54 protein-coding genes and 1 tRNA gene (2 of these 55 cut by a window edge) are annotated in these 55,073 nt (G+C 62.5%); 34 read left to right on the top strand and 21 right to left on the bottom strand.

Features of this window, described 5'->3' with window-relative positions:
• On the top strand, positions 1-139 hold the 3' end of the coding sequence (locus AC2FMD_RS13020) for a LolA family protein (RefSeq protein WP_496680358.1). 458 nt of this gene lie to the left of the window's left edge; 139 of the gene's 597 nt are visible here — the last part of the coding sequence; the start codon falls outside the window, past its left edge; its stop codon occupies positions 137-139.
• Between the two features lie 13 nt (positions 140-152).
• Here the strand turns inward: AC2FMD_RS13020 and AC2FMD_RS13015 are convergent, their stop codons facing one another.
• A complete protein-coding gene (locus AC2FMD_RS13015; RefSeq protein WP_496680359.1) occupies positions 153-731 on the bottom strand; it encodes a transglycosylase SLT domain-containing protein in 579 nt (192 codons plus the stop codon).
• A gap of 232 nt (positions 732-963) precedes the next feature.
• Between AC2FMD_RS13015 and hspQ the strand changes: the two genes are divergently transcribed.
• Positions 964-1,290 (top strand): heat shock protein HspQ, encoded by a 327-nt coding sequence (gene hspQ, locus AC2FMD_RS13010; RefSeq protein WP_490361479.1) that lies wholly within the window; start codon positions 964-966, stop codon positions 1,288-1,290.
• 35 nt (positions 1,291-1,325) lie between these two features.
• Here the strand turns inward: hspQ and AC2FMD_RS13005 are convergent, their stop codons facing one another.
• The 3 genes from AC2FMD_RS13005 to AC2FMD_RS12995 form a co-directional block, all read right to left on the bottom strand.
• A complete protein-coding gene (locus tag AC2FMD_RS13005) occupies positions 1,326-2,903 on the bottom strand; it encodes a gamma-glutamyltransferase family protein (RefSeq protein WP_496795097.1) in 1,578 nt (525 codons plus the stop codon).
• A 188-nt stretch (positions 2,904-3,091) separates the two neighbouring features.
• A complete protein-coding gene (locus tag AC2FMD_RS13000) occupies positions 3,092-3,553 on the bottom strand; it encodes an ATP-binding protein (protein ID WP_496742453.1) in 462 nt (153 codons plus the stop codon).
• Between the two features lie 23 nt (positions 3,554-3,576).
• Positions 3,577-3,915: an STAS domain-containing protein gene (locus tag AC2FMD_RS12995; RefSeq protein WP_496680363.1), complete on the bottom strand. Its 339-nt coding sequence runs from the start codon at positions 3,913-3,915 to the stop codon at positions 3,577-3,579.
• 96 nt (positions 3,916-4,011) lie between these two features.
• On the opposite strand from AC2FMD_RS12995, the gene AC2FMD_RS12990 reads away from it, so the two are divergent.
• The gene (locus tag AC2FMD_RS12990; RefSeq protein ID WP_496795096.1) at positions 4,012-5,184 is read left to right on the top strand and encodes a thiolase family protein; all 1,173 of its coding nucleotides are present in this window, start codon (positions 4,012-4,014) and stop codon (positions 5,182-5,184) included.
• Between the two features lie 95 nt (positions 5,185-5,279).
• Positions 5,280-5,735, top strand: a complete 456-nt coding sequence (locus tag AC2FMD_RS12985; protein WP_496742455.1) for a GAF domain-containing protein — start codon at positions 5,280-5,282, stop codon at positions 5,733-5,735.
• Between the two features lie 3 nt (positions 5,736-5,738).
• Here AC2FMD_RS12985 and AC2FMD_RS12980 read toward each other — a convergent pair whose 3' ends face one another.
• Together AC2FMD_RS12980 and AC2FMD_RS12975 are read right to left on the bottom strand one after the other, a co-directional pair.
• Positions 5,739-6,635, bottom strand: coding sequence for a cation diffusion facilitator family transporter (locus tag AC2FMD_RS12980; protein WP_496688682.1), 897 nt, complete (start codon positions 6,633-6,635; stop codon positions 5,739-5,741).
• 37 nt (positions 6,636-6,672) lie between these two features.
• Positions 6,673-6,945 (bottom strand): DUF1294 domain-containing protein, encoded by a 273-nt coding sequence (locus tag AC2FMD_RS12975; protein WP_496680369.1) that lies wholly within the window; start codon positions 6,943-6,945, stop codon positions 6,673-6,675.
• 108 nt (positions 6,946-7,053) lie between these two features.
• Between AC2FMD_RS12975 and AC2FMD_RS12970 the strand changes: the two genes are divergently transcribed.
• The 8 genes from AC2FMD_RS12970 to rarD all read left to right on the top strand — a co-directional run bounded on the left by AC2FMD_RS12970 (position 7,054) and on the right by rarD (position 17,420).
• On the top strand, positions 7,054-7,623 hold the full coding sequence (locus AC2FMD_RS12970) for a helix-turn-helix domain-containing protein (protein ID WP_496742456.1): 570 nt from the start codon (positions 7,054-7,056) through the stop codon (positions 7,621-7,623).
• On the top strand, positions 7,623-8,246 hold the full coding sequence (locus AC2FMD_RS12965; RefSeq protein ID WP_496710741.1) for a LysE family translocator: 624 nt from the start codon (positions 7,623-7,625) through the stop codon (positions 8,244-8,246). The genes AC2FMD_RS12970 and AC2FMD_RS12965 overlap by 1 nt, the downstream gene beginning before the upstream one ends.
• 36 nt (positions 8,247-8,282) lie before the next feature.
• Entirely contained in the window at positions 8,283-10,730 is a 2,448-nt protein-coding gene (locus AC2FMD_RS12960) for a GcvT family protein (protein WP_496795095.1), read from the top strand.
• Between the two features lie 39 nt (positions 10,731-10,769).
• Positions 10,770-11,816, top strand: coding sequence for an alcohol dehydrogenase family protein (locus AC2FMD_RS12955; RefSeq protein ID WP_496795094.1), 1,047 nt, complete (start codon positions 10,770-10,772; stop codon positions 11,814-11,816).
• Positions 11,817-11,826: 10 nt separating this feature from the next.
• Positions 11,827-12,723 (top strand): homocysteine S-methyltransferase family protein, encoded by an 897-nt coding sequence (locus AC2FMD_RS12950; protein WP_496795093.1) that lies wholly within the window; start codon positions 11,827-11,829, stop codon positions 12,721-12,723.
• 11 nt (positions 12,724-12,734) lie between these two features.
• The gene (locus AC2FMD_RS12945; RefSeq protein ID WP_496795092.1) at positions 12,735-13,706 is read left to right on the top strand and encodes a GlxA family transcriptional regulator; all 972 of its coding nucleotides are present in this window, start codon (positions 12,735-12,737) and stop codon (positions 13,704-13,706) included.
• Between the two features lie 90 nt (positions 13,707-13,796).
• Entirely contained in the window at positions 13,797-16,250 is a 2,454-nt protein-coding gene (locus AC2FMD_RS12940; protein ID WP_496795091.1) for a GcvT family protein, read from the top strand.
• A 264-nt stretch (positions 16,251-16,514) separates the two neighbouring features.
• Positions 16,515-17,420 carry an EamA family transporter RarD gene (rarD, locus tag AC2FMD_RS12935; protein ID WP_496742463.1) on the top strand — a complete coding sequence of 302 codons (906 nt, stop codon included), beginning with the start codon at positions 16,515-16,517 and terminating at the stop codon, positions 17,418-17,420.
• On the opposite strand, the gene AC2FMD_RS12930 is transcribed toward rarD, so the two are convergent.
• Positions 17,411-18,124 (bottom strand): SGNH/GDSL hydrolase family protein, encoded by a 714-nt coding sequence (locus tag AC2FMD_RS12930; protein WP_496742464.1) that lies wholly within the window; start codon positions 18,122-18,124, stop codon positions 17,411-17,413. The genes rarD and AC2FMD_RS12930 overlap by 10 nt on opposite strands.
• Positions 18,125-18,126: 2 nt before the next feature.
• Complete coding sequence (locus AC2FMD_RS12925) at positions 18,127-18,537, bottom strand: nuclear transport factor 2 family protein (protein WP_496680383.1); 411 nt, start codon at positions 18,535-18,537, stop codon at positions 18,127-18,129.
• A 96-nt stretch (positions 18,538-18,633) separates the two neighbouring features.
• Between AC2FMD_RS12925 and AC2FMD_RS12920 the strand changes: the two genes are divergently transcribed.
• The 4 genes from AC2FMD_RS12920 (at position 18,634) to AC2FMD_RS12905 (ending at position 21,619) form a co-directional block, all read left to right on the top strand.
• Positions 18,634-19,281 carry an RluA family pseudouridine synthase gene (locus AC2FMD_RS12920; protein WP_496795090.1) on the top strand — a complete coding sequence of 216 codons (648 nt, stop codon included), beginning with the start codon at positions 18,634-18,636 and terminating at the stop codon, positions 19,279-19,281.
• A gap of 132 nt (positions 19,282-19,413) precedes the next feature.
• Positions 19,414-20,085 (top strand): YiaD family glycine zipper/OmpA-like lipoprotein, encoded by a 672-nt coding sequence (locus AC2FMD_RS12915; protein ID WP_496710732.1) that lies wholly within the window; start codon positions 19,414-19,416, stop codon positions 20,083-20,085.
• A gap of 132 nt (positions 20,086-20,217) precedes the next feature.
• Positions 20,218-20,760: an NADPH-dependent FMN reductase gene (locus tag AC2FMD_RS12910; RefSeq protein WP_496795089.1), complete on the top strand. Its 543-nt coding sequence runs from the start codon at positions 20,218-20,220 to the stop codon at positions 20,758-20,760.
• Between the two features lie 49 nt (positions 20,761-20,809).
• Entirely contained in the window at positions 20,810-21,619 is an 810-nt protein-coding gene (locus AC2FMD_RS12905; protein ID WP_496795088.1) for an HTD2 family dehydratase, read from the top strand.
• Here AC2FMD_RS12905 and AC2FMD_RS12900 read toward each other — a convergent pair.
• Positions 21,611-22,645, bottom strand: a complete 1,035-nt coding sequence (locus tag AC2FMD_RS12900; protein WP_496680391.1) for an NAD(P)/FAD-dependent oxidoreductase — start codon at positions 22,643-22,645, stop codon at positions 21,611-21,613. The two genes, AC2FMD_RS12905 and AC2FMD_RS12900, sit on opposite strands and share 9 nt — an antisense overlap.
• A 55-nt stretch (positions 22,646-22,700) precedes the next feature.
• Here AC2FMD_RS12900 and mnmC2 point away from each other — a divergent pair, with 55 nt between their 5' ends.
• Complete coding sequence (mnmC2, locus tag AC2FMD_RS12895) at positions 22,701-23,366, top strand: tRNA (5-methylaminomethyl-2-thiouridine)(34)-methyltransferase MnmC2 (RefSeq protein WP_496743453.1); 666 nt, start codon at positions 22,701-22,703, stop codon at positions 23,364-23,366.
• Complete coding sequence (locus AC2FMD_RS12890) at positions 23,363-24,232, top strand: DMT family transporter (protein ID WP_496689616.1); 870 nt, start codon at positions 23,363-23,365, stop codon at positions 24,230-24,232. The genes mnmC2 and AC2FMD_RS12890 overlap by 4 nt, the downstream gene beginning before the upstream one ends.
• Here the strand turns inward: AC2FMD_RS12890 and AC2FMD_RS12885 are convergent.
• The gene (locus tag AC2FMD_RS12885) at positions 24,206-26,179 is read right to left on the bottom strand and encodes a lytic transglycosylase domain-containing protein (RefSeq protein ID WP_496795087.1); all 1,974 of its coding nucleotides are present in this window, start codon (positions 26,177-26,179) and stop codon (positions 24,206-24,208) included. The two genes, AC2FMD_RS12890 and AC2FMD_RS12885, sit on opposite strands and share 27 nt — an antisense overlap.
• A gap of 133 nt (positions 26,180-26,312) precedes the next feature.
• On the opposite strand from AC2FMD_RS12885, the gene dapA reads away from it, so the two are divergent.
• Positions 26,313-27,185, top strand: coding sequence for a 4-hydroxy-tetrahydrodipicolinate synthase (dapA, locus tag AC2FMD_RS12880; protein ID WP_496680399.1), 873 nt, complete (start codon positions 26,313-26,315; stop codon positions 27,183-27,185).
• 57 nt (positions 27,186-27,242) lie between these two features.
• Here the strand turns inward: dapA and AC2FMD_RS12875 are convergent, their stop codons facing one another.
• The 5 genes from AC2FMD_RS12875 to pdxR form a co-directional block, all read right to left on the bottom strand.
• Positions 27,243-28,115, bottom strand: a complete 873-nt coding sequence (locus AC2FMD_RS12875) for a dimethyl sulfoxide reductase anchor subunit family protein (protein ID WP_496743455.1) — start codon at positions 28,113-28,115, stop codon at positions 27,243-27,245.
• A gap of 1 nt (position 28,116) precedes the next feature.
• A complete protein-coding gene (locus AC2FMD_RS12870; RefSeq protein WP_496743457.1) occupies positions 28,117-28,866 on the bottom strand; it encodes a 4Fe-4S dicluster domain-containing protein in 750 nt (249 codons plus the stop codon).
• 112 nt (positions 28,867-28,978) lie between these two features.
• Positions 28,979-31,792 carry a molybdopterin oxidoreductase family protein gene (locus AC2FMD_RS12865; RefSeq protein ID WP_496743458.1) on the bottom strand — a complete coding sequence of 938 codons (2,814 nt, stop codon included), beginning with the start codon at positions 31,790-31,792 and terminating at the stop codon, positions 28,979-28,981.
• 173 nt (positions 31,793-31,965) lie between these two features.
• Positions 31,966-33,744: a sulfoacetaldehyde acetyltransferase gene (gene xsc, locus AC2FMD_RS12860; protein WP_496795086.1), complete on the bottom strand. Its 1,779-nt coding sequence runs from the start codon at positions 33,742-33,744 to the stop codon at positions 31,966-31,968.
• Between the two features lie 124 nt (positions 33,745-33,868).
• Positions 33,869-35,329, bottom strand: coding sequence for a MocR-like pyridoxine biosynthesis transcription factor PdxR (gene pdxR, locus AC2FMD_RS12855; protein WP_496689230.1), 1,461 nt, complete (start codon positions 35,327-35,329; stop codon positions 33,869-33,871).
• A 128-nt stretch (positions 35,330-35,457) separates the two neighbouring features.
• On the opposite strand from pdxR, the gene AC2FMD_RS12850 reads away from it, so the two are divergent.
• The gene (locus tag AC2FMD_RS12850; protein ID WP_496795085.1) at positions 35,458-35,766 is read left to right on the top strand and encodes an ArsR/SmtB family transcription factor; all 309 of its coding nucleotides are present in this window, start codon (positions 35,458-35,460) and stop codon (positions 35,764-35,766) included.
• Positions 35,759-36,790, top strand: coding sequence for a permease (locus AC2FMD_RS12845; RefSeq protein ID WP_496743588.1), 1,032 nt, complete (start codon positions 35,759-35,761; stop codon positions 36,788-36,790). The genes AC2FMD_RS12850 and AC2FMD_RS12845 overlap by 8 nt, the downstream gene beginning before the upstream one ends.
• Before the next feature lie 48 nt (positions 36,791-36,838).
• Here AC2FMD_RS12845 and AC2FMD_RS12840 read toward each other — a convergent pair whose 3' ends face one another.
• Complete coding sequence (locus tag AC2FMD_RS12840) at positions 36,839-37,228, bottom strand: hypothetical protein (protein ID WP_496743587.1); 390 nt, start codon at positions 37,226-37,228, stop codon at positions 36,839-36,841.
• Positions 37,229-37,282: 54 nt separating this feature from the next.
• Positions 37,283-38,044 (bottom strand): DUF1013 domain-containing protein, encoded by a 762-nt coding sequence (locus AC2FMD_RS12835; protein ID WP_496710722.1) that lies wholly within the window; start codon positions 38,042-38,044, stop codon positions 37,283-37,285.
• A gap of 130 nt (positions 38,045-38,174) precedes the next feature.
• Between AC2FMD_RS12835 and AC2FMD_RS12830 the strand changes: the two genes are divergently transcribed.
• Positions 38,175-38,804 carry a ribonuclease T2 family protein gene (locus AC2FMD_RS12830; protein WP_496680417.1) on the top strand — a complete coding sequence of 210 codons (630 nt, stop codon included), beginning with the start codon at positions 38,175-38,177 and terminating at the stop codon, positions 38,802-38,804.
• On the opposite strand, the gene AC2FMD_RS12825 is transcribed toward AC2FMD_RS12830, so the two are convergent.
• The gene (locus AC2FMD_RS12825) at positions 38,801-39,289 is read right to left on the bottom strand and encodes a hypothetical protein (RefSeq protein WP_496710720.1); all 489 of its coding nucleotides are present in this window, start codon (positions 39,287-39,289) and stop codon (positions 38,801-38,803) included. The two genes, AC2FMD_RS12830 and AC2FMD_RS12825, sit on opposite strands and share 4 nt — an antisense overlap.
• Before the next feature lie 169 nt (positions 39,290-39,458).
• On the opposite strand from AC2FMD_RS12825, the gene AC2FMD_RS12820 reads away from it, so the two are divergent.
• From AC2FMD_RS12820 to AC2FMD_RS12795, 6 genes are all read left to right on the top strand, one after another.
• Complete coding sequence (locus tag AC2FMD_RS12820) at positions 39,459-40,334, top strand: carbon-nitrogen hydrolase family protein (protein ID WP_496743595.1); 876 nt, start codon at positions 39,459-39,461, stop codon at positions 40,332-40,334.
• Between the two features lie 88 nt (positions 40,335-40,422).
• Positions 40,423-40,641: a translation initiation factor IF-1 gene (gene infA / locus AC2FMD_RS12815; RefSeq protein ID WP_005620785.1), complete on the top strand. Its 219-nt coding sequence runs from the start codon at positions 40,423-40,425 to the stop codon at positions 40,639-40,641.
• A gap of 11 nt (positions 40,642-40,652) precedes the next feature.
• Positions 40,653-41,231, top strand: a complete 579-nt coding sequence (locus AC2FMD_RS12810) for a Maf family protein (RefSeq protein WP_496743594.1) — start codon at positions 40,653-40,655, stop codon at positions 41,229-41,231.
• On the top strand, positions 41,228-42,250 hold the full coding sequence (locus tag AC2FMD_RS12805) for a ribonuclease E/G (RefSeq protein ID WP_496680424.1): 1,023 nt from the start codon (positions 41,228-41,230) through the stop codon (positions 42,248-42,250). The genes AC2FMD_RS12810 and AC2FMD_RS12805 overlap by 4 nt, the downstream gene beginning before the upstream one ends.
• Positions 42,247-42,429, top strand: coding sequence for a DNA gyrase inhibitor YacG (locus tag AC2FMD_RS12800; protein ID WP_496689214.1), 183 nt, complete (start codon positions 42,247-42,249; stop codon positions 42,427-42,429). The genes AC2FMD_RS12805 and AC2FMD_RS12800 overlap by 4 nt, the downstream gene beginning before the upstream one ends.
• A 79-nt stretch (positions 42,430-42,508) precedes the next feature.
• A tRNA-Phe gene (locus tag AC2FMD_RS12795) sits at positions 42,509-42,583 on the top strand.
• A 247-nt stretch (positions 42,584-42,830) separates the two neighbouring features.
• Here the strand turns inward: AC2FMD_RS12795 and AC2FMD_RS12790 are convergent.
• Together AC2FMD_RS12790 and AC2FMD_RS12785 are read right to left on the bottom strand one after the other, a co-directional pair.
• Complete coding sequence (locus AC2FMD_RS12790; RefSeq protein ID WP_496742639.1) at positions 42,831-43,358, bottom strand: hypothetical protein; 528 nt, start codon at positions 43,356-43,358, stop codon at positions 42,831-42,833.
• A gap of 964 nt (positions 43,359-44,322) precedes the next feature.
• Positions 44,323-45,210 carry a helix-turn-helix domain-containing protein gene (locus AC2FMD_RS12785; RefSeq protein ID WP_496689209.1) on the bottom strand — a complete coding sequence of 296 codons (888 nt, stop codon included), beginning with the start codon at positions 45,208-45,210 and terminating at the stop codon, positions 44,323-44,325.
• Between the two features lie 326 nt (positions 45,211-45,536).
• Here AC2FMD_RS12785 and AC2FMD_RS12780 point away from each other — a divergent pair, with 326 nt between their 5' ends.
• Genes AC2FMD_RS12780 through AC2FMD_RS12765 form a run of 4 tightly spaced genes read left to right on the top strand, consistent with a single transcriptional unit; the run spans position 45,537 to position 50,447 of the window.
• Positions 45,537-46,970, top strand: coding sequence for an amidohydrolase family protein (locus tag AC2FMD_RS12780; RefSeq protein ID WP_496742638.1), 1,434 nt, complete (start codon positions 45,537-45,539; stop codon positions 46,968-46,970).
• Positions 46,948-48,447: a metal-dependent hydrolase family protein gene (locus AC2FMD_RS12775; protein ID WP_496795084.1), complete on the top strand. Its 1,500-nt coding sequence runs from the start codon at positions 46,948-46,950 to the stop codon at positions 48,445-48,447. The genes AC2FMD_RS12780 and AC2FMD_RS12775 overlap by 23 nt, the downstream gene beginning before the upstream one ends.
• A 57-nt stretch (positions 48,448-48,504) precedes the next feature.
• A complete protein-coding gene (locus tag AC2FMD_RS12770; RefSeq protein ID WP_496742636.1) occupies positions 48,505-49,272 on the top strand; it encodes a DUF3299 domain-containing protein in 768 nt (255 codons plus the stop codon).
• Positions 49,269-50,447, top strand: a complete 1,179-nt coding sequence (locus tag AC2FMD_RS12765) for a carbohydrate porin (RefSeq protein WP_496742635.1) — start codon at positions 49,269-49,271, stop codon at positions 50,445-50,447. Before AC2FMD_RS12770 ends, AC2FMD_RS12765 begins: the two co-directional genes overlap by 4 nt.
• A gap of 770 nt (positions 50,448-51,217) precedes the next feature.
• Here AC2FMD_RS12765 and AC2FMD_RS12760 read toward each other — a convergent pair.
• Positions 51,218-54,079 (bottom strand): ATP-binding protein, encoded by a 2,862-nt coding sequence (locus AC2FMD_RS12760; protein ID WP_496795083.1) that lies wholly within the window; start codon positions 54,077-54,079, stop codon positions 51,218-51,220.
• A 195-nt stretch (positions 54,080-54,274) separates the two neighbouring features.
• Here AC2FMD_RS12760 and AC2FMD_RS12755 point away from each other — a divergent pair, with 195 nt between their 5' ends.
• Positions 54,275-54,556 carry an Os1348 family NHLP clan protein gene (locus tag AC2FMD_RS12755; RefSeq protein WP_149776248.1) on the top strand — a complete coding sequence of 94 codons (282 nt, stop codon included), beginning with the start codon at positions 54,275-54,277 and terminating at the stop codon, positions 54,554-54,556.
• A 6-nt stretch (positions 54,557-54,562) separates the two neighbouring features.
• Positions 54,563-55,073, top strand: the 5' portion of a protein-coding gene (locus AC2FMD_RS12750; protein WP_496742633.1) for a RiPP maturation radical SAM C-methyltransferase. The gene runs 1,469 nt beyond the window's last position; 511 of the gene's 1,980 nt are visible here — the first part of the coding sequence; its start codon is at positions 54,563-54,565; its stop codon lies beyond the right edge, outside the window.

Below are 55,073 nucleotides of genomic sequence, written 5' to 3'. Positions count from 1 at the left end.
GATCGAACTGCGGAAATGGGTCATTCACGACAACGCAGGCAGCCAGACCACCGTACTGCTGGGGCCTTTGGACGACAATGTGCGTGTCGACAGTGATCTGTTCTCGAACAAGGCGCGGCGCGGGTCAGACAACCGCTGACCCGCGGCGAGGTTCAATACCGGCAGCTCGACAACTGAGCCTGGTACATCTGCGCGCGTGCATCCACGTCATTGGCGACGTTCAACAGCCAAGTCTTGCCATAATGGCTGCCGCGGGAGTATCCGGTGTGCCCTTCGTGATAGGCGAGGTACTGGTTGCGCGCGTCTGCGGGCGAGATCCCGTTCCGTTCGCGGCTTTTGTTCATGTACCAGCCCACGAAATCCGACGCGTCGCGGATGCGGTCCCGCTTGGCGCGGCGCTTGCCGGTTTCACGTTGATATTGCTCCCACGTGCCATCCAGCGCCTGGCTATAGCCGTATGCGCTGCTTTGACGACCCATCGGGATCACGCCCAGCACGTATTTGTGCGGGGTCCGCGCGTCATGGCGATAGCGGCTTTCCTGATAGATGGTGGCCATCTGGACATGAACGGGCACGCCCCATTTGCGCTCGGTGCTTTTGAACGCCTTGATCATGTCGGGCCGCTCGCGCGCGATGGCGCAGGCGTCGTTCAGATTTGTCGGCGGACGCTGCCCGCCGCCACAGGATGCCAAAAGCAGCACCCCGAAGAGTACGAGAAGTTTTCTGCTCATGTGCCTCGTGCCTTTTTTGCGTATTCTAGCGCAGATTGAAGGCCGAGGAAATGACAATCGTTGCGGAATCTCCGCTGGAAATGGGCGCTGGTCGACGCGCGAGGTGGGTGTTCAGCCACTTTGTGGGGAGGGACTGTCACTATTGCCGCCACAAACTGTTTCTTGCAAATTTGGATCAATTATTGGCATTTCGGCCCCGAAACGGGTAAAAAGGTTTGTGGGGGCAAAAGAAATGTTGAAGACGCAAGCCAAGTACAGTCTGGGCCAGGTGGTGCGCCACCGGAAACATCCCTTTCGTGGGGTGATTTTCGACGTGGACCCCGAGTTTTCGAACACCGAGGAGTGGTATCAGGCCATTCCCGAGGAAAGCCGCCCGGTCAAGGATCAGCCATTCTATCACCTGCTGGCCGAGAACGACCAATCCTTTTATGTTGCTTACGTTTCTGAGCAAAATCTGGTGGAGGACCAGTCGGGAGAACCGGTGGACCACCCCGATATCCCCAATATGTTCGGGCCATTCCAGGATGGCGCCTACCCGCTGCATTTCCAGCTGAACTAGGTTGCGTCGGCGGTTGCGCCAAGGGGCTTCAAACGTCAGAATCCCAGGGCGCACCCATCTTTTCGCGGGTCGCTTGCGCCTTCCAGAATGCCGTCGCTTCGGATCCTGATCGCTTGGGCGCCTCCCAATGGCGTTTCTGTCAGCACTACATTGTGCCCAAGCTCTGCCAATTGTTTCCTTGCGCTGTCTTTATATCCCGGCTCCACTTTCAGAACGCCGCCGTCTGCAAAGGCTCTGGGTGCGTCGATGGCGGCTTGAAGATCCAGCCCGAAATCGGTCAGGTTGGACACAAGCCTGGCGTGCCCGGTCGGTTGATAGGCGCCGCCCATCACGCCGAAGGGCATGGCGGGCTCACCGTCGATGCGCAGCATGCCGGGGATGATCGTGTGCATGGGGCGTTTCCCGCCGCCCAGTTCGTTGGGGTGACCGGACTGCAGGGTGAAGCCGGCTCCTCGGTTTTGCAGCAGGATGCCGAACTTTTCCGAAGCGATCCCCGAGCCGAAACCGTGGAAGATGGAATAGATCAGCGAAACGGCCATCCGGTCGCGATCCACGACCGTGACATAGACCGTGTCCTTGTGAACGGTCTCGACGATCGGGGCGGCTGACGGCATGGCCCGCTTCGGGTCGATCCGGGCGGCCAGGTCTTCGGCGGTCTTCGGGTTCAGCATCCAGTCCAGTTGCTGGGATCGCTCGGGGTCCGCGATGAAGCGGTTGCGCGCCTCGTAGGCCAGTTTGGCTGCCTCGGCCTCGATGTGAACGCGCGCGGCCCCCCACGGGTCCATTTTGGCGATATCGAAATGCCGAAGAATGTTCAGCAGCAGAATGGCCGTCGCGCCCTGCCCGTTGGGCGGATGCTCCAAAAGTTCGACGTCCTTGTAGGTTCCGCCGATGGGCAGGGTCGGAACGCAGGCCGTCCGTTCGAAGTCTTCACCCGTGTGGACGCCGCCGAGGTCTTGCAGCGTGGCCAGCATGTCGTCGGCGATTTCGCCGGAATAGAAGGCATCTCTTCCGTCGCGGGCGATCCGGCGCAGAACTTCGGCCTGGCCGGGGGCACGGAACATTTGCCCCACCTGCGGGGCCTTGCCGTCGATCAGAAAATGGCTCCGGGCGGCCCCTTGAAGGGTCCCGGCGTCGCGTGTCCAATCGTGGGCGACGCGCGGCGCAACCGGTACGCCGGCCTCGGCATAGTGTATGGCGGGCTCCAGAACCGCACCGAGACCCAATCGGCCCTCTGTGCGGGAGAGATGACAGAATGCATCCACGGCCCCGGGTATCGTAACCGCATGCGGGCTGGTCAGCGGAACGGCGTCAAACCCCTGTTGCCGCAGGTGCTCGGCCGAAGCGGCCGCCGGCGCGCGGCCCGACCCGTTCAATGCGCGGACTTCGCTCTCGCCGGCGCGGTTGTACAGAACAAAGCAGTCGCCGCCCAAACCCGTCATCTGAGGCTCGCAGATGCCCAGAAGCACGGCGGCGGCAATGGCGGCATCCATGGCGTTTCCGCCCTGGCCCAGTATGTCCAGGGCGACCTTGGCGGCCAAGGGATGCGAGGTCGCGCACATTCCGTCGGTTGACAGAACCTCGGACCGGCCGGGAAAATGAAAGTCGCGCATGATACCCCCTGCGGTTGTCACGACGACACTAGATGGCTGTGCGTCTTTGTCCATAGGGGGGGAAGCGGAGGAAGTCCTCGGCGCCATACACTGGGTGGGGGCTGTGACAGTGGCGCCGAGGGAAGCTATCTGAGCTACCCTTTCTGTATGATCCCGCTTTTGGGCGCAACAATGGTTCGATCTGGGCTTTATTGTGGCCGCTTTTCAGTGGAGGAGAAGGCGAAGGACAGCCTCAGGCGGTTTTCTCCGTCGGTCCGATCGTACCGAATATTGTCGCAAAGCTGGCGGATCAAGAACCAGCCGAATCCGCCTTCGGGCAGATCCTCGCGTGCTGTCTCGACGCTGGCCGGGATGCCGTCAGGGACGCTCAGTCCGGGCAGAGGCCGGCCACGATCGGTGATCAGGATGCTCAGGCCGTTCCGATCCATCGTGGCCTGCACCTGTACGCGGCCTTCGGGATTGTCCGAATAAGCGTGTTCGACGACGTTGTTGATGGCCTCGGCCAGGGCGATCTTCACGTCGCAGTTGCGTTGATGCGGCACCCCAAGCGCATCGATGCTGCCATGCAGACAGGCGATTGCGGTGCTTGCATCGGCCTCGTTGGCGGCGAAGCTCAGGTCCATTCCGCCGTTCTTGCAGTTGACAGTCACGCAATCTCACCCAATGTGCCGTTTCACTCCGCTTGTGCGGCCAGCGCGTCGTCCAGGTCGGGAAACAGCCGAAAGACGGTATCCATTCGGGTCAGCCGAAAGACCTTCTCGACCACGGGCTGAAGCCCGGCCAGATCCAGCCTTCGGTCGCCGCCCAGTTGCTTCATGGATGCGACGATCGCGCCCAGCCCGCTCGAGTCGATGAACTCCACCGCCGACAGGTCCAGGATCACACGCCGCGCGCCGGAGTCGGTTTCAAGGCGCATGTTCTCCTTGAACTGAATCGCCATGGCAGCATCGATTCGGTCTGCATCGACCCGGATCACCTGAGTTTCGCCGGTCGTATTGCTGCTCAATGCCAAAAGGCCACCCTCCACAAATGAAAGTCGATCGTAGAAATACGCTAGACGGCAATTCTTACGATTCTGTATCCAAGGCCCGAACACAGGAGGAGTCGCATGAAAGAGGTCGTGATTGCCGGGGCCGCCCGGACCCCGATGGGGGGTTTCCAGGGAATGTTTGACGGGGTGCCCGCGGCCGAGTTGGGTGGTGTTGCCATCCGTGCTGCGTTGGACAATGCCAACACGCAGACCGCGGACGAGGTTCTGATGGGCTGCGTCCTGCCCGCCGGGCAGGGCCAAGCGCCGGCGCGTCAGGCCGGGTTCGCGGCGGGGCTGGGCGAAGACGTTCCGGCCACGACGCTGAACAAGATGTGCGGGTCGGGCATGAAGGCCGCCATGATGGCGTTTGACCAGATCGCGCTGGGTCATGCCGACCTCATGGTCGCCGGCGGCATGGAGAGCATGACCAACGCGCCTTACCTGCTGCCCAAGATGCGCGGCGGCGCGCGGATCGGACATTCCCAGGTGATCGACCACATGTTTCTGGACGGGCTCGAGGACGCTTATGACAAGGGCCGCCTGATGGGCTCCTTTGCCGAGGATTGTGCCGAAGCCTATCAGTTCACCCGCGAGGCGCAGGACGAATACGCGCTGAAATCACTGTCGAACGCGCTTGAGGCGCAGGCCAGCGGTGCGTTTGACGGTGAAATCGCGGCGGTGACGGTCAAGACCCGCAGGGGCGAAGTCACTCAGGACGCGGATGAACAACCCAAATCGGCCCGCCCCGAGAAAATCCCGACGCTCAAGCCCGCCTTCCGCAAGGACGGCACCGTGACGGCGGCCAATTCCTCGTCGATCTCGGACGGCGCCGCGGCGCTGGTTCTGGCGTCGGCGGATGTGGCCGAGGCTCGCGGCCTGAACGTGCGCGCGCGCATTCTGGGGCATGCCAGCCACGCCCAGGCTCCGGGCCTGTTCACCACCGCCCCAGTTCCGGCCGCGCAGAAGCTGCTGGAGCGGATCGGCTGGAGCAAGGATGACGTGGACCTGTGGGAGGTGAACGAGGCCTTTGCCGTAGTTCCCATGGCCTTCATGCACGAAATGGGGCTGCCACGCGACAAGGTGAACGTGAATGGCGGGGCCTGTGCCCTGGGTCACCCCATCGGAGCCTCGGGCGCGCGGATCATGGTCACGCTGCTCAACGCATTGGAAAAACGCGGCCTGCGGCGCGGTGTAGCGGCCATCTGCATCGGCGGGGGCGAAGGCACCGCGATTGCCATCGAACGGGTTTGACCCTTCTCCCGTTTGCAAATAGTGCGTAGGTGATTTGAGCCGCAGGCTCGGCAGGGGGCGGCGCCCCCTGCAGTTCGTTTACGACAGGCCCGACCATGACCGCAGATTATGACACGCTTTCCAAGACCATTGCCGCGCTGACCGAAGGCGAGACCGATCCGATCGCGCTGATGGCCACGGTCACCTGCGAGGTTCATCATGCCGACGACCGCTTTGACTGGACCGGTTTCTACCGCGTCACCGAACCCGGAGTGCTGAAGATCGGGCCTTATCAGGGCGGCCACGGATGCCTGGTGATCCCGTTCTCGCGAGGGGTCTGCGGGGCCGCGGCGCGCACCGGCGAGGTGCAGCTGGTTCCGGATGTGGACGCGTTCGACGGGCATATCGCCTGTGCGTCCTCGACCCGGTCGGAACTGGTTCTACCGGTGCGGGACGGCGCGGGCCGGATAATCGCGGTGTTCGATATCGACAGCGACCAGCCCGATGCGTTCACCCAGGCCGATGCGGATGCGCTGTCGCAAATCCTCGCGCAGGTCTTCGGGCGGATCTGAGGCTTACTCCGGCTCGATGCCCGTCGCTTCCAGTTTGGTGTCCGGCTCCACGTGGATGATAGTGCGGGCCTCGGGCAGCTTCTCGGCGATGGCGTCCTCGATCGCGTCGCAGATGTCATGCGCCTCGCCCACGGACATGTTGCGGTCCACCACCAGGTGGAATTCGATGAACACCGCCTTGCCGGCCCGGCGCGTGCGCAGGTCGTGGATCTGCAACGCGCCTTGGGACGAGTTGCGCACGGCCTCTTTGATGATGTCCGTGTCGTCGCTGTGCGCGGCCGAATCCATCAGGTCGCCGGCTGAATGAAAGATGACCTTCCAGCCCTCGCGCAGGATGTTGGCGGCGACCAGAATGGCCAACAGCGGATCGAGAACGACCCAGCCGGTCAGCAGCACCAGCACAAGCCCCAGCAAGACCCCGGCCGAGGTCCAGACATCGGTCATCAGGTGGCGTCCGTTCGCCGTCATGGCCGGTGACCGCCGCTGCTCGCCCGCTGCGATCAGCACCCGCGCCCAGATCAGGTTCAACACCATGGCCGCGGCGTTGACCGCTAGCCCGACTGGCCCGAGCTGATCGAGATGTGGGGCGAACAGCGCGCCCCATGCCTCTTGCAGGATCAGGATCGCGGCCAGCACGATCAGGGTGCCCTCGGCGATGGCCGAGAAATTCTCGGCCTTGTGGTGCCCGAACGGGTGGTTGGTGTCGGCCGGGCGCTCGGCCATGCGGATGGCAAACCAGGCCAGCAGTGCGGCCACGACATTGACCAGCGACTCCATCGCGTCGGAATACAACGCGACCGAACCGGTCAGTCGCCAGGCCCAGATCTTGAGCGCCAGCACCAGCAATGCAACGGCCACCGACCCGATGGCCAGCGACTGGGAGGATGTTCTGTCGATCATGCCGCAGCTTTGCCCGATCCGGCCCGCGATTGCCAGTTCAAGCCGCGCCCTGCGTCATATACAGCCACGCCGCGGCGACCTGCAGCAGCACGATGGCATACAGGCTGACCCTGATCCGCGATTTGCGGGTCTTGTGGTTGAACACCCAACTGCCCAGCAGCGCACCCGGACCGCCGCCCAGCAGGGCCAGCCGCAGCAACCACCGCTCGGGCACACGCCGCCTGCGCCGGCGCGCCTGCAGCTTGTCCCAGCCGAAAACCACCAAGGTCAGCCCGTTGATGGCCCAGAGATATGCGATAGCGATCCACATGTCCGCGCTTTACCCGAGTGGCCACATGTTCGGAAGTGAAAAACCGCTTGGTTTTTTCATCGATTCGGGTCATCGTGAAAATATGCGCAAAAATTTCACGAGGGTGACGTGGACGATCAGGGTCAGACCGGGGCGACATTGGGGGCTGACATCCGGGCCTTGCGCAAATCGCGCGGGCTGACGCTGACGGATGTGGCCAAGCGGCTGGATCGGTCGGTCGGCTGGCTCAGCCAGGTCGAGCGCGATCTGTCCGAGCCGTCGATTTCCGACCTGCGCCAGATAGCGGAATGCCTCGGCGTGCCGATGTCGATGCTGTTCGCGCACACCGGCGTAACGCCGGACGAACTGGGCTATGTCGTACGCGCCGGATCGCGCCGCCCGATGGGCTCGGGCGAGGAGGGGCTGATCGAGGAACTGCTCTCGCCCGATCTCACCGACGATTTCGAGATGGTGCATTCCACCTTTCAGCCTCGCTCGCGGATGCAGACCCCGGCCGACCGACCCACGCAAGAGGTGGGCTACATGATCTCGGGCTGCCTCGACCTGACGATTGGCGGGCGCAGCTTCACCGTCGGGCCGGGCGACAGTTTCCGCATCAAGCACGAACCCTATCACTGGTCGAACCCGTATGATGAGCCAGCGGTGGCCATCTGGGTCATCGCCCCGCCGGTCTACTGATGAGCTTCGAGGCCTTGACCATATTCGCGCTGTTCTGGGTGGTGTTCGTGACCACGCCGGGGCCGAACGCGGTCAACTGCATCTCGAACGGGATGAGCCTGCCCTTTCCCAAGGCGATGCTGGGGGTGCTGGCGATCCTGACGCAGGCCAGCGCCTTTCTGATCCTCTCGGCGCTGGGGGTGACGGCGCTGATCGCGGCCTCGCCCACCGGGTTCTTCATTGCCAAGCTGATCGGGGCGGGGTTCCTGATCTGGCTCGGCGTGCGCGGTTGGATGAATGCCGGCAAGCCCGCGCCCGCCGCCGAACGTCCGGCGCGGCATGTCTTCCTGCACGCGCTGGCGGTGGCGACGATCAACCCCAAAAGCGTCGCGGGCTATCTGGCCGCGTTTTCGCAATTCGTGCAGCCCGACGTGCCGATCTGGCAGCAGATGGTGGTGATCATGCCCACGGCGCTGACCATCACCACGCTCAGCTACACGGGCTTCACCCTGCTGGGCGCGCTGATGGGCAAGGCGGCGCTGGGGGCCGTGTTCAACACCTGGGTGCGCCGGGTCATGGCCACCTGCTTCATCATCTACGGGGTCTTGCTGGGCACCAGCGCGACCCCGGCGGGAAAAACGTGATGCCGCTCGCGGCAGTCTGACAGGGAGCAAAAACCTATGAGTGATTTTCCGACAAAGGCCCGCGTGGTCATCATCGGCGGCGGCGTGGTGGGGACCTCCTCGCTGTATCATCTGGCCAAGAAGGGCTGGACCGACTGCGTTCTGCTGGAAAAGAACGAGCTGACCGCCGGTTCGACCTGGCACGCGGCGGGCAACGTGCCGACCTTCTCGACCTCGTGGGCGATCATGAACATGCAGCGCTATTCGACCCAGCTGTATTCGCGCCTGGCAGACGAGGTCGATTACCCGATGAACTACCACGTCACCGGCTCGATCCGGTTGGCCCACAGCAAGGAGCGGATGCAGGAATTCGAGCGCGCCGCCGCCATGGGCCGCTATCAGGGCATCCCGATGGAGATCTGGACGCCGGAACAGGCCAAGGAGCGGTATCCGTTTCTGGAACTGCACGATCTGGTCGGGGTTCTGTATGACCCGACCGACGGCGATATCGACCCGGCGCAGCTGACGCAGGCGCTGGCCAAGGGCGCGCGCGACATGGGGCAGAAGATCATCCGGTTCTGCCCTGCCACCGGCGTGACCCAGCATGACGACGGCACCTGGACCGTGCATACCGAGAAAGGCGATATCGACTGCGACTATGTCGTCAACGCCGCCGGTTATTACGCGCAGCGCGTGGGCGAATGGTTCAAGCCCTTTGGCGGCCGCACCGTGCCCGCGATGGTCATGAGCCACCAGTATCTGCTGACCGAGGAAATCCCCGAGATCGAGGCTTGGTCCAAGGAAAACGGCGGCAAGCTGCCGCTGCTGCGCGACGTTGATGTGTCCTACTACCTGCGGCAGGAAAAGAACGGCTTCAACCTCGGCCCCTACGAGCCCAACTGCAAGGGCCACTGGATGACCGAGGACGACCCGATGCCAGAGGATTTCAGCTTTCAGCTGTGGAACGACGATCTGGACCGGATCGAGGACATCGTGACCGACGCGATGGAGCGGGTGCCGCTGATGGCGACCTCGGGCGTGGGCCGCGTGATCAACGGGCCAATCCCCTATGCGCCCGACGGCCTGCCGCTGATCGGCCCGATGCCCGGCGTCAAGAACGCGTTCGAGGCGCATACCTTCACCTTCGGCATTGCCCAGGGCGGCGGTGCAGGCAAGGTGCTGGCCGAGTGGATCGTGGATGGCGCCACCGAATGGGACATGTGGGCCGTCGATCCGCGCCGCTATACCGACTACACCGATCAGGACTACTGCAACCAGAAAGGCATGGAGGTCTATGGCAACGAATACGCCATGCACTTCCCCCGTCACGAATGGCCCGCCGCGCGCGACAAGAAGCTGTCGCCGTTGCATGCCAAGGTCAAGGAACTGGGCGGCGTCATGGGCGTCTACAACGGCTGGGAGCGCGCCAACTGGTTCGCGCAGCCGGGCGACGACACTTCCGAGGAAAGCACCCACACCTGGGGCCGTTCGGGCCCGTGGGAGCAGCGGATCAAGGAAGAATGTGAGGCCGTGCGCGACCATTGCGGCGTGCTCGACCTACCGGGTTTCTCGCGCTTCGTCGTCAAGGGCGAGGGCGCGGCCGAGGCGCTGCGCGGGCTGATCACCGGCGGCCTGCCTAAGGTGGGGCGGATCAACCTGGTCTACATCGCCGACAATCGCGGCCGCATCCTGACCGAGATGTCCTGCATGCGCCTGGGCGAGGATGACTTCGTGATGATCACCGCCGCCACCGCGCAATGGCACGACCGCGACATCCTGAGGAATGCGATGCCCGCGGGCGTCACGGTCGAGGACGTGACCACCACCCGCGACACGTTGATTGTGACCGGGCCAAAATCGCGACAGATCCTGTCGGGCCTGACCGATGCCGACCTCTCGCTGGGCTGGCTGACCCATCAGGCCGCCACCGTGGCCGGGCAACCCGCCCACCTGATCCGCGTGTCCTTCGCCGGTGAGCTGGGCTGGGAGGTGCATGCCCTCAACGAGCATATGCCCGCGATCTATGACGCGATCCTTGCCGCTGGGGCCAAGCCGTTCGGCATGTATGCGCTGAACAGCCTGCGCATCGAAAAGGGCTATCGCGCGTGGAAGGGCGATCTCAGTACCGACTACTCGCTGCTCGAAGGCGGGCTGGAGCGCTTCGTCAAGTTCGACAAGCCGCAGGATTTCCCGGGCAAGGCCGCGTTGCTGGCGGAAAAGCAGCAGGGCGTCAAGAAACGCTTCGTTGCCCTGATCGTCGAGGCCGGGGACTGCGACGCGCCCTACATGTCCTGCATCTGGAAGGATGGCGAGATCGTGGGCGAGACCACCTCGGGCGACTGGGGCTATCGCGTGGACGCCTCGATCGCGCTAGGCATGGTCCGCAGCGATCTGGCGGTGCCGGGCACCGAGCTTCAGGTCGAAATCTATGGCGAGAAGTGTCGCGCCGTGGTTCAAGAGGACAAACCCCTCTGGGACCCCGAAAACGAACGCCTGCGAGCCTGACCTCTGGCCCGGCCCGCCGTTGTCGAAAGGACAAGACCAATGAGCAAGACCATGCAGGGTGTCTATCTGACCCGGCACGGCGGGCCCGAGGCGCTCGAATGGCGCAAAGACATCCCTGTTCCGGTCCCAGGGCCGGGGCAGGTGCTGGTCCGCGTGGCCGCGGCCGGCGTCAACAACACCGACATCAACACCCGCATCGGCTGGTATGCGCCAGAGGTCACCGGGGCAACAGATGCGGTCGATCATGATGTCGAGGCCGGAGGCTGGGGCGGTGCCCTGGCCTTTCCGCGCATTCAGGGCGGTGACCTGTGCGGCATCGTCGAACAGGTCGGCCCCGGCGTCGCCTTCAAACCGGGCCAGCGCGTGACCTGCCCGATCAACCTGCCGCGTCCGCGCCCCGGCAATCCGACTGGATTCATTGCGTTGGGGTCCGAGATCGACGGGGCCTTTGCGCAATACTGCCTGCTCGAGGCCGATGACCTCTACGATGTCACCGCCTCGCCACTGTCGGACGTTGAAATCGCCGCCATTCCTTGCGCGTTCGGCACGGCCGAAAACCTGCTGACCCGCGCGGGCGTGACCGCCGGGCAGAAGGTTCTGATCACCGGCGCCTCGGGCGGCGTCGGGCTGGCGGCGGTGCAACTGGCCGCCTTGCGCGGGGCCTCGGTTGCGGGTGTCACCAGCGCCGCCAAGGCGGATACCGTCCGGGCGCAGGGGGCCTCAGAGACCTTCGAGCGCGACGCGCCGCTGCCGCGCGACGCTTTTGACGTGGTGATCGACGTGGTCGGCGGCCCGGCCTTTCCCGGCCTGATCCGGGCGCTGAAACCGGGCGGCCACTATGCCGTCTCGGGCGCCATCGCCGGGCCGATCGTGCAGGCCGACCTGCGCGAGATCTACCTGCGCGACATCACCATCCACGGCTGCACCCATCAGGCCTTCGAGGTCTTTGGCCGGCTGGTCGAGATGATCAACGCAGGCCGGATCCGGCCGCTGGTGGCAAAAACCTACCCCTTGCGCGACATCGCCAAGGCGCAGGAGGATTTCCAGTCCAAGGCCTTTCCGGGCAAACTGGTGCTAATACCCTAAGGAGTTGCATATGACCGATATCACGCTTCTGGATGGCTCGATCGGGCAGGAACTGGTGAAACGCAGCGGCGACCGGGCGACGCCGCTCTGGTCCACGCGGGTGATGATCGACCACCCCGACCTTGTGGGCGAAGTCCATGCCGACTATTTCCGGCGCGGCGCCACTATCGCGACCACCAACACCTACGCCGTGCACCGCTCGCGACTTGTGAGGGTGGACATGGAAGACCAGCTGCCCGCCTTGATCGACACCGCGCTGGCCCAAGCCGAACGCGCCCGCGCCGGGTTCCCGCAGGGCCGCATCGCGGGCTCTCTCGGCCCTTTGCTGGCCTCGTACCGCCCAGATCTGAACCCCGACCCGGCCGAGGCGGCGGAAAAATTCCGCGAGATCGTGCAGATGATGGCCGATCGTATCGATCTGTTTCTGATTGAAACCGTCTCGTCAGTGCAAGAGGCTGAGGGCGCGCTGCGCGGCACCGAAGGCTGCGGTAAGCCGGTCTGGCTGGCGCTGACCGTGATGGATGACGACGGCGCCCGCCTGCGCTCGGGCGAGCCGTTGGGCGACATCGCGCCCCTGGTGGACCGCTACGACCCCGAGGCGGTTCTGATCAACTGCTCGCGCCACGAGGCGATCCCGGCCGCGCTCGAGATCATCAAGGACTTCGGGCGGCCCTTCGGCGCCTATGCCAACGGCTTCACCCGCATCTCCGAGGGTTTCCTTCAGGACGCGCCCACCGTGGACGCGCTGGAACAGCGGCAGGATCTGGGCCCAGAGGCCTACGCCGATCACGCGATGGGCTGGGTCGCGCAGGGGGCCACGATTGTCGGCGGCTGCTGCGAGGTCGGCCCCGATCACATCGAGGCACTGGCGGGCCACCTGCGCGCGGCGGGTCACCGGATCGTCTGAGGAGCATAGGCTTGGCAGAGCGGACGGCACCCTATCCCGAACGGCAATGGCAGGTGGACATCCTCGTCGCCGACGGGTTTGTGCTGACTGAACTGGCCGGGGTGGCCGACGTGCTGCGCATCGCCAACCGGGTCTGCCCTGTGCCGCCCTTCACCTATACCTACCGCTCGCTCCGGGGCGGCACGGTCGCCTGCCGCGCCGGGGCTTATGTCGAGACCGAGCCGGTGATCCGGCAGCCCACTGCGGATTACCTCTTCGTCATCGGCAACACCGACCCGGACCACCCCGACCTGTCGCTGGCGCGGGTGATCTCGGACTATACCCACCGCGGCTCGCAGGTCTTTCTGCTGGCCGAGGCCGCCAGCCGCTACATCAAGGACAAGGGCGCCGAGGATCACGCGACGCATTGGGAAAACGCCTCGTTCCTGCGCGAACGCGGGGCGGGATTCAACGCCAAGTTCTCGATCGCGACGGAACATGGCCCCGTCGTCACCTGCGCCGGAATGGGCGCGACCGTGGATGTGACGCTGGCGCTGATCGGCCGGCATGTCTCGGGCGCGGCCAAGATGACCGTCGCCGACATCATGCTGCATGAAAACATCCGCGATTTCGGCTCGATGCAGCCCTTCTCGGGCGTCAATGCGACCACCACCGGCGACGACAAGCTGGACCAGTGCATCAAGATCATGCAGGCCAATATCGAAGACCCGGTGCCGATCAACGAGATCGTCGCGGCCCTCGGCCTGTCGAACCGCTCGCTGGAGCGCAAGTTCAAGACCTATCTCGGCGCCACGCCTAACGGGTTCTATCGCGAAATGCGGCTGGCAAAGGCCAACAACCTGCTGCTGAACACCACCGTGAGCGTGCGCGAGATCGGGCTGGCCTGCGGGTTCCCGAACGGGTTCTCGACCATCTACAAAAGCGTCTACGGCGTTACCCCCTTCGTCATGCGCCGTCAGAGGCGCACGCCCGGCTCACGGTGATTATCGCCGGTTTCGTGACGTTTTTGATGGATTTCCTGCCGCCTTCCCGTGGCAGACTTCGCGCAAGACCCAAGATTCGGAGACATCGGAATGGTTGATCTTCCCAGCAAGGCCCGCGTGGTCATCATCGGCGGCGGCGTGATCGGATGCTCGGTCGCCTATCACCTGACCAAGAAAGGGTGGAAAGACGTGGTGCTGCTGGAACGCAAGCAGCTGACCAGCGGCACCACCTGGCACGCGGCGGGCCTGATCGCCCAGCTGCGCGCCACCGCCAACATGACCAAGCTGGCGAAATACAGCCAGGAACTCTACGGCTCACTCGAAGAGGAAACCGGCGTCGCCACCGGCTTCAAACGCTGCGGCTCGATCACCGTGGCGCTGACGGGGGAGCGCAAGGAAGAGATCTATCGCCAGGCCGCAATGGCCCGCGCCTTCGGAGTCGAGGTCGAGGAGATCTCGAACGAGCGGGTGGCCGAACTGTATCCGCATCTCAATCTGGATGGGGTCAAGGGCGCGGTCTATCTGCCGCTGGACGGCCAAGGTGACCCGGCCAACATCGCGCTGGCGTTGGCGAAGGGCGCGCGTCAGCGCGGCGCCATCGTCAAAGAGCGGGTAAAGGTCACCGACATCGCCAAACAGGGCCGCCGCGTTACGGGTGTGGACTGGGTGGCCGACGACGGCAGCGACTCGGGCCATATCGAATGCGACATGGTGGTCAACTGCGCCGGCATGTGGGGTCATCAGGTGGGCCGCATGGCGGGCGTGAACGTGCCGCTGCACGCCTGCGAACATTTCTACATCGTGACCGAGAATATCGAGGGCCTGACCCAGCTTCCGGTGCTGAGGGTGCCGGACGAATGCGCCTATTACAAGGAAGACGCCGGGAAAATCCTGCTGGGCGCCTTCGAGCCCAGCGCCAAGCCCTGGGCGATGGACGGCATCCCCGACAGTTTCGAGTTCGACCAGCTGCCCGAGGATTTTGACCATTTTGAACCGATCCTCGAGGCCGCCTGCAACCGCATGCCGATGCTGGCCGAGGCGGGGATCCACACCTTCTTCAACGGCCCCGAGAGCTTCACGCCCGACGATGCCTATCACTTGGGCCTTGCGCCCGAGATGGACAATGTCTGGGTCGCCGCCGGCTTCAACTCGATCGGGATCCAATCGGCGGGCGGCGCGGGCATGGCGCTGGCCGAATGGATGGACAGCGGCGAGAAACCTTTTGACTTGGGCGATGTGGACATCAGCCGGATGCAGCCCTTCCAGGGCAACAGGAAATACCTGTTCGAACGCTCCAAGGAAACGCTGGGTCTGCTTTATGCCGACCACTACCCCTATCGTCAGAAGGCCACAGCGCGCGGTGTGCGCCGGACGCCGTTCCACCACCACCTGAAAGAACACGGGGCAGTGTTCGGTGAACTGGCCGGGTGGGAGCGCGCCAACTGGTTCGCGAACGAAGGGCAGGAGCGCGAATACCGCTACAGCTGGAAGCGCCAGAACTGGTTCGAGAATTCGGCCGCGGAACACCGCGCGGTGCGCGAGAACGTGGGCATGTACGACATGTCCTCCTTCGGCAAGATCCGGGTCGAAGGCCCTGATGCCGAAAAGTTCCTGAACTATGTCGGCGGCGGCGACTATGCGGTGCCCGTGGGCAAGATCGTCTATACTCAGTTTCTAAACCGCCGCGGCGGGATCGAGGCCGACGTGACCGTCACCCGCCTTTCCGAGACAGCCTATCTGGTGGTCACCCCGGCGGCGACGCGTCTGGCGGACCAGACGTGGATGATGCGCCACGCAGGGAACTACAACGTGGTCATCACCGATGTCACCGCGGCCGAAGGCGTTCTGGCGGTGATGGGGCCGAATTCACGGGCCTTGCTGGAAAAGGTATCGCCCAACGACTTCTCGAACGCGGCAAACCCCTTCGGCACCGCGCAGGAGATCGAGATCGGCATGGGCCTCGCCCGCGCCCACCGCGTCACCTATGTGGGCGAGCTGGGCTGGGAGATCTACGTCTCGTCCGACATGGCGGGCCACGTCTTTGAAACGCTGCACGAAGCGGGGCAGGAGATGGCGCTGAAACTCTGCGGCATGCACATGATGGACAGCTGCCGGATCGAAAAGGGTTTCCGCCATTTCGGCCATGACATCACCTGCGAGGATCACGTGGTGGATGCCGGGTTGGGCTTTGCCGTCAAGGTGGACAAGGGTTGTAACTTCATCGGCCGCGAAGCGGTGATCGCCCGCAAGGAAAGCGGCCCGAAATCGCGCCTGGTGCAATTCCGCCTGACCGATCCCGAGCCGCTGCTTTTCCACAACGAACCGATCATCCGGGATGGCGAGTATGTGGGCTATCTCAGCTCGGGCAACTATGGTCACACGCTGGGCGGTGCCATCGGCATGGGCTATGTGCCCTGCGAGGGGGAAAAGGCTGCGGACGTGCTGGCTTCGACCTACGAGATCGACGTGTGCGGAACGAAAGTCCGGGCCGAGGCGTCGCTCAAGCCGATGTATGACCCGAAATCCGAACGGGTGAAGGTGTGACCTGCCGGATTGGTGGGGGCTCTGCCCCCGCCGCCTTCGGCGTCTCCCCCGGGATATTTTCAGCCAGATGAAGTGGGCTCTCCCCTTCTTCATCTGGCCCCAAATATCCCGGAGCGCGAGGCAGAGCCTCGCAAAATATTCTTCAAACAAGGCGGGACGTGTCGTGTCCGATCAAGACCCGTGATGGCCGACGCAACAGAAATCCGTATTCCCTTCGCGGCGCAACCTGCCATATGAACCGGGTACAACGCTCGGAGAACCTGCATGGCGCAGCCCGCATTCACCACCGACTCCGGGGACACGCCCAAGGGGCTGGCCCTCGCCGTCACGGCCTATCTGCTGTGGGGGTTCCTGCCGCTTTACATGAAGGCCATGGCGCATATTTCTCCGGTCGAAGTGGTGGCCCATCGGATTATTTGGTCGGTGCCTGTTGCGGGGCTGCTGCTGATCGCGCTGGGCCGGACTGGCGATCTGAAGGCTGCTCTGCGTGATCCGGGCATGCTGGGAATGGCTTGCCTGACTGCTGCGCTGATCTCGGTGAACTGGGCTATCTATGTCTGGGCCATTGCCAGCGGCAACGCTTTGGATGCGGCGCTGGGGTATTACATCAACCCACTGTTCAGCATTGCGCTGGGGGCGATCCTGTTGCGGGAATCTTTGACGCGCACTCAAAAGATCGCTGTTGGTCTGGCGGCCCTGGGCGTGCTGGTTCTTATCCTCGAGGCCGGGCGCCTGCCTTGGGCCGCCTTGGGTCTGATGATCAGCTGGGGGTTCTATGCCTTTTTCAAGCGGTCTCTGCCCATCGGGCCGAACCAGGGTTTTCTGCTCGAGGTGCTGATCCTGTTGGTGCCTGCGCTGGCCTATGTGACTTGGCTGGTTGCCATGGGCGAAGGGCATTTTGGTTTGGTGGCCAGCGACACTTTGCTTCTGGCGGGCGCAGGAATCGTCACGGCGGTGCCTCTGCTGGTCTATGCCAACGGGGCCAAGATGGTGCGGCTGTCGACCATGGGCATCCTTCAGTACATCGCGCCAACGATGATCTTCATCACCGCGATCACCGTTTTCGGCGAGCAGGTCGACCGGGGACGGATGATTGCATTTCCGCTGATTTGGTCGGCGCTGGTGGTGTATTCACTGCCGATGATCCGGCAGGTGCGCGGTCAGGCCTGATCGAGGATTAACCGAGCCACCTGCTGCGCCCAGAGAGCATAGGCCTTGGGGCTGGGGTGATACCCGTCCGGTGCCGCCAGGGCCGGATCGTCCGGCAGGTTCAGGGCCAGGTGTCGCGCTTGCGGATACCGGCTCATGGCCTTTTGCAACCCGGTGTCCAGACGCGCCGCTTGTCGGCCCAACACCCAGGCCAAAGGCTGCGGCAAGGCCGGAAACCGCTCCATCTGTGGGACGCCGGTTGCGATGATACGACGGACACCCAGGTCGCGGGTGAGGCAGTCAAACAGATCGGATTGGTGTTTCTGGAACTGTTTGACCGTCGCACCACGGGTCACGTCATTCACCCCAAGCGCGGTGACGGCAACGTCGAAGGAATCGGTCATGTCACTCAGTGCCTCGATCGTGTCCCGCGTGGTGTGACCGGTGGTCGCGATCAGGCACCACTCGACGCTGAAATGCGGTGCAAGCTGGCGGATCAATTGCCCCGAGAGCGCCTGATCCTGGGTGCCGGCGCCGACGCCCGCCGCCGAGCTGTCGCCGGCAATCAGCAGGCGTAGTCGGGGGCCTTTTCCATGACGCCCCTCGCGCGGGCCGGATGGCTCGGGCAGTCGCAGCGCGCGTTGGCGCACCAGTAAGGCCTGCACCGCCAGCAGCGGAAGCAGAGGCAGTCGGGCGATCTGGTCCACGCCGACGGGGGCAGCCATGGTCAGCCCAACGCTGACTTGAATTCCAGGAAACGGGCGTCGGTCATCACGCGCGCCATCATCGCCTCGCGCAGCGCGCCGATGGTCTTGTATGGGCGCATGACTACCTCGAAGGTCTGGATCAGCCCGTCGTCGTTCAGAGTGATCAGGTCCACGCCCACCGCGTCCAGATCGCCGACCTTGCACTGAAACTCCAGCGCCCAGTCCTTGCCCGCGCCCATGATCCGGCGATAGCGGAACTGGGAAAACACCTGGCCTACATGGGCCAGCACCGCCGCCACCGGCGCGCGTCCCGTCCAAGTGCTGTAGTAGGTCGGCGGCATGAACCGCACATCTTCGGCCAGCAATTCGTGGATCAGGCTCTCGTCGCCCTTGGCAACCACCTCCTGTATGCGTTCGATCGTCGGGTGCATCTCGTCTCCTCCGCTTGGGGGTGAGAGTTGCGCGAACAGCACCCCCATCGCAAGGACGACGTTGCGAGAACCCACGCCCTGCGATAGGCAGCGCGCATGAGCGATACCTATGATCCGCCCCAAACCCCGCTGGACGTGCTGCACGAGGACGCGCAGGTAATCGTCGTGAACAAACCGGCGGGTTTGCTGTCGGTGCCCGGGCGGGGGGCGCATCTGGCCGATTGCCTCCTGACCCGCGTTCAGGCGGCCTTTCCCCAGGCGCTGCTGGTGCATCGGCTGGACCGCGACACATCGGGGGTTATGATCTTTGCCCAGACGCCGCATGCGCAGAAATACCTGGGCCAGCAGTTCGAGAACCGGCAGACCCGCAAGACCTATGTCGCGCGGGTCTGGGGGCGGGTCGAACCCAAGGCCGGAACCGTCGATCTGCCATTGATCGTGGATTGGCCGAACCGGCCGCGGCAGATGGTCTGCCATGAAACCGGCAAGCCCGCGGTGACCGATTGGCGCGTGGTCCGGCACGACGGCGACACGACCCGCATCCGCCTGTTTCCCAAGACCGGGCGCTCGCACCAGCTGCGGGTCCACATGCAGGCGCTTGGCCATCCGATTCTGGGCGATCCGTTCTATGCCGAAGGGCCCGCGCGGAATTTTCCGCGCCTGATGCTGCATTCCGAGGAGTTGCGCGTCAAACACCCCGAGGATGGCGTGTCGATGAAATTCCGCTCCGCGCCCGATTTCTGACCCTCTTTGCCCCGGCGGGCAGGTATTCGCCGATCTCGCCATTTTGTCGCTTGAGCCGTATTGCTGCTGGCATGATAAAATGTCTTCAACGAAGTAGCCCGAAAAACGGGTACAGGAGCAGAAGGTGATTCCATGACGATTTCCAGATTCGCGCTGCCGCTGGGACTGAGCGCTGCCCTTATTCTGGGCGCGTGTACCGATCCGGGGACCCTGCGAGTGCAGGACGACCCGAACCAGAACGCCAGGCAGGGCGCCATTCTGGGTGGCCTGATCGGGGCTGGTGTGGGGGCCATCGCCAATGATTCCAACCCCGGACTGGGCGCGTTGGCCGGGGCGGCCATCGGTGCTGCTGGGGGCGGGTTGATCGGCAACCAGTTGGACAAACAGGCCGCCGAGCTGCGCCAGCAACTGGCCAATGACGGCATCACCATCGTGAATGCCGGTGACCGGCTGATCGTCACCGTGCCCAACGACATCACCTTCGACACCGACAGCGCCACTGTCCGTCCGGCGCTGCGGGCCGATCTGGTGCGGGTCGGTCAGAACCTTGTGAATTACCCCAAGTCCAATGTGCAGATCATCGGCCATACCGACAGCGACGGCGATGCGGGCTACAACCAGGCCCTGTCGGAACGTCGCGCCAATGCGGTCGCCGACATCCTGCAGGCCAACGGGGTCAGCTATGCGCGCATCACGACCATCGGGCGGGGTGAAAATCAGCCGATCGCCTCGAACCTGACGCCCGAGGGCAAGGCACAGAACCGACGGGTCGAGATCGTGATCGTGCCCAGCGGGAACGCCTGACACGCGACAGACAACACGATGGGGTCGCGGCGCGCGACCCTTTCTTTTTGCACATTGACTGCGCGTCAAGCGCGCTATGGTTAGCGGCTGGAACGGCTAAACTGCAACCAGACACGATGATGGAGTTTCCCCATGTCCGACCCTATCCTTCTGGGCCTGTCCGGCTCGTTGCGGAAGAACGCCACGAACCGCAGGCTGCTGCGAGAGGCCGCCCGGCTGTTCAATCCTGGCACGTTCATCGAGGCTGATCTGAACCTGCCGCTCTATGATGGCGACCTCGAAGACAGCGTCGGGATACCGGACAAGGTGCAATTACTGGCGGATCAGATCACCCAGGCGCATGCGGTGGTCATCTCGACGCCCGAATACAACAAGGGGCCGTCGGGCGTGCTGAAGAACGCGCTGGATTGGGTCAGTCGCACCAAGGGGCGGCCCTGGGCCGACAAGCCTGTGGCGGTGATGTCGGCGGCGGCAGGCCGGGCCGGGGGCGAACGGGCGCAGATGATCCTGCGGGCGTCCATGGTGCCGTTTCAGCCGCGCGTTCTGGCGGGGCCGGAACTGCACCTGGCCGACAGTTCGAACGAATTCGACGATCAGGGACGACTGATCAGCGACCGATACGAGGCGACGCTGCGCGAGTTGATGCAGAAGTTGCGGGCCGAAGCCGAGTTTTAGGCCGATGGGCCATCTTGCCGGCCGGATGGGCGCGGCCTAGGGTGCCGCCATGACCGACCGTTCCGCCGAAACCCGAACCGACGTGATGGACCCTGCCCGCGCTGCGGCCTTGCAGATTGCGTTGGGTCAAACCGCATCGATCGAGGCCGGCTCAGCGCTGCCGCCCTTCTTTCACCAGCTGTATTTCTGGTCTCCGCGCCCGCCGGCCGAGCTCGGGCGCGACGGACACCCGGCCGTAGGGGATGGGCTGATCCCCGACCTTGGGCTGCCGCGCCGGATGTGGGCGGGCGGGCGGCTGCGTTTTCACGCGCCGCTGCGCGCAGGCGCCATGGCCGAGCGCCGCTCGTTGCTTGAGCAGGCCACCACGAAAACTGGACGCACCGGGCCTTTGGGCTTCGTCACCCTGCGCCACGAGATCCGTCAGGGCGGAACCCTGTGCCTGACCGAATGGCAGGATCTGGTCTATCGTCAGGACCCCGCAGCGGATGCGCGTAAGCCGATTCCGCCTGTCGCGCGGACCGACGAGACCGATGCGCGCACCGTCACGTTCGATTCGACGCTGCTGTTCCGCTACTCGGCGCTCACCTTCAATGGCCACCGCATTCACTATGATCTGGACTATGCCCGCGATGTCGAAGGCTATGACGGGCTGGTCGTGCATGGCCCGTTGCTGGCGCAGCATCTGATGCTGCTGGCGACCGATCTGCTGGGGCCGCTGGCCGAGTTCTCGTTTCGGGCCTCGTCGCCGCTGATGCATTTCGAACCGGCCACGTTGTGCCGCAACGGGAATGACCTCTGGGTGCGTGGGCCGGACGGACGGCAGTGCATGCAGGCCTGCGCCTTCGCGCAGTCAGAGTGACGCGTCGGGTCGGAAACCCTCGGGGATGGTGTCGCGGTCTTCCAGAACCAGATCGGCCATGACTTGGGCCACTTTGGGGGCCATGCCGAACCCGATCTTGAACCCGCCATTGGCGATGAACTGACCCTTGTGCAGTGGATGCGCGCCCAGCATCGGCGCGCGGCTTTTGCTGCGGGGGCGCACACCGGCCCAGCGTTCGATCACCTCGGCCCCGTGCAGCACCGGCACCGCGCGCAGGGCGCGTTCGATCACGTCGTCCAGGGCAGCATCGGTGCTGGTGGGGTCATCATAGTCGCGCTCGGACGTCGATCCGATTGCCAGCGTCCCGTCGGCATGGGGCACGATGTGGATCGCATCGGCAAACAGCTGCGGCACGTCGCCCGCGTTGAAGCGCAGCAAGGCCGCCTGCCCCTTGACGCCGCTGCCGACGGTCCTGCCGAAGGCCCGCGACAGCTCAAGCAACCCGGCCACGCCGGTGGCATGGATCACCCGGCCCCGGTCGGGCGCTTCGGCAGCGACCTCGACCCCCATCGTGGCCAGGGCGGCCACCAGCGCGGCACAGGCCCGGCGCGGGTGCATCCGCGCGCTGAGCGTGTCGTGAATGACAAATCCAGTGGGGCTGGGCGGGCACCAGGCGCCGACCTCCTCGACCCGCCGCACCGTCCAATCGGCGCGGCCCTGCCACAGGCTGCGGGCGGTCTCGGCGCGTTGATGCGCCAGGTCCAGCCCGCGCTGATCGGCGATCGGCTGCAGCCGCCCCAACCGGGCGTAGCCGGGCGACACGCCGCCGGTGGCCTCGACTTGTGTCCAGAAGGGTTCGGCCATCAGCAGGCTTTCGAACTGAAACGCCTTCTTGTCGTTCCAGTTTTCCGGCACATGCGGCGCCAGCGCCCCAACCAGCCCGCCGCTGGAGCCGGCGCCCGGGCCGAACGGGTCAACGACCTGAACCCTGGCACCACGCCGGGCGCAGGTCCAGGCGATGGACAGGCCGAAAATCCCGGCGCCGCGGATCGTCACATCGACCATTGCCAAACCTCTTTCCCTTGTTCAGTGTCGCGCCGCCTAGCTACAGGATTCCCTAATGGCAGACCAGCGCGCCGAATTGTCGTGGACGGACGAAACCATCCCGGTGTCGAACCGGTTCGACGACCCTTATTTCAGCCTGCAAAACGGGCTGGAGGAGACCCGCCACGTCTTTCTGGCGGGCAATGACCTGCCGGCCCGGTTCGCCCCCGGCTTTCACATCGCTGAGCTGGGCTTTGGCACCGGGCTGAACATGCTGACGGCCTGGGCCGCGTGGGAGACCTCGGGGCAGAGCAGCCCGCTGACCTTCACCAGTTTCGAGGCGTTTCCGATGGACCCGTCCGACATGGCGCGCGCGCTGGCGGCTTTTCCCCGGATCTCGCCTTGGGCAGGCCGGTTTCTGGACGCGTGGCAGGGCGGGACCTGTGACCTAGGGTCATTGCGCTTGACGGTGATCGAAGGGGATGCCCGCGAGACGCTTCCGGGTTGGGCCGGCCAGGCGGATGCGTGGTTTCTCGATGGGTTTTCACCGGCCAAGAACCCCGAGTTGTGGCAGCCAGACCTGATGCGGCAGGTGGCCGATCACACTGCCCCCGGCGGCACGGCGGCCACCTACACGGCGGCCGGATTCGTGCGCCGCGGCCTGCAGGAGGCCGGGTTCGAGGTTGCCCGCGCACCGGGCTATGGCCGCAAGCGGCACATGACCCGGGCGGTCAAGCCATGAGCCAGCAGAACAACGTGAAGGCCGGCATTGCCCTGATGGTCGGCGCGACCATCGTGTTTGCCCTGCAGGACGGGATCTCGCGTCACCTGGCGGGCACCTACAACACCTACATGGTGGTGATGATCCGATACTGGTTCTTCGCGCTTTTCGTGCTGGCGCTTGCGGCGCGGGCGCCGGGCGGTCTGGCCGCTGCGGCGCGGACCCGGCAGCCGGGGTTGCAGATCCTGCGCGGCCTGCTGCTGGCGGGCGAGATCTGCGTGGCGGTCTATGGGTTCACCATCCTAGGCCTGATCGAAAGCCAGGCGGTGTTCATCTGCTATCCGCTTCTGGTGGCCGCGCTCAGCGGGCCGGTTCTGGGCGAGACGGTCGGCTGGCGCCGGTGGGCCGCGATCGGGGTGGGGTGCATCGGCGTTCTGATCATCCTTCAGCCGGGGATGGGCGTGTTCAACCCTTGGGCGGTAATCCCGCTGATCTCGGCGTTGATGTTCGCGGTTTACGGGTTGCTGACGCGCTATGTGGCGCGTCAGGACAGCACCGCCACCAGTTTTTTTTGGACCGGCGTGGTGGGCGCCGTGTTCATGACCGCGATCGGCCTGTGGTTCTGGGAGCCGATGGTGCCGCGCGACTGGCTGTGGATGGGCCTGCTGTGCGTGACCGGGGTTCTGGGGCACTGGCTGCTGATCAAGTGCTATGAGATGGCCGAGGCCAGCGCGGTGCAGCCCTTTGCCTATTTCCACCTGATGTGGAGCGCCATCCTGGGGATCACGATCTTTGACGAAACCCTGCGCCCTGCCGTGGTGGCGGGCGCTGCGCTGGTGGTGGCCGCGGGGCTGTTCACCCTATGGCGCGAACGCCGCCAGGGTTGATCCGGTCAGTTCCCTCGAAAACGGGATAGGCAGCGCCGGCTTGCCCAGCCGCGCGCGATAGACGGGCAGGCTTTCCGTCACCCGCATCACATAGTTGCGGGTCTCGGAAAACGGGATGGTCTCGATCCAGTCGATCATGTCCACCTCGCCGCGCAACGGGTCGCCGTAGCGTTCCCTCCACGAGATCGGCCGGTTCGGTCCGGCATTGTAGCCGGCGGCCATCATCACGACGTTTCCGTCGAAATCGGCCGCCAATTTGGCAAGGTAATTGGCCCCCAGCTTGGCGTTGTACTGCCAGTCCGCGGTCAGCCGAGGGGTCTTGTGCCCGCTTAGAATGCCCAATTCCTGCGCCACCAGCTTGGCGGTGGCGGGCATCACCTGCATCAGGCCGCGCGCACCCGCGCCGCTGACCACTACCGGGTCGAACTCGCTTTCTCGGCGGGCGATGGCCAGAACCATCTCTTCGGCCATCGGCAGGCGCATGTCGGCCACGGGGTGCATCGGGTAATAGGCCGCGGGCAGAACGACCCCTTCGGTCGCCGCGCGCTTGGCGATCATCACGGCCAGGTGCGGCTCGTTCAACTCGATAGCCAGGTCGCCCAATTGGCCGGCCTGTACCGGGTCCAGCCCCTCGACCAGATGGGTCAGGAACCGTTCGGCAAGGTCGCGTTCGCCCGCGCGCAGCAGCAGCAACCCGGCCTTCAGAACGCTGGAATTCGCAAAATCGGCCTGTTTCCAATGTGGCGCCCGGCGCGGGTTGGCCAGATCGTTGTCGAACGGGCGGCCGATTTGTTCGGCCGCCAGCAGCCCGTAGAACGACGTCTGATAGTCCGCCCCCAAGGCAAAGGCTTCATAGGCTTTCTCGGCGTTGCCCTGCGCGGCATAGGCCCGGCCCAGCCAATACCCGCCCCGACCCATCGAGATCGGCGATTGAACCGCGCCGAGGAAATTCTGGAAATGCCGCACCGCCGTGTCGGGATCGTTCAGCCTGCGCAGGGCCAGAAACCCCGACAGCCACTCGAGGTCGGCATAGCCATAGCCCATCTCGGGGGTCATGTGGTGGTTGGCGGCAATGGCATAGGCGCGGTTCGCATCGCCCTGACGCATCTCCAGCCGCGCCAGCCGACGCCGCCCCTCGGCCCATTTGTCGGGCTCGCCCAGGGCCTCGGGGCTGGTCGAGCGGGTCAGCATCAGGTCGATGGCGCTGTCGTCCAGTTCCTTGCGGTCACGCCATACGAAACGGTCGAAGGCCAGCCCCGGATCATCGGCAAGCGCCTTGGGCACCGCGGCGATCTTGGCATCCACGCCGGGCGCGCGTTTTTGCAGCGCGATCCGGGCCTCGGCCAGTTTGCGATAGTCGCTGCCCACCAGCGGCAGCATCTGAGCCGCGCTGATCAGGTGCCCGTCCCACAGCATCCGGTCCAGCCGGGCCTGATGATGCGGTTTCAGCAGTTTACCGAAGTTTTCAACGTAGTCCTTTTGCAGGCCCTCTCCCATCGGCATGGTGCGCCACGCAGTCACGATATCGGCCTGCGCGTCGCCGACCCGTCCCTTCGCCATCAATGCGATGGCATGGTTCAGGGCGCCTTCGGCCGTTTGCGGAGGGGTGTCCCGGTAGAATTTAAGAACCCGGTCGGGGTCGGCGCCGGTGAAGGTCGGCTCGCTTTTGCGGCGCAACCAGGCCAGTCCGGGCCAGTCGGGCCGCCGGTCAAGAAATACCAGAACGTCGCCCGAACTGCCGAATCCCTGGCGCAGCCAGTGCCACACGATGATGTCGCGCGAAACCGAGCCGCGCGCGCCTGCGACGCGCAGGGCTTCGTTCCAATCTCCGGCACGCATTTCCGCCAGTCCGGCCCGCAGGTCGGCCACGCTGTCGGCGCGCGCGTTTCCGATCTGCATCGTCATCGCCAGAATCGCCGTGGCAATCAGTGCCAGAATCCGTGTCATCCCTTGCATTTCCCGACCAACCGTGGATACAGCCATTCAGGATAAACCTTGCGCCGCCGGGATCAACTCAAGAAACCTAAATTCGTATCGGCCCGCGACGCACATCACACGATTGAACCTCAAGGAGCGTTCCATGTTCAAAGGCTCGATGCCAGCTCTTGTCACCCCGTTCCGCAACGGCGAGTTGGACCTGGATACGCTCAAACAATTGGTGGAATGGCAGATTGCCGAAGGGTCGACCGGTCTGGTGCCGGTGGGCACGACCGGCGAGAGCCCGACGCTGAGCCACGAGGAACACGAAACCGTGGTGGCCGAGGTGGTCAAGGCCGCCGCGGGGCGCGTGCCGGTAATTGCCGGGGCCGGGTCGAACAACACGGTCGAGGCGATCCGCTTCGTGCGATTCGCGCAGAAGGTCGGCGCCGATGCCGCTTTGGTCGTGACGCCCTATTACAACAAGCCCACCCAACGGGGGCTGTTGACCCATTTCCGCGCCTTGCACGACTGCGCCGACATTCCGATCATCATCTACAACATCCCCGGCCGGTCGGTCATCGACATGACCCCGCAGACGATGGGCGAACTGGCCCAGCTGCCGCGGATCGTCGGCGTCAAGGACGCCACCGGCGATCTGGCCAGGGTCAGCCAGCAGCGCGCCACCTGCGGTACCGATTTCATCCAACTGTCGGGCGAGGACGCGACGGCGCTGGGCTTCAACGCCCATGGCGGGGTCGGCTGCATCTCGGTCACCGCGAACGTGGCGCCGAAACTATGTGCCGAGTTCCAGCAGGCAACACTGGCGGGCGATTACGCCACGGCGCTGGAGTACCAGGACCGCCTGATGCCGCTGCACGAGGCGATCTTCATCGAACCCGGCCTTGTCGGTGCCAAATATGCCCTCAGCAAGCTGGGCCTGTGCTCGGAAGAGGTGCGCTCGCCGCTGACGACGCTGGAGGACGGCACAAAGCAGGCCATCGACGCGGCGATGCGCCACGCGGGCCTTCTCTGATCCGGCGCGGGCTGTCCGCCCGCCTGCCTCCGGGAGTGAGCGGCCGGGGGTCTCTCGTCAGCGCTTGCCGTAGTACAGGCCGACCACATGTTCGGCCTGGGCAAAGAACAGCCATCGGGAAACGGCCACGCCAGCAAGGTGCGACAGCACCGCCAGCGCGGCGAACAGGTGGTTGAACGGTAGCGCCAGCAGAAGCACGGGCAGCACGAAGGCCAGACCAAAGGAAATCACCCGCAGCTTTTCGGCATGTTTGCGTCCTACGACGTGCACGAACTCCCGCAGCAGATAGTTGGTGCCCGTATGCGGGGGCTCGAAGGCGCGCACGGTGCCGCGGTCGCCCAGACCGGTGGCCGTGGCGAGCGTGGTGCCCGCATTCGCGAAAGCCTGGTCGCCCTGACGCCAGTACAGGATCTGGATCAGGGCCGCGATCAGCAGCAGTGGAATGGCCAGGGCCGTCTGCCCCGCCAAAAGCGCCCCGCCCGCCAGGCTGAAACTGAGAAACATGGCCGGGGTCAGCTTCATGTTCCAGCGCGGGATCGTTTTGAGCTGCGTGTAGATCATCGCAGTCGTGAATACGGTCGCCAGCGACAGCAGCGATCCCAGCAGGCCCAGCTCGGCCCAACGCTGGCCGAGGAAAACCACGCCGATAGCATAGAGCCCCATGACCATCAGGGCCAGAACCGCGCACCAGCCCTCGCGGCTGAGCCAGCTGGTCTTCCATTGGTTGAACGCCTTGAGCGCGCGTTCGGGATGGCCGAGGTGAAAGGTCGAGGCCAGAAGCCCGCCCACCGCCAGCGCATAGGCGATGGCGAAGAACACGAACGCCACCCAACCCGAGACATTCGGCAAGCCCAGGCCCAGAAAAAACATCAGGCCGAAGCCCAGCCCCGACAGGGTTGTGAACACGATGACAGAGGGTGCGGGATGCATGTCAGAGCTTCTCCAATGCCTTGTCCAGCCAGCCAAGAAAGCCCTTCGGCTCGTCGGCGACCGGCGCCAGCAGGGGCGCCAGGATGTCGATCTGGTCTTCGACCGTGTCCTTGGGGCGGGGTGGCAGGTATTTGTTGATGGGTTTGGTGCCCATTTCAGGCATCAGATCCATGCCGCCGCGCTCGGCCACCAGTTGGCTGACCGCGCTGTCGGGGTCGCCCAGGTCGCCGAAATGACGGGCGCCCGCGGGGCAGGTCCGCACGCAGGCGGGAACGCGGTCTTCCTCGGGCAGGTTGTCGTTGTAGATGCGATCGACACACAGGGTGCATTTCTTCATGACGCCCTCTGCGGCGTCCAGTTCGCGCGCGCCATATGGGCAGGCCCAGGCGCACAGGCCGCAACCGATGCAGTCGCTTTCATTGACCAGCACGATCCCGTCCTCGACCCGCTTGTAGCTGGCGCCGGTTGGGCAGACGGTGACGCAGGGCGCATCCTCGCAATGCAGGCAGGATTTGGGGAAATGGATCAGTTGGGCGGCACCTTCCGCCGGCTGCACCTCGTAGGAGTGCACCCGGTTCAGAAATGTGCCCGAGGGGTCGGCTCCATAGGCGTCCTGATCGGACAAGGGGGCGCCGTAATTCTCGGTGTTCCAGCCCTTGCAGGAGATCACGCAGGCATGACAGCCCACGCAGGTGTCCAGGTCGATGACCAGGCCCATCTTTCGTTCGGTGGATTGGGGGAGTTGGGTCATAGTGTCTGCTCGTGTTCCGGGCCGGGAGAGGTGAGGGTGCCAGCCCCCTCTTGAGCCTGGCGGCTCAATTCACCCCCGGGATATTTCGGGCCAGATGAAGGACGGGGCAGGGTCATTTGCCGACCTTCCACGCAAGATCCTTGGGGCCGGTGCCGACCGGAGATTTGATTAGCGGGAATTCCGGTTGGCTTTGGGCGTCTGCCGGTGTTTCGGCTTTTTCGATCTTGACCTTCAGGTCAAACCAGGCGGCCTGTCCCGTGATCGGGTCGGAATTTGCCCAGCGCAGGCCGTCGCCCTTGGGCGGCAGCAGTTCGTGGATCAGGTGGTTGAGCAGGAAGCCCTTGTTCGCCTCGGGCGCGTCGGGCTGCAGGGCCCAGGCGCCCTTGCGTTTGCCGATGGCGTTCCATGTCCAGACGGTGTTTTCGTTGAGCGCGGCCATCTCCATGACCGGCACAGTGATTTCGCCGTGTGGGGAGGTGACGCGAGCCCAGTCGCCGTCTTTCAGCCCGTGCTCCCGCATCAGTTTGGTGGGGACATAAAGCGGGTTGCGTCCATGCAGTTGGCGCAGCCACGCGTTCTGGCTGCCCCAGCTGTGATACATTGCCATCGGGCGCTGGGTCAGGGCGTTGATGGTATAGCCATCGTTGCCGGTCTGGTCGGTTTCGTACCAGATGGGCAGTGGATCCATTTTGTGTCTGATCTGGTCGCGCAGGTGGTCGGGCGGCTGGCGGTCGCCGTGACCTTCAGCGGCCAGCTGGAATTTGCGCATCGGCTCGGAATAGAGTTGGAACAGGTAGGGTTGAGGGCTGTCATACAGGCCCATTCCCACCGCCCAGTCCTGATACGCAGTGTTCCAGGGTTTGTAGTAGAGCGCCGCATCGGGAATGTGCTCGACGAAAAACCCACCGTTTTCGATGTAGCGGTTCAGCTGGTCGGGGTTCACATCGCCGCGCCCCACCTGCGAGCCATCGGCGCCGCGGAAGCCGGCCAGCGGGCCGATGCCTGGTTTGCGCTGGTGGTTGACCATGTAGTCGGCATAGTCGGTCCATTTCGGGCTTCCATCCTCGTTGGTGAAGCCCGGCAGTTTCATGCGGTTGGCCAGTTCGATCAGAACCGATTGAAAGCCACGCACGTCGCGGTCGGGTTCGATGACCGGCCAGCGGATCGCGTCGGCGGCGGCGTCGGCCTCGCAGATCGGGCGGTCGAGCAGCGAAATGCAGTCGTGACGCTCGAGATACGTGGTGTCGGGCAGGATCAGGTCGGCATAAGCCACCATTTCCGAGGAATAGGCATCGGAGTAGATGATGCGCGGGATGGCATATTTGCCGTCTTCGTTCCGGCGGGTCAGCATCTCGATCACGCCGCTGGTGTTCATGGTCGAGTTCCACGACATGTTCGCCATGTACATGAACAACGTGTCGATCTTGTAGGGATCACCCGCCGCCGCATTCGATATCACCATGTGCATTAGCCCGTGGGCTGACATGGGGTTTTCCCAAGTGAAGGCTTTGTCGATGCGCTGCGGCGTGCCGCAGTCGTCCAGCAGGAGGTCCTCGGGGCCGCGGGGAAAGCCAAGATGCGGACCATCCAGCGGTCGGCCGGGGCGGCGATCGCCATGTGGTGTAGGGTGGGCCTCGACGGGTTTGGGATAGGGCGGTTTGAACCGGAAGCCGCCGGGAACTTCGACCGTGCCCAGCAGGATCTGCAGGCTGTGCAGCGCACGACAGGTCTGAAACCCGTTGGCATGGGCCGAAATGCCGCGCATGGCATGGAAACTGACCGGCCGCCCCACCATTTTGCTGTGCGTCTCGCCGCGGAAGTCTGTCCATTCCTGGTCCAGCTCGAACGCCTCGTCAAAGGCGACGCGGGCCAGTTCGGCGGCGATGGCCCGGATGCGTTGGGCCGGGATGCCGCATGTGTCGGCAACGGCTTCCGGCGCGTATTCGTCGCTGAGGTAACGTTCGGCCATCAGGTGGAAGACCGGCCTGTGGGTGACGCCATCGCGTATGTATTGCGCCGACAGGTCGGGGCGCACGCCGGGTTTGTCGAATGCCGCAGGCTGCCCGGTAATGCGGTCGATCACAAGCGGCTTGCCGTCGACGTCGCGCAGAAACAGACCCTTTTCCGGGCCTTCCTGGGCATTCACCAGAACGGGTGCGTTGGTATAGCGGCTAAGATAGTCCAAATCGATCTTGCCGGCTTTCATCAGCACATGGATCAGCGACAGGATGAAAAGCCCGTCGGTGCCCGGAGTTATCCCCACCCAGTCGTCGGCAACCGCGTTGTACCCCGAGCGGACCGGGTTCACGCCGATCACGCGTGCGCCGCGCGCCTTGATCTTGCCGATCCCCATCTTGATGGGGTTGCTGTCGTGGTCCTCGGCCACCCCGAACAGCATGAACAGCTTGGTATGGTCCCAGTCGGGCTGTCCGAATTCCCAGAAAGCACCCCCCATCGTATAGATTCCGCCTGCCGCCATGTTGACCGAACAGAACCCACCATGCGCGGCATAGTTTGGTGTGCCGAAATTCTGGGCCCAGAACGAGGTGAAGCTTTGGCTTTGGTCGCGACCCGTGAAGAACGCCAGTTTCTGAGGTGCGGTTTCGTGCAGTTCGTGCAGCCAGCCGACGGCGGTGCTGATCGCTTCGTCCCACTCGATTTCGCGGAATTCACCCGAGCCACGCGGCCCGACGCGACGCAGCGGTTTGCGCAGCCGGGACGGGGCGTTCACCTGCATGATCCCCGCGCTGCCCTTGGCGCACAGCACGCCCTTGTTCACGGGGTGGTCGCGGTTGCCCTCGATATAGGCGACCTTGCCATCCTTGAGGTGCACGTTGATCCCGCAGCGGCAGGCGCACATGTAGCAGGTGGTCTTGCGGACCTCGTCCGAAACTTCGGGTGACGTATCCAGCTTTGGTTGGCTCATGTGTTTCCCTGTGGCTCATGGCCGCCAATGTTGCGCAGGCGGTTCTATCTTGACGCTACTCTAGGCAATTCCCCGTCCCGATCCAGAGGCTTGCGCCGTTTGGGCCGGTGCGTCGACGTGCGGATCACCGCCCGTGGCCCGGGCGATGATCGGGTTTCAGGCGCCCGGTCGCGTCAGGCGCCGGTCTGCGGCCGCATGTCGTCGCGGCTGATGCCGGCCACCGCCACCGGCTTTTTCATCGCATCGCGGCGGAACGGTTCGCCCAGTTCCTGGTTGATCAAGGCTTCGATCAGGGTGGTGATGCCGTTCTTCTGATCTTCGATCGCTTGTGCCAAGGCTGCGGTCAGTTCATCCATGGTGCGGGCCACCACGCCCTTCAGGCCGCAGGCCTGCGCGATGCCGGCATACGAGACCTTTGTGTCCAACTCGGTCCCCACGAAGTTGTCGTCAAACCACAGGGTCGAGTTCCGCTTTTCGGCGCCCCACTGGTAGTTGCGGAACACGATCTGGGTCACGGCGGGCCATTCCTCGCGGCCGATCGCGGTCAGTTCGTTCACCGCGATGCCGAATGCGCCGTCACCGGCAAAGCCCACGACCGGCACGTCCGGGCAGCCGATCTTGGCGCCGACGATGGCCGGCAGGCCATATCCGCAGGGGCCGAACAGGCCCGGCGCGAGGTATTTGCGGCCCGCCTCGAAGGACGGATAGGCGTTGCCGATGGCGCAGTTGTTGCCGATGTCCGAGCTGATGATTGCCTCTTTCGGCAGGGCGGCCTGAATGGCGCGCCAGGCCATGCGGGGGCTCATCCAGTCGGGCTTGGCGGCACGGGCGCGCTCGTTCCAGGTGGTGCCCGGGTCGTCGTCCTCGTGGTCCATGCTGGTCAGCTGCTGGGCCCAGCGCGATTTCTTTTCGGCGATCTTCGCCTTGCGTTCGGCGCGACCTTCGTCGCCCGCGGTGTCGCTCAGCTGGTTCAGGATGCCGGTCGCCACCTTGGCCGCGTCACCCACGATGCCCACGGTGACCGTCTTGGTCAGGCCGATTCGGTCTGGGTTGATGTCAACTTGGATGATCTTGGCGTCGGCTGGCCAGTATTCCATGCCATAGCCCGGCAGGGTCGAGAACGGGTTCAGGCGGGTGCCGAGGCACAGCACAACGTCGGCCTCCTTGATCAGCTCCATCGCAGCCTTGGACCCGTTGTAGCCCAGCGGGCCGGCGAACAGCGGGTGGCTGCCGGGGAAGGCGTCGTTGTGCTGGTAGCCGACGCAGACCGGGGCATCCAGACGCTCGGCCAGCGCCTTCGAGGCTTCGATCCCGCCCTTGGACAGAACCACGCCGGCACCGTTCAGGATAACGGGGTTCTTCGCCTTCGACAGCAGCTCGGCCGCCTGGGCCACGGCGGTTTCACCGCCCGAGGGGCGCTCGAACTCGACGATGGCGGGCAGTTCGATGTCGATCACCTGGGTCCAGAAATCACGTGGGATGTTGATCTGGGCCGGGGCGCTGGCGCGCTTGGCCTTCATGATGACCCGGTTCAGCACCTCGGCCACGCGCGACGGGTCGCGGACCTCTTCCTGATAGGCGACCATGTCCTCGAACAGTTTCATCTGCTCGACTTCCTGAAAGCCACCCTGACCGATGGTCTTGTTCGCGGCCTGCGGCGTGACCAGCAGCAGCGGTGTGTGGTTCCAGTAGGCGGTCTTCACGGCAGTGACGAAGTTGGTGATGCCGGGGCCGTTCTGCGCAATCATCATCGACATCTTGCCGGTTGCGCGGGTGTAGCCGTCGGCCATCATGCCAGCCGATCCTTCGTGAGCGCAGTCCCAGAACATGATTCCTGCCTTGGGGAACAGGTCCGAGATCGGCATCATGGCCGAACCGATGATCCCGAACGCATGTTCGATCCCGTGCATCTGAAGGGTTTTTACAAAGGCCTCTTCCGTGGTCATTTTCATCTGGGCGATCTCCGAACAGGGGTGAAAACAGGCAGGCGCGCCGCCTGGGTCGCCATAGGTTTTGGCGCAATGCCGGCCACCGGGTTAGGGCCAGTCGGGCAGTCGGCTTAGGTCCAGAGCGCGGTCAGGTTGCCTGAATCGCCCCGGCGATCCTGGCGATCCCGTCGGGAATGCGGTCGGACGAAATCGAGGAATAGCCCAGCCTGTAGAAGTTGCGCGGACGGTTCGGGCCGGAAAAAAACGGCGCTCCGGGCTCGATGTGAACACCCTGTTTCTGCAACTGCCGCGCCAGTTCGGCGGTATCGACATGGTCGGGGGCCCGCATCCACATCGACGAACCGCCGAACACCCCGCGTCCGGCGACGGTCAGCCCGTGCCGCTCGATGGCCTCTTCCATGGTCTGCCGGCGGTGCAACAGGGCTTTGGACATGCGGCGGATCTGGGCGTCATAGTGCCCCAGCGACAGGAAATAGGCCGCGGTGCGCTGGATGTGGCCCGGCGGATGCCGGAACACCAGCGACCGAAGGGCGCGCGCCTCGCGGATGAAGGCCTCGGACCCGACCATGTAGCCCAGCCGCAGACCCGGAAACAGCGATTTGGAGAAACTGCCGACATAGATCACGCGGCCGTCCTTGTCCAAGGACTTGAGCGCCGGGGAGGGGGCGCCCAGAAAGGCCATCTCGAATTCATAGTCGTCTTCGACGATCATTGCGTCCAGCGCGCGGGCGCGTTCCAGCAGGTCGTGGCGCCGCGCCACGGGCATGGTCGCCGTGGTGGGGCATTGGTGGCTGGGCGTGGTGTAGATGACATCGGTGTCATCGGGGATGGCGTCGGGCGGCAGCCCGTCCTGATCGACGCGCAGCGCCGCCATGGTGGCATCCGAGCAGCGCAGCAATTCATGCAGCGCGTAATAGCTGGGATCTTCGATCGCTGCCTTGCGCCCGTGTCCCAGAAGGATGCGCGAGGTCAGCCACAGCGCGTTCTGCGCGCCCAGCGTGATCAGGATTTCCTCGGGCCGGGCCGCGATGCCACGGCGGGGCAGCGTGTGGCGGGCGATGAATTCGACCAGCAGCGGGTCGTCCTGATCCACATAGTCGCCGGTCAGTGAGTCGAAATCCTTGTGCCCCAGTGCTCGCACCGCGCACAGCCGCCAGTTGGCATGGTCGAACAGGGTGCGGTCGGGCTGACCGTAGATGAACGGATAGCGGTAGTCCCGCCAGTCCTGCGGTTTGGTCAGAACGTCGCCGTCCGAAAACCGGCGGGCCAGCGCCCTGTCCCAGTCGACAGTCTCGGCGCCGCGCTGGACCGGCGTGTATTTCGGCGGAACCGGCGCGTTCTCGGACACATAATAGCCCGATCGCCCCCTGGCCGTCAGATAGTCATTCGCCAGCAGCTCGGTATAGGCCAGCGTCACGGTGATGCGGCTGACGCCCAGATGTGCGGCCAGCTTGCGTGACGAGGGCAGCTTTTCGCCCACGTGAAATCGCCCCGACAGGATGCCCTCGGCGATCATCTGCTGGATCTGCGCCTGCAGCGTGCCTTGCCCGTCCGGCTTCAGAAAGAAGGTGTCAACTGAAATCCCCATACCTCGTTATAGGGTGGACCTAAGGTGCGGGCAATCTGGACTTATCCTTGATCACCCTCTTCCGGCATTGACATGTCTCTGATAATAATTCTATAAAACTAGAAATCTAGTTTAATGGGGGGTAGAGCATGTGGGAAAAAGCGGCAGCAGGGTTTTCGGCCATGGGGTCCGAAGCCCGATTGCAGGTGCTCAAGACCCTGGTGCGCGCCGGCGAAGACGGGCTGAGCGTCGGAGAAATCCAGAGCCGGACCGGCATCGCCCCGTCGACCCTGGCCCATCACCTGCGGTTTCTGGCCGCCGGCGGCGTGGTCGAACAGGAAAAAGTGGGGCGCAGCACGATCAACCGGGCCTGTTTCCACGAACTGAAGAACCTCGCGCAGTTCATTCTCAGCGAATGCTGCGCGGACCAGCAAGGAAAGGTCGCCAACGATGGCTGAGTTGACGCAGACCCCAAAGGCGGCTGGCAAGCGCCTGACCGACTATCTCAAGACCCCTTGGGCGCCGATTGTGGCGATCCTTGCCTTGGTTGCCGTGCTGGACCCGGGCAATTGGGTCGCTGTCGTCAGCTTCGCGGGAAGGGCGCTGGCGCATACCGGTCAGTACATCCTGTTTGCGGTTCTGTTGCTTTCGTATCTCAAGGCCACGGGAGCGGAAACGATGGTGGCCCGCGCCTTTGAGGGGCGCGAAGCCCGGATGATCTTTCTGGCCGCCCTGTTCGGCGGGCTGGCGCCGTTCTGTTCCTGCGAGGTAATTCCGTTCATCGCCGGCCTGCTGGCCCTTGGCGCGCCGTTGTCGGCGGTGATGGCGTTCTGGCTCAGTTCGCCTCTGATCGACCCGCCGACCCTGCTGATCACCGCCGGTGCGCTGGGCTGGCCCTTTGCCATCGGCAAGGCCGCGGCCGCGGTGGCCCTGGGCCTGTTCGGAGGCTTTGCCGTGCGCTTTCTGATGCGTCGCGGGGCGTTCTCCCGGCCGTTGCGCCGGTACGAGCCGGCCGGATGCTGTGGCTGCGCCCCGAAGCAAAACGAGAAGCCCGTGTGGAAGTTCTGGCAGGTGCCCGAGCGCCGCGCCCGGTTCCGGGCCGAATTCGTGCAGAATGCCCTGTTCCTTCTGAAATGGATGGCCTTTGCCTATGTGCTCGAGGCGCTGCTGGTCAGCTATGTTCCGGCGGACCTGATCGCGCGCGCGGTCGGGGGCGAGGGCGTGGTTCCGATCGTAATCGCGGCCTTCGTGGGCATGCCCGCCTATCTGAACTCGTATGTCGCGCCGCCGCTGCTGGCCGGGCTGATGGAACAGGGGATGAGCGCCGGCGCGGCTATGTCGTTCATGATCGCGGGCGCGGTCAGCTCGATCCCGGCCATGGCTGCGGTGTGGTCGCTGGTCAAAGCACGTGTCTTTGCGGCCTACCTGGGCCTTGGCATCAGCGGCGCGATCGCGGCAGGTTTCCTGTTCCAGATGCTGTGAAACGCATGCCACCCGGCGACGGTCCGGGTGGCGTAGCCCGCCGGCCGATCAACTGCCCGCGCAATATTTCGGCAGCTTGAACCGGTATCGCGGTTCGCCGCTATCCATGTAGACGCGCTTTTCAATGCAGGCGGTCGTGCCGACGGTCTGCGCGATCAGGGCCTCGGTCGCCGTGATCGAAGCGGCAGACCCATCCGGCAGGCGCACCGAAGCAATCACCCCGTTCTTCAGGTCACCGTTGATCGGCGTCGCCGACAGGACCGGCACGGTCAGGAAGGCCTCGTGTTCATGCCTGCCATCACCGCTCAGCAACAGCAGGGCCGCCGCCACTCCGATGACGCTGACGCCACCGAGAATGACCAGTCCCTTGGTTTTCATGAATGCGTAGATCGAGACCGCCCGGTGCGGCCCGACGACTTTGGACAGTATGTTCAGCATAATCCGTTCCGATGAAAAAGGCCCCGTACCTGCGCGGTCGGGGCCCAAATCTGATTAGTTGCGATGGTCATCCTCGTCGTCTTCTTCGGCACCGCCCTTGGGCAGGTTGAAGAAGCTGTCGGCATCGACGATCGGTTCCGCGTCCTTTTCTTCTTCGTCGTCATCGGACAGCGAGAAGGTTTCCAGCCCCTCGATTGCCGTGGGGATCTTGGGCGCGGCGTCCATCTCCAGCGACTGTTCGGTCGAGACCAGCTTGCGGCGCTCGTCATCGCTCATCACTCCACCTTCGGCGGCCTTCTTGGCAGCGGCCTTCTGAACGGCTGCATCCAGTTCGGACTGTTTACACAGGCCCAGAGCCACCGGATCGATCGGCTGCATGTTGGCGATGTTCCAGTGGGTGCGCTCGCGGATCGACTGGATCGTCGGCTTGGTGGTGCCGACCAGTTTCGAGATCTGGCCGTCGGAAAGTTCGGGGTGGAACTTGACCAGCCACAGGATCGCGTTGGGACGGTCCTGCCGCTTGGACAGCGGGGTATAGCGAGGCCCGCGGCGTTTTTCCTCGCCGGCCGCGGCCGGGTTGAACTTTAGCTTCAGCTTGTGCAGCGGATCCTTCTCGGCCTTGTCGATCTCTTCCTGGGTCAGCTGGTTGTTGGCGATCGGGTCGAACCCTTTGACGCCGGCGGCCACATCGCCATCGGCGATGCCCTGAATTTCCAGCTCGTGCATGCCCACGAAATCCGCGATCTGCTTGAAGCTGATCGTGGTATTGTCCACCAGCCACACGGCGGTCGCCTTGGCCATCAGGGGTTTTGCCATGAGCCCGTCTCCTTTGAATACATCTGTCCCGTCGCCGGAATTCGGCGGCCCCGAGGTCTTGGGGCAGGTTTCCGTTGTCGGGGAACTCGGGGCGTATATAGTCGCGCAAAAGCCGGAAGGGAAGAGGCGAATGCGTTGGGTGGTTCTGTGGGCGTTCAGTGCGGTGGCCGCGCTGGCCGAGGGCGAGAAGGCAGGGGAATTCGACTATTACGTGTTGTCGCTGAGTTGGTCGCCCAACTGGTGCGCCCGCGAGGGTGACGCGCGGGGGTCCGACCAATGCGATGCGCGCCACGATCACGGCTGGATCCTGCACGGGCTGTGGCCGCAATATCACCAAGGCTGGCCGTCGTATTGCCCAACGCCCAAAGCGCCGCCCTCTCGCGGGAAGACCCGTGAAATGCAGGATATTCAGGGCAGTTCCGGCCTGGCCTGGCATCAGTGGAAGAAACACGGCACCTGTTCGGGCCTGTCCGCGGCAGACTATTACGCGCTGTCGCGGCAGGCCTATGAGCGTATCAACCGCCCTGCGGTGTTCCGCAAGCTGGACAAGCCGGTCAAACTGCCGGCGCGCGTGGTCGAGGAGGCCTTTGTCAAAGCCAACCCGGGGCTGGAACCCGACATGATCACCGTCACCTGCAACAGCGGATACATCGAAGAAGTACGAATCTGCCTGTCACGCGAACTGGACCCGGTGCCCTGCGGGCGGGACGTGATCCGGGACTGTACCGCCTCGGACGCGGTGTTCGATCCGATTCGCTAGAGCTTCTTGTTCTGGCAGTCGCGGGCATAGTCCAGTGCCTTGGCGGTGCCTTTCAGGTCGATCGCCAAAACCCGTTCGCCCGCCGGATTGTAGACCGTCATCGTCTTGTTCCGAGCGATGGCGGTAACAAAGTTCCGGTCGGTGAAGAACACGGTCGCACCGGGCACCCGATCCTGCTTGAAGCCGATGGCGGTGGCGTCAAAGCTCTTGCCATCCAACTCGAACCGAATCGGATAGGATTTGCCGGGCTCGATGTCGCCCCAACCCTTGTGGAAAACGGTGAAATAGCCCCGATTGTCCAGCGCGTCATAGCCCAGACGCACCACCGACAGGTCCTGATACACCGTTTGGATCAGGCAGCCGTTACCCAGATTGGGATCCATCATGATGTTCCAGCCTTCGACGAACCCCTTGTCTATCAACTGCTGTGACCAAGCGGAGGTGGCGGTGAAGGCGGCAAGAACGAGCGCGATGACGCGGGTCATGGTCGGAATCTCCGGGCAAACAGGGTTCAGACCCGCAGGTTAGAGAAGTATCGTCAGATTTCAATCGGATCGCGCCTTGATCCGGGACCTTTCGCCCTGCCGAAGGACCTGTACACCCAGCAATCCCGCCCATAGAGTTCGTGCGAATTCGTTGGACAGGACCCGCAGGATGAAACTTGCCACCGCCGCATACCCTCTCAGCTGGCTGGATAGTTGGGCGCAGTATGAAGACAAGCTGGCCGACTGGGTTGCGCAGGCCGCGGGGCAGGGCGCGCAGTTGCTGGTGTTCCCGGAATACGGTGCAATGGAGCTGTCAACTCTGGATGGTGCTGAGGTGGCCGGCGACCTGGAGCGCTCGATCCAGGCCGTTTCCGACCGGATGGAGGAAGTCCACACCCTGCACCGGCGCCTTGCTGTCGAGTACAATGCTTACATTCTGGGCGCGTCCGCGCCGGTGAATGCAGGGCGGGGCCGCCCCGTGAACCGGGCCGCGTTCTACTCGCCCGCCGGTGGCCACGACCACCAGGACAAGCAGATCATGACCCGGTTCGAGCGCACCCCTTGGAAAATCGCGCCGGGAGGGCCGCTGAAACTGTTCGACACGGCGTTGGGCAAGATCGGCATTCTGATCTGCTATGACAGCGAGTTTCCTCTACTCGGCCGCGCCCTGTCCGAGGCGGACCTTATCCTTGTTCCGTCCTGCACCGAGGCCCTGTCGGGCTATTGGCGCGTTCGCATCGGTGCGATGGCGCGGGCGTTGGAAAACCAATGTGTGACCGCGATGGCCTCGCTGGTCGGCGACAATGACTGGTCTGAGACGGTCGACAAGAACACCGGCATGGGCGGAGTGTTCGGCCCGCCCGATGTGGGCTTCCCCGAAACCGGCGTTCTGGCACAAGGCAGCTTGAACCGGCCGGGCTGGACCTATGCCGAGGTCGATCTGGACGCGATCGCACATGTGCGGGCTGATGGCGGGGTTCTGAACCGGTCACACTGGTCGGAACAGGATCCCCGCGTCCAATCGGTCACATTGTCGCGCCTTTAGGCGATTCCGCCCTTGAAAAATTGGCAAAACGGGACCATTTAAGCGCACACCCGCGGATTCCGCGGGACAACGCAACAATGGAGACAACATGGCCAAGGAAGATACGCTCGAATTTCCCGGTGTCGTGAAGGAACTCCTGCCCAATGCGACGTTTCGGGTCGAGCTGGAAAACGGCCATGAAATCATCGCACATACGGCAGGCAAGATGCGCAAGAATCGCATCCGCGTTCTGGCCGGCGACCGTGTTCAGGTCGAGATGACCCCCTATGATCTGACCAAGGGTCGGATCAACTACCGCTTCAAGTAACGCCTGCCGCAATGGCGTTCATCCTGGGATCGGGCAGCCCCAGACGGCTGGACCTGCTGGCGCAGCTTGGCGTGCAGCCCGATACGATTTCTGCCCCCGACATCGACGAGACGCCGCGCAAGGGGGAATTGCCCTTGCGGTATTGCGCGCGCATTGCCCGCGAGAAGGTGCATGCCGTGCAGGCGAACCCGGACGATATCGTCTTGTGCGCCGACACGACGGTTGCGCTGGGCCGACGCATACTGGGCAAGCCCGAAGATGCCGGCCAGGCCGCCGAGTTCCTGCTTGCCCTGTCGGGACGTCGCCACCGAGTGATCACCTCGGTTGCGGTGCGTCGCGGTAATCGGGTGCTGCAACGCGACGTTGTCAGCCAAGTCAAGGTCAAGCGTCTTTCGGACGTGGAAATCAACGCCTATCTCGCCACCGGCGATTGGCAGGGCAAGGCGGGTGGCTATGCCATTCAGGGTCCCGCGGGTGCGTTCATTCCATGGATCTCGGGTTCGTTCACCGGGATCGTCGGGCTGCCCCTGGCGGAAACCGCCGGGCTGTTGCAAGGCATCGGCTACCCTCTGTATCGCGAGGCATCATGAAAGGTCGAACGATCATCCTGGATCACATTCAGGGCCGCGAAGCCGCCGCGTTGATGGTGGATGGCAAACTGGATGATTTCCTGATCGCCGCCGATGCGCCTGCCCCTGGGACTATCTATCGGGCCCGGGCCGAGCGGCCAGTCAAGGGGCAGGGCGGAATGTTCCTGAGCACCCCGGATGGTCCGGCTTTCCTTCGGCAGGTCAAAGGGTTGGCGCCGGGCGAAATGCTGCTGGTGCAGGTCACGGGTTATGCCGAGCCGGGCAAGGCCCTGCCGGTGACAAACCGCATCCTGTTCAAAAGCCGCTATGCCATCGTCACGCCGGATGCGCCCGGGCTGAACATCTCCCGCTCAATCCGCGATGACGAGGAGCGCGACCGGCTGCTGGTGATCGCGCATGAGCAGATGGACGGCAGCCCCTTCGGTCTGATCCTGCGCTCCGGTTGCCAGGGCGCGGATGCCGATGAGATCGCCGAAGACATCGCCGCCATGCGAGCGCTGGCCGAACAGGTCGTGAATGACACCGGAAACGCGCCGGAAACGCTGTCTCAGGGTGACGCGCCGCATGTCCTCGCCTGGCGCGAATGGGTGGAGCCCGCCGAGGTTTCGACCCAGGCGGGCGGGTTCGCGGACCATGGCGTACTCGAGGCGTTGGACACCGCACGCGGCGCATCCCATCCCTTGATGGGTGGGGCGCATATGTATATCGAGCCCACCCGGGCGTTGGTGGCCGTGGACGTGAACACCGGTTCGGATAGCTCGCTGGCGGCGGGAACAAAGGCCAATTTCGCCTGCGCCAAGGAACTGCCGCGTGCCCTGCGCGTGCGGGGGCTGGGCGGGCAGATCACGCTGGACCTTGCGCCGATGCCCAAGAAAGACCGGCGCGGATTCGAATCCGCACTCCGCGCTGCCTTTAGGGCAGACAGCGAAGAAACCGTTCTTGCCGGCTGGACACCGCTGGGGCATTTCGAGTTGCAGCGCAAACGTGGCCGCATTCCATTGTCGGAGGTCCTGAAATGAGCTGTCCGATCTGCGGAGAAGATACGGTCCAACGGTTTCGTCCATTTTGTTCGAAACGCTGCGCGGACATTGATCTGGCCAAGTGGCTGAACGGCTCCTATGCGGTTCCGTCGCAGCGCGAGGAAGACCTTGATGGTGAGATTCAGGATGCTGTCGAAATCAAGGATCGCCCACACTGAAAAAATCTGAAAAAGCCTCTGGACACGGCGTTTGGCAAGTCATAGAAGGCCTGCACCCAACGGCAAACGCCGTTCCCGTGCCCGGGTAGCTCAGGGGTAGAGCAGTGGATTGAAAATCCTCGTGTCGGTGGTTCGATTCCGCCCCCGGGCACCATTTTTCAAAGCAAAATCAATAGACTATCCATCTCACAGTTTTCACTTCGTGCGTTGCACACTCATCGCACAGTTTTGTAGTGCGTTACTGTGGGGATTGATGGCTGAAAAAGCTGTGTCGAACACAGTGTTTGGAATCAATGTGTTGGCCACAGAAAACCCAACACAGCGTTTGCCCCACAGTGTTTTGGATCAGGGTCAACAACAGAGCTATTTGCTGGACAGTAGAGTGTCGCTCTGGGGAGGTCTCAGCCAACCTCAGTAGACCTTAGCACGTCGATCAGCCGCTTGAACTCAGCGTTATCCTGAGCGCCCTTCCAAAAATTCGCGAAGCGACAAACAACTTGGAGATTGCCGGGCTCGTAGTGCCCACTGCTGTCGATGCGATCCAAGGAAGCGAACATCGCAGGGTCACCATTCACTTCATCCAATTCCAACGGAAGCCCGGTCAGTTCGCAGCAATACTCCTGAGCCCCCATAAGTTCGGTAATGTAGTCCTGAAGTGCTGCTGCGGACGGGAACCCGAGGTCCTTCCTTTTCACAACACGCTCTACAGTCTGACCATTTGCTGAATTGGTGGTGGCGACGGCGGTACGGGCCATGCGTTCAGCGACATCTGCCGCTTCGAAGAGCTCCGAAGCTCGCTGGTACGCAATCTTATCCGCCTGCGTTCCGTACTTGATCGGGGCATACCCCTTCTTGGCGGTTTCGCTTCGTTTCGCCCATAGTGGAGTATCGTGCCACTGGCTTAGGTCATCTCCGGCGATCAACGCCAACGTGTAGTCTCGGTACAAAGGACTGAGAGACTGTAGCGTGGCTTCAGTAGACAAGAAGTCTTTCGCCTTGGGGTGTAGTTCGTTCCACCTCAGTGGAACGCCCTTCTTTGACGTGTTCGACCAAGGCTCACAGGGCTTATGGCAAATTACCACGTCACGCCCACGTTCGATGGGTTCCGTCTTCCTCTCGAAAGAAGGTGCGTCACTTCGAGAGGTCGTCCACCAAAGCTCGTCCCCGTTCTTGTGAACCCAAATATCGCCAACAGTCTCAGCGACAGAAGTCATCAAGTTGAACCAGCGAGAAGCTGTCGCCTTGGTCGGTTTCTTTCCTGCCGCAGTGGTGTCCCTAGCCATGCGGCTGGACACATAACCCTCGCGGTCAGACACTCGGCTATGACCTGATCAGCGGGTGTCAGGAATTGTTCCACCATAGTCCGCCGCGCTTCCAGCCCGAGGCCGGATCGCCCCTGCCGTTCGGTCGAAACCCGTTATAAAACAACATACTCGGCCATGCCTTGCCCTCTCCGTAAACGACAAACCAGCGTTTGTTGTAGAAGGCTTCGGATTTCTTGGAGCAGCGGGCAACAGGTTTTGCTGAGGTGCGTTGTGGCTCCAGTCATGTGGGGGCGTGACTGTTTGTCATCTGACATTGCGCGTCAGATTGGCGAACGAGCAAGATGCGGACGAACAGGTCAATTGTTTGCGGTAGACGGGTGTCTGCTTTTGTTTCCAATTACTCCCTTCGTCAGCACCAGTTGTGGAAACGCGTTGTATGTTTGATCGGCTTGAGGGCAGAAAAAGCTCGCAAGGTAAAATTTTTCCTAAGAGCCAAATTGCAGCTCCAACATCGATCATGCGGAGCCCGCATTCGGTGCACGCTCAATTGCTGCATTCAGCCCAAAAAAATCGTAGCTCATTGCCAACCAATGAAATTTCAGAACTTGGTTGCAGAGATGTTTTGAGTTTAGACGCCTCTCCTAAATTGAGATGGTGTCATTCCTGTGCTTCTGATGAAAGCTCGCGTGAAATGCGCCTGGTTGGAGTAACCCAAGGATTTCGATATCTCAAATATCGTTAACTCCGGCACCTTCAGCATGTCTATTGCGGCTTTTGTCCGTTCCCGGGACAGAATTTCGGAAAAGCTGGTCCCTTCTTTTTGAAGATCGCGCTGCAGGTGACGGTCACTTAGGCCAAGCAACCGCGCGATGAATTGTAGTGACAAGCGTGGATCGTAGAGGTAGGTGCAGACCAGCGCGGCAATGGCGCGCGTCGTGGGAACCATCTGATCATGTGTGTCAGGATCGGGCAAAATGACCGCCTCTGAAACCATTTCCCCGCGTTCGATGTGGATTTCCGTGACCGGCTGAGTAAACCGAAGTCTTGCTTCCGCGGATTGGGCCAGCCATTCGAGGTCGGGGTGATGATCCGACTGTAGGTTCAGCCGCTTCGGAGCCCAGGACGGTCCCAGTGCACTCCGGATGGTTTCTAGCATGAGTTGCAGGACATAGAGTTCAACCTGCCGGACCTGCTCGCGATCGCCGGCAATGGCGTTGCGGCCGAAAACCAGACCATTCCAGACCGGTCGAACAAAGAAATCGGCTCTGCTGTATTCCAGCTTCGCCATTTTGCAGAAGGTGACCAAGCGTTCGAAAAGTGTTTTCTGATCATAAAGTTGCCGCAGGGCGCCATGCATCTGCACGCTGGAAACGGATCCGGCATCAAAGCCGATGTCGAATTTTCCGGTGCTCGTCGCGGCTTCGCTTGCGATTGTCCAGAGCTGGTGCTCCGCGATCATCAGCTCCGGTTCTTGTATCATACGTTCGTCGATATCGACAGCTTGCAGGAGTTTCATTGGGTCACAGCCAGCGTCTTCGCAGGCAATCGCGAAGTTCAGCGCGTACCTAAGTTTTACGACTGCGACCAATACCTTCCGCCATCATCAGAGCGCACACGACGTAGTATCGCAAGGCATTTACCATTTTGCGACCTCAAATTTACCATTTCATCCTGAAACCGAAAAACTGTTAGGCGGCCTCTTTCACGCCTAGTACGCTTTTCGTGCGAGGAGCTAACATTGCCGCCTATGATTTTTCTGTGCGCGAGACACTCAAAAAAAGTAATCGATGATCGGCCGAGGCTCCCACATGCCGAAACAAGACCAGGGGAGTCCGACAAATCATGTCCAAGACAATAACCGCAACGGCGGTCGTTGCAGTGCTGGCGATCGCGTCACCTGCGGCTTCGCAGGATAATACGCCGCCGCCGATTCTGTTCACCAATGCGAACGTGTTCGACGGTTTCAGCCCCGATTTGATCATGGGGGCGAACGTGCTGGTGGAAGGCAACGCGATCACGCAGGTTTCGACCGACCCCATCGATGCGCCGAACGCATTTGTCGTCGATGTCGGTGGCAAGACGATGACGCCCGGTTTCATCGACATGCACCAGCACGTGATGCTGAACCCGCCGGAGGGGACGGCCGCCTATCAGACCCGCTGGGACGATGCGGCGGGCGGCGCCATCGCGCTTCAGTACATGAACGATCACATGCTGATGAAGGGGATCACCACGGTTCGGGACATCGCCGGCGATCCTCTGGATATTGCCAAGGCCATCGACATGGGCCTGGTCCGGGGGCCGCGTGTCTACTCGTCGGGCGGCGCCATCGGCCAGACCGGCGGTCACAGCGACTGGGCGGGGCGCAACGTGCCGCCGGCCACGCTCGAGAACGGTCAGGACATGGGGCAGCTGACGTCGAATACATGGGTGACCGATGGGGTCGATGATGTGACCCGCGCGGCGCGCCTGAACTTCCGGCGCGGCGCGGCGTTTCTCAAGGTCATGGGCGGCGGCGGCGTGGCCAGCGAATTCGATCCGCTGGAGATCCTCGGGCTTGCCGAGGACGAGGTCGCCCGGGCCGTCGAGATCGCCAAGGACAATGGCACCTATGTCGCCGTGCATGCCTATCACGACGAGAGCTATGACCGGCACCTGCGGCTCGGCACCCGCTCGTTCGAGCATGGCTTCCTGATCTCGGAGGACATGGTCAAGCGCATGGTGGCGAAATACAACGAAACGAAAGACATCGTCTGGAGTTTCCAGTGTTATGTCAGCGTGAATACCTTCGGATCCTACGAGAGCATGCCGGCCTTCTTCACGCACGAGCAGAAGCTCAAGGGCGTGGCGGTTGGCGAAGGCGTACGCGCCATGTCCAAGTGGATGAACGACTATGGCATGTTCATCATCGGAGGCTCGGACATGTTCAGCCCCGGCCTGGTTGAGAAGATCAAGGAGGACATCGTGTGCCCCACGTCGGTCGGGTTCAGCCCGGCACAGGCGCTGAAGCACTACACGGGCAACGCGGGTATCGTGCTGAAATGGTCCGGGCCCAAAGATCCCTATCCGACCTATCACCTCGGCCGGATCGCGCCGGACAGCTATGCCGACATCCTGATCTGGGACGGTAATCCTTTGGAAGACATCAACCTGATCCTCGATGAGAGCAAGCTGCAACTCGTGATGAAGGATGGTCGCGCCTACAAGAACACGCTGGTCGAGAGCGATAGTATTATGTACCGCCCGGCGGTTCGTGAGCCGCAAGTCTATCCATGATCATCTGATCTGGATCGCGCGGGGCGGTTTCTACCTCGGCCGCCCCGCGGTCAAAAGAAGCTCAACAGAAAATTTGCAGGGGACCGCAATGCGAAAACCTCTCATTGTCGTACTGTCGTTTGCACTCGCCTCAGGCGCGATCGCTCAAGATGAGCCGCGACAGCTTTTGTTCACTAATTGCAACGTGTTCGACGGTGTCGCGGACAGCCTCGCCAAAGGCCGCAACGTGTTGATCGAAGACAATCTTATCGCGTCCATCGGGGATGCGTCGCTCTCGGCCGTGGATGCCGAAGTCATTGATTGTGAAGGCCGCACCCTCAGGCCCGGCCTGATCGACGCGCACACTCATCTTTACATGAATATGCCCGGCGGTGTCGCTGGTATGGAAAGTGGCATGTGGGACGAGATCGGCCCGCGCGCCGCACATATGGCCAACGAATATCTCTACAGTGGCTTTACAACCGTTCGTGAGATGGGCGGTGGCGGCTCTGGCCTGAAGAAGACGGTCGATGCCGGCCTCGTCGAAGGACCGAGGATTTACCCGAGCGGCGCATTCGTGTCGCAGACATCCGGCCACGGAGATTTGCGCTTCGGCTCGCAGCGGAACCCGAACCTGCCTCCTTTTCCGAATGACAGCAACGCTCAGCGCCTCGGCATCACGACTGTGGCCGACGGCGAGGATGCCGTCCTCGCAGCGGTCCGGCAAAACCTGTCCCAAGGAGCAACCCAAATCAAACTTATGGCGGGGGGCGGCGTTGCGTCGATTCTTGATCCCCTGCATACGCTTCAGTTTCTTCCTGAAGAGATCGAAACGGCGGTCCGGGCCGCCGCCGACTGGGATACTTATGTCGCGGTGCATGTCTTCTCCGACGAGGGGATCCGTCGAGCTGTAAATGCCGGTGTGCGAAGTATCGAGCATGGTTTTTTTGCGAGCCGTGAGACCTTGCAGCTGATGAAGGATAATGACGTATTCCTTGTGTCGCAGATGACCGGAATATCACCGTATCTCGAACAAAACCCTGGGCTGCAGAGCCCGGAGAACCAGGCAAAGCTGGCGCTCGCGACCGACCTAGCCAAGGACTTTGTCGAGAACGTCAAGGCGATCCGACCGAAGATGGCTTTCCAGACTGATGTCGTGTTCGCGACGGGCGAGTTGCTAAGGACGCAACTCGACTACGAGAAGTGGTTTCACGCTGAGCTTTTCGGCAATCACGCAATGCTGGTTGTCGCGACATCGTCGGCAGGCGAGCTCATGGCGTTTTCCGGCAAGGCAAATCCGTATCTTGAGGGTCCACTTGGCGTTATCAAAGAAGGCGCATACGCCGACATCCTGATTGTCGATGGAAATCCCCTCGAAGACATAGGTGTGATCGGCGGAAACGAGAAATGGTACGACGCCGAGCCGCGTCCCCGTGACATCCCGACAATAAGACTGATCATGAAGGACGGCGTTATTTATAAAAACACGCTGAACTGATGATCTTCTGCGGCTTTTTTACCTCGGCCGCCCAGCGCAACACTTTTGGAGAAAGAGATGCATCGTTTGCTGACTTTGAGCTTTCTGACGCTGTTTGTTCCGCTCGCCGCGCCCGCTACGGCTGAGCAGATCGCTTGGGAGGATCTGATCGATCCGTCGGCGCAAACCTATGAGGATCCTTTTGAGGATTTAAACTATCAACAGATCGAATCCTTGCGGACGATCGTCCGAAACAGAGAGCTGCTGAACGACGCCACTCTCAGCGAGGCTCAGATGGCCGACGGTGCCGCAAAAATCAATGCGGCACTTGAGGAACTGTCTGAAGACGGGATTGATGCAGATTGGCTGATCGACCAACGCTGGATCGTTGCCGACCGGCGCAAGAAAGCAGCAACAGCGGCTAATCCGAAGCTTGATGGACAAATCGTTACATTGGCGGGTTACGCTATCCCAGCGCCTGTCGAAGCGGACGGGACCACTGTTGTCTACCTCGTTCCCATACGCGGCATGTGCAGCCATACCCCACCGCCAAACGCCAATCAGATGATCCGGGCGCGAGTAGTTGACGACTGGAGCCCCAGCACTATGCACGAACCGGTGCGGCTGACAGGCAAACTGTCAATTGAAGAAACAAACTATACTTTCCGCATCGTAGACGGCAATGTGCCAATGAGCTCCAGCTATGTTTTGGAGGTCTCGCAGACTGAAACGATGCGAGACCTGATGGCCAGCACGCCAACAACAAATGATTGGGCGGCATCGATTGCTGGTCGCATCTTAGCAGCGAGTCATAACAAGACCGGCGGGGCAAAGGCGTCGGAATGATAAGACTTCTCGTTGTCGCATTGAGTGTTGCGGTTGCTGGCGCTGCCTCGGCGCAAGGACTGTCCGGGCCTTCTTCGGTCGAAGCTGATCTGGAGCCCGGAGATGGGCTGACCGACCCACAATATCGTTCCGATTTTCCGCGCAATATCGCGCCGGGCTGGTTTCAGTGGAAAGAGCGGCTTGCTGAGGGTGGGTTCCGGTTCAACTTGGATTACCTGGCATTGGGCCAAACCACGAATGCTGATTTGGGAACTGGTGAAGCCGCAAGTGGAATCGCTCGTTTCTACGGCAGTTGGCAGGCAACTGAACGGGGTTCTCTGACATTCAAGATCGAAGACCGGCACAGCTATACCGATGTTGCCCCACAGTTTCTTGGGCTGGATGGCGGAGCGCTTTCGATCACAGGGACAGCCTTCAACGATAATGGTTTGTTGTTGACCAACCTGTTCTGGACCCAAAGGGCCGAGAACGGTTCGTGGACGCTGCAAGTCGGGCAGATTGATGTAACCGACTTTGTGGATATTTACGGGTTGGTAAGCCCCTATAGTGGTTTCCAAAACCTGTCCTTCAACACCAACCCGACGATTAACACGCCCAACCAAGGCATTGGCATTGCCGGTGGGATAAAGCTGAGCGATAACCTGTACGCCGTCGCGAGCGTCTCAGACGCAAATGCCGACCCGTCTGATCCAAACTTTGATGTGTTCAGCGATGGAAATTTATTCAAATCACTCGAAATCGGCTACACTTCTGGCTTTGATCGCATCTACTTCGACAATATCCATCTGACACTCTGGCATGCGGATGCGGCTGATGATGGTAGCCGTCCAGAGGATTACGGCGCCGCGTTTTCTGCCGCATGGTTTGTTGACAATAAGTGGATGCCATTCTTTCGGGCTGGGGCTTCAAAAGGGACGGCAGCACTCTATGATCGGTCCATTTCTGCCGGTGTCGGCTATTACGGTCGCAATACCGATTTGGCAGGGCTGGGTCTGAACTGGGCTGAGGCAAGAGGCATAGACGGCGATCAGTTCACGCTTGAAGCATTCTATCGCTTTTCAATCTCACCCGGACTGCAGATCACACCGTCGATACAATTCATATCCAACCCGCTTCTGAACCCTGATCAGGATAACATTACATTGTTCGGTCTAAGAACCCGGATCGTTTTCTGATGCGGGCCGAAAGCAGTAACTGAAATCAAAGCAGTTATGGGAGTATTGTTAGGTGAATGTTCTCGGTGGACTGATGGAGGCAGGATGGGCGACTGAACAAGTATTCAAATCTTTCTTTGGCCCAGGATTATTAATTTAATTTTCAATACCTTAAGCTAAATTCACCTCTGCGATATTCAGAAGTTATACACAAAGTGATGCATTTTGTTATAACCCATTGAAATTAAGTCTGGAAACTTGATTGAAAGTCCTCGTTTCGGTGGCTCGATTCCGCCCCCGGGTACCATTTTAAACCTATGAAATAAAACAGAAATCTGCCACTTTGAGCGCTGCGCTTCAGTGCTGGTATTGGTCGAACCGCGACTCGGGGCAACAAATCCACGTGGTGCATCTCGGGGTAACGCACGGGCAGACCTGTCTCGCCGAGACCTGGATCTGCTGTGCAATACCCGGTGCCACCAGTATCGCCTCCTAAAGGTCGCGATGCACTGCCGGGTTTATTCCTCGATCTCGGTCGCGCGGAACACGGACGGGAGCGCCGCCTCGGCCTTCTCGGAAACGGCTCGCGGCATGTCGCTCTGATGGCCGTGCTTCTGGCAGTCTGGATAGCCAGTGGCGGCTAGAGGCCCATCGATCGACCCGGCTGTCTGACGTCAGCATTCACCGGACCAGGAACGGTGTGAACTCCATCCTCAGTTATCCCAAACATAGCGGTGGACCACTTCAGTGGAGGATCACCATGTGGAGCGCATGACACTGGTTAAACCACGTCAAGGAAGCAAGGTTGGGTCGCATCCGAAATATCCGTTCTGTCGGCAAAGGTCAGCCAGTTCAGCGGCAACCTCTTCGGCTTCGCCGCCTTGACCGTCTTCCTGCAAAACCCGAATCTCGGCACTCAACAGCCAGGCGACGAATGCTTCCATCTGCATTTCCCGTGCAAGGCCGAGGCTTTTGGTCAGGACAAGCCGCGCATTCTCGAAGTCTCTGTTTCGGGCCAGCACACGGGCGAGCGGCGCTGCTGCAAAGCAACTCAAAACATCGATCCCGGCCTCAATGGAAATCTTTAGTGCCGTGCGCAATGCCTCTGCCGCACGCGCGTCGTTTTCTGCTTTCCAGCAATTGATCCCGCGCGCGATCAGGGCGAAGCTGCGGTCATACACCTTGCCTGTCTCGCCCGCGATTTCCAGCGCTTCGTGGATGTCGTCCTCGGCCTTGTCGAATTGGCCCATCATGCTCAGGGCGTTGGCCCGCGTTGCGATTCCCAGCACTGAAATCGATCCGGTCGTTCCGGTTTCGACGGTGCGGAACTCATTCTTGAAAAGACCGGCATGATGGTCGATCGCCGCTTTCGCGCTTTCGTAATCCCCGTGGAACCAGGCGGCCTGCGCCAAGGCAAAGGCCGCGTTGGCCTGCAGCCGGGCATCGCCCAGTTCGGTCGCGCTGTCCAGAGCGCGTTGCGAAATTCGGCGCGCGTCACGAATATCGAACAGGATCGTCGTCATGATCCCCTGATCGATCTGCGACGTGATCTTCGAGACCCTGTCCCCCGCGTCATCGCACAATTTCTCTGCCTCGTGCGAGATCTCGAGAATGCGGCGGAAATTACCGCTGGCCACCAGCGAGACGCGCAGGCCCCGGCGAACCCGCAATTCAAGCTCGTACACGTTCTGAGACCCGGTCTCGGCCTTCAGCCTGCCGACGCAACGCAGCGCGTTGTCGAAATACGAAACCGCCGCCTCGAACGAGAACAGTCGGCTGGCAAGCTCGCCGCAGCGTAGATAGGCTTCGGTTGCTTCCTGCCACAGCTCACCCTGATCGGCATGGCGGGCGATGGCCTGGGCGATTTCCAGATCATCGGTGTCTGCACCGGCGTGCAGGGCCTCAAAGATGGCCCGGTGCAGGCGCGATCGGCGCAGTCGCGGAATGCTGCGATAGCTGACTTTCTGCACCAGCGCGTGACTGAACCGGATCTGCTGGTTTTCCGCAGGGCCGTAGGTTTCCAGAAAACCGCCTTCGATCAGGGCCGTCAGCCGAGGCCGGGCTTCAAAGCCCAGTCGTTGAAGTGTCTCGGTCAGCGTACTCCATGTCCAGCGCAGACCGCCGACCGCGGCAACCTGCAGCGCCTTTTTGTTCTCACTGTCCAGCGTGTCGATCCTGGACGCGATGAGAGGCTGGACGCGGGCCGGTACTTCCAGATCGGCAAGGTTGCGGTGCAGGCTTTCGTTGCCTTGTGTCCGGTCCAGACGGTTTCGCAGATGGTGGGCGAATTCCTCGACGAACAACGGGGTGCGACCGCTCATGGTGTCGACGAAGTCGCGCAAGCGGCCGTCGTCGCCTCGTGGCCCCAACAGGCGCGAAATCAATTCCCGGCAGTCGTCCTCGCCGAGCGGGGGGACCGGAAGCAGCTGCAGCCTGCCTTTCTGATCGCTTGTGAAGGGCGTCGCGTTGCGCGAAGTGAGCACCACGAGAACCCGCAGGAAGGAGATGCTTGAAAGCAACTCCTGAACCACGTCCAATGTTCCCTGGTCCGCCCAGTGAAGATCCTCGAACAACAGAAGAAGCGGCTTCTCTTTCCGGGTCGACAAGATCATCCTGGACAGGATGTCGTTCAGCTTGCGGCGCCGGCGCGACGGGTCGCCGGCAGCCTGTTCGACTTCGGTCCGGGCGCGGCGAAAGATCGAAAACAGGGCCTGTCTGGTGTGTTTGTCCAGGAATCTGGTGTTGCCGATCCCCTTTGAAAGCTTCGCTTCCAACTCGGTGTCGGATTGGCAGTCGGACAGTTTCATGCGGGCGTTCAAGGCGCGGATGATTGGCAGATAGGCGGCCGTCTGATCCAGCGAGAAGCAATTGAACTCCCATAGGTCGAACGCCTCGGGCGCGATGTTTTCCACAAGTTCGTGGGTCAGGCGCGACTTTCCGACCCCCGCCGCGCCAAGCAGCAGGACCGAGTTGCCTTCACCCTGACAGGCCCTGGACCAGGCTTCGCGCAGCCGGGCCATTTCGGCCTCGCGCCCGACCAGGGGCGAGCGGTCGCGACGCGCCAGCGATGCCCACCGGGACCGTTGTTCGTTTCGGGCCTTGATCTCGAACAGTTTCAGCGTCTTGTTGCGTCCGTCGATCTGCAATTCGCCGGCGGGTACATGGTCGAACAGGGTTCCGACGCTTTGGATGACCGTTTCCGAGACCGTCACCACGTTCTTGCGGGCTGCGGCCTCGATTTTGCTCGAGATGTTCATGACCGGCCCGAGAAAGGCCTGCTCGTGTCCTTGGGTGTGCTGCAGATCGCTGACCAGCAGTTCGCCGGCGTGGATTCCGATGCGGACGTCGGGGCTCTGATCTCCCTTCCCGGCGATCTGGCGGATGATCTCCTGCGCGCTGGCAATCGCCTTTGCGGCGTGGTCCTCGTCGGCCTGGGGCGAGCCGAAGACCGCCAGCGCGCCGTCCCCTGTGAACAGCGTGGTCGCGCCGTGCTTTTCGCAGATGGTCATGATCTGTTCGATCACCGGCCCCAGATGGCTGACCGCATCTTCGGGGTCCAGATCGCCGATGATCATGGTCGAACGCACGATGTCAGCAAAAAGAACCGAACACATTCGGCGCTCGGTCGGCTCGATCTGTACTCGACTCCGCATTCTCGAAGGCTCCCCCGGTCGGACGTGAGTATGTCTGGTCCGCCCGGATTAATCCAGCCCGATCCGTACGGCCGACCTTACATCAGCGGCGCAGTCGCCTCTGGGATCGGAGGAGGGCGCATGGTGCTTAATCATTGAATTTTCTCCAATAACACTATACGAGTTGCCCATGGTTTTAAGAAATTGGGGACAGAAATGACCGATCACCATACTCGCGGACTGACTTTGGAAGACGTCCAGACCATCATCGGGCGCGGGGTGCTGGACGAGGCGTTTCGCAACGCGTTCATCAAGAACCCCGAAGAGGTCGTGGACCGTCTTGGTATCACGCTGGATCAGGACGATCACGCGCGCAAGCTTCTGGGCGCCATCAGTTCGGTCTTTGCCGGAGAATCGGATCTGAAGACCGCGATGCAGGACATCAAGGCGGCCTACGAACAGACATCCGACGGTGTGCTTCGCCCCCGCTGCGCGTAATCCCGCATGAGCGAGACGCCGCCGGGTCGTGTGACGTCGCAACCTGCGGCGCTTCATCGTCTGTGCCTGGTGTCGATGCCGTTTTCGTCGCTGCAGCATCCCGCGCTGGGGATATCGCTGCTGGCGACCATGGCCAGGGACGCCGGGGTCGCGACCACGGAAAAATACTTCAGCTTCGACTTTGCCGAAACCATCGGCCTTGACGACTATTTCCTGCTGTCGGACGGCAAGGTCTATCAGGCCCTCTTGGGAGAGTGGTTGTTCAGTGATCTGGTCTATCCGCGCCCCGAGCCGGATGCGATGGCCTATCTGCTGGATGTCCTGGGCGACCATGTCGAGGGGGTCGAGTGGCTGACCTATGTGCAAAGCGCGTTGGCAGCCAGAAAACTGACGCGGGATTTTGTGGAGCGGTGCGCCGACGAGGTGATGGCATGCGCTCCGACCGTGGTCGGGATCACATCGTCGTTCCAGCAGGTGATGGCGTCGGTCGCGCTTGTGCGAGCCCTCAGAAAACGAT

The sequence above is a fragment of the Ruegeria sp. BHSC276 genome, from assembly GCF_059612945.1.
The sequence above is the reverse complement of the archived record's forward strand: the minus strand, read 5'-3'. Positions and strand labels throughout refer to the sequence as shown.

Excerpts from the sequence above, each read along its gene's own strand:
- AC2FMD_RS12770 (WP_496742636.1), top strand. The coding sequence starts at position 48,505 with ATGCATCGTTTGCTGACTTTGAGCTTTCTGACGCTGTTTGTTCCGCTC.
- pdxR (WP_496689230.1), bottom strand. The coding sequence starts at position 35,329 with ATGGGGATTTCAGTTGACACCTTCTTTCTGAAGCCGGACGGGCAAGGC.
- AC2FMD_RS12765 (WP_496742635.1), top strand. The coding sequence starts at position 49,269 with ATGATAAGACTTCTCGTTGTCGCATTGAGTGTTGCGGTTGCTGGCGCT.
- AC2FMD_RS12930 (WP_496742464.1), bottom strand. The coding sequence starts at position 18,124 with ATGGCTGCCCCCGTCGGCGTGGACCAGATCGCCCGACTGCCTCTGCTT.
- AC2FMD_RS12820 (WP_496743595.1), top strand. The coding sequence starts at position 39,459 with ATGAAACTTGCCACCGCCGCATACCCTCTCAGCTGGCTGGATAGTTGG.
- AC2FMD_RS12870 (WP_496743457.1), bottom strand. The coding sequence starts at position 28,866 with ATGACCCAACTCCCCCAATCCACCGAACGAAAGATGGGCCTGGTCATC.
- dapA (WP_496680399.1), top strand. The coding sequence starts at position 26,313 with ATGTTCAAAGGCTCGATGCCAGCTCTTGTCACCCCGTTCCGCAACGGC.
- AC2FMD_RS12810 (WP_496743594.1), top strand. The coding sequence starts at position 40,653 with ATGGCGTTCATCCTGGGATCGGGCAGCCCCAGACGGCTGGACCTGCTG.
- AC2FMD_RS12980 (WP_496688682.1), bottom strand. The coding sequence starts at position 6,635 with ATGATCGACAGAACATCCTCCCAGTCGCTGGCCATCGGGTCGGTGGCC.
- AC2FMD_RS12760 (WP_496795083.1), bottom strand. The coding sequence starts at position 54,079 with ATGCGGAGTCGAGTACAGATCGAGCCGACCGAGCGCCGAATGTGTTCG.
- AC2FMD_RS13005 (WP_496795097.1), bottom strand. The coding sequence starts at position 2,903 with ATGCGCGACTTTCATTTTCCCGGCCGGTCCGAGGTTCTGTCAACCGAC.
- AC2FMD_RS12800 (WP_496689214.1), top strand. The coding sequence starts at position 42,247 with ATGAGCTGTCCGATCTGCGGAGAAGATACGGTCCAACGGTTTCGTCCA.
- AC2FMD_RS12840 (WP_496743587.1), bottom strand. The coding sequence starts at position 37,228 with ATGCTGAACATACTGTCCAAAGTCGTCGGGCCGCACCGGGCGGTCTCG.
- AC2FMD_RS12975 (WP_496680369.1), bottom strand. The coding sequence starts at position 6,945 with ATGTGGATCGCTATCGCATATCTCTGGGCCATCAACGGGCTGACCTTG.
- AC2FMD_RS12755 (WP_149776248.1), top strand. The coding sequence starts at position 54,275 with ATGACCGATCACCATACTCGCGGACTGACTTTGGAAGACGTCCAGACC.
- AC2FMD_RS12925 (WP_496680383.1), bottom strand. The coding sequence starts at position 18,537 with ATGCACCCGACGATCGAACGCATACAGGAGGTGGTTGCCAAGGGCGAC.
- AC2FMD_RS12865 (WP_496743458.1), bottom strand. The coding sequence starts at position 31,792 with ATGAGCCAACCAAAGCTGGATACGTCACCCGAAGTTTCGGACGAGGTC.
- AC2FMD_RS13015 (WP_496680359.1), bottom strand. The coding sequence starts at position 731 with ATGAGCAGAAAACTTCTCGTACTCTTCGGGGTGCTGCTTTTGGCATCC.
- infA (WP_005620785.1), top strand. The coding sequence starts at position 40,423 with ATGGCCAAGGAAGATACGCTCGAATTTCCCGGTGTCGTGAAGGAACTC.
- AC2FMD_RS12780 (WP_496742638.1), top strand. The coding sequence starts at position 45,537 with ATGTCCAAGACAATAACCGCAACGGCGGTCGTTGCAGTGCTGGCGATC.
- AC2FMD_RS12890 (WP_496689616.1), top strand. The coding sequence starts at position 23,363 with ATGAGCCAGCAGAACAACGTGAAGGCCGGCATTGCCCTGATGGTCGGC.
- AC2FMD_RS12900 (WP_496680391.1), bottom strand. The coding sequence starts at position 22,645 with ATGGTCGATGTGACGATCCGCGGCGCCGGGATTTTCGGCCTGTCCATC.
- AC2FMD_RS12920 (WP_496795090.1), top strand. The coding sequence starts at position 18,634 with ATGAGCGATACCTATGATCCGCCCCAAACCCCGCTGGACGTGCTGCAC.
- AC2FMD_RS12985 (WP_496742455.1), top strand. The coding sequence starts at position 5,280 with ATGACCGCAGATTATGACACGCTTTCCAAGACCATTGCCGCGCTGACC.
- AC2FMD_RS12950 (WP_496795093.1), top strand. The coding sequence starts at position 11,827 with ATGACCGATATCACGCTTCTGGATGGCTCGATCGGGCAGGAACTGGTG.
- AC2FMD_RS12990 (WP_496795096.1), top strand. The coding sequence starts at position 4,012 with ATGAAAGAGGTCGTGATTGCCGGGGCCGCCCGGACCCCGATGGGGGGT.
- AC2FMD_RS12960 (WP_496795095.1), top strand. The coding sequence starts at position 8,283 with ATGAGTGATTTTCCGACAAAGGCCCGCGTGGTCATCATCGGCGGCGGC.
- AC2FMD_RS12785 (WP_496689209.1), bottom strand. The coding sequence starts at position 45,210 with ATGAAACTCCTGCAAGCTGTCGATATCGACGAACGTATGATACAAGAA.
- xsc (WP_496795086.1), bottom strand. The coding sequence starts at position 33,744 with ATGAAAATGACCACGGAAGAGGCCTTTGTAAAAACCCTTCAGATGCAC.
- AC2FMD_RS12905 (WP_496795088.1), top strand. The coding sequence starts at position 20,810 with ATGACCGACCGTTCCGCCGAAACCCGAACCGACGTGATGGACCCTGCC.
- AC2FMD_RS12830 (WP_496680417.1), top strand. The coding sequence starts at position 38,175 with ATGCGTTGGGTGGTTCTGTGGGCGTTCAGTGCGGTGGCCGCGCTGGCC.
- AC2FMD_RS12850 (WP_496795085.1), top strand. The coding sequence starts at position 35,458 with ATGTGGGAAAAAGCGGCAGCAGGGTTTTCGGCCATGGGGTCCGAAGCC.
- AC2FMD_RS12835 (WP_496710722.1), bottom strand. The coding sequence starts at position 38,044 with ATGGCAAAACCCCTGATGGCCAAGGCGACCGCCGTGTGGCTGGTGGAC.
- AC2FMD_RS12805 (WP_496680424.1), top strand. The coding sequence starts at position 41,228 with ATGAAAGGTCGAACGATCATCCTGGATCACATTCAGGGCCGCGAAGCC.
- AC2FMD_RS12825 (WP_496710720.1), bottom strand. The coding sequence starts at position 39,289 with ATGACCCGCGTCATCGCGCTCGTTCTTGCCGCCTTCACCGCCACCTCC.
- AC2FMD_RS12955 (WP_496795094.1), top strand. The coding sequence starts at position 10,770 with ATGAGCAAGACCATGCAGGGTGTCTATCTGACCCGGCACGGCGGGCCC.
- AC2FMD_RS12965 (WP_496710741.1), top strand. The coding sequence starts at position 7,623 with ATGAGCTTCGAGGCCTTGACCATATTCGCGCTGTTCTGGGTGGTGTTC.
- mnmC2 (WP_496743453.1), top strand. The coding sequence starts at position 22,701 with ATGGCAGACCAGCGCGCCGAATTGTCGTGGACGGACGAAACCATCCCG.
- AC2FMD_RS12845 (WP_496743588.1), top strand. The coding sequence starts at position 35,759 with ATGGCTGAGTTGACGCAGACCCCAAAGGCGGCTGGCAAGCGCCTGACC.
- AC2FMD_RS12910 (WP_496795089.1), top strand. The coding sequence starts at position 20,218 with ATGTCCGACCCTATCCTTCTGGGCCTGTCCGGCTCGTTGCGGAAGAAC.
- AC2FMD_RS12885 (WP_496795087.1), bottom strand. The coding sequence starts at position 26,179 with ATGACACGGATTCTGGCACTGATTGCCACGGCGATTCTGGCGATGACG.
- hspQ (WP_490361479.1), top strand. The coding sequence starts at position 964 with ATGTTGAAGACGCAAGCCAAGTACAGTCTGGGCCAGGTGGTGCGCCAC.
- AC2FMD_RS12940 (WP_496795091.1), top strand. The coding sequence starts at position 13,797 with ATGGTTGATCTTCCCAGCAAGGCCCGCGTGGTCATCATCGGCGGCGGC.
- rarD (WP_496742463.1), top strand. The coding sequence starts at position 16,515 with ATGGCGCAGCCCGCATTCACCACCGACTCCGGGGACACGCCCAAGGGG.
- AC2FMD_RS12915 (WP_496710732.1), top strand. The coding sequence starts at position 19,414 with ATGACGATTTCCAGATTCGCGCTGCCGCTGGGACTGAGCGCTGCCCTT.
- AC2FMD_RS12875 (WP_496743455.1), bottom strand. The coding sequence starts at position 28,115 with ATGCATCCCGCACCCTCTGTCATCGTGTTCACAACCCTGTCGGGGCTG.